The sequence below is a fragment of the Achromobacter sp. genome (assembly GCF_050285585.1).
Classification (GTDB): domain Bacteria; phylum Pseudomonadota; class Gammaproteobacteria; order Burkholderiales; family Burkholderiaceae_B; genus Achromobacter.
Genome location: NZ_JBLZXF010000036.1, coordinates 1 through 43,479, shown reverse-complemented (window position 1 = coordinate 43,479; position 43,479 = coordinate 1). Strand labels below are relative to the sequence as shown.

The window sequence follows — 43,479 nt, the reverse complement described above, 5'->3', positions numbered from 1 at the left end:
CGCGCCAAGCACCTGGCCACGCTGTACCTGAACGACCTGGCCGACGTGCTGCGCGACGCCATCGATCCGCGTTTTGAATTCGTGCGCTACGCCGAATCGTTGGCCGGCAGCCAGCCGACCTTCGATCCGCTGGCCGACGCGCTGGCCGCGCCGCTGAACCTGGTCGACGACACCCTGCGCGACCTGACCCTGGAAGCGTTGGCGCGCCACCAGCCCACCATGGTGCTGCTGTCGGTGCCGTTCCCCGGCGCCGTCTACGCCGCCTTCCGCATCGCCCAGGCCATCAAGGCGCAAGACCCCAGGATCATCACCGTGCTGGGCGGCGGCTTCGTCAACACCGAGCTGCGCGAACTGAAAGACCCGCGCGTCTTCGACTATTTCGACTTCGTCAGCCTCGACGCCGGCGAGCGCCCCTTGCTGGCGCTGATGGAACACGTGCAAGGCAAGCGCTCGCGCCAGCGCCTGGTGCGCACCTTCCTGCGCGACGGCGACAGCGGCGCGGTGCGCTACGTCAACCTGGTCGAGCCCGACGTCGCCTTCGCCGAAGTCGGCACGCCCACCTGGGACGGCCTGCCGCTGGACCGCTACCTGTCGCTGCTGGACATGCTCAACCCCATGCACCGCCTGTGGAGCGACGGCCGCTGGAACAAGCTGACCGTGGCCCACGGCTGCTACTGGAAGAAGTGCAGCTTCTGCGATGTGAGCCTGGACTACATCGGCCGCTACGAAGGCGCCTCGGCCACGGTGCTGGCCGACCGCATCGAGGCCATCGTGCAGGAAACCGGGCAGACCGGCTTCCACTTCGTCGACGAGGCCGCGCCGCCCAAGTCCCTCAAGGCCCTGGCCACGGAACTGATCGCGCGCAACGCCGGCATCTCGTGGTGGGGCAACATCCGCTTCGAGAAGACCTTCACCCCCGAGCTGTGCGAACTGCTGGCCGACAGCGGCTGCATCGCCGTCTCGGGCGGCCTGGAGGTCGCCTCGGACCGCCTGCTGAACCTGATGAAGAAGGGCGTGTCGGTCGACCAGGTGGCGCGCGTGACCCGCGCCTTTACCGACGCCGGCATTCTGGTGCACGCCTACCTGATGTACGGCTTTCCCACGCAGACCGTGCAGGACACCGTCGACGCGCTGGAATACGTGCGCCAACTGTTCGAAAACGGCTGTATCCAGAGCGGGTTCTTCCACCGCTTCGCCTGTACAGTGCATTCCCCGGTGGGGCTGAACCCCGAGGAATACGGCGTGACGCTGCGACCGCTGCCGGACGTGACGTTCGCCAAGAACGACATCGGCTTCGACGACCCGACCGGGGTGGATCACGACGCGCTGGGACGGGCGTTGAAGAAGGCGATCTACAACTACATGCACGGGATCGGGCTGGACGAAGACGTGCGTAGCTGGTTTCCGTTCAAGGTGCCGAAGACGACGGTGGGGCGGCATCGGATTGCCAAGGCGTTGAGCCAGCGGGGGTAAGGGGCTGGCTGCGTTTGTATTCGCCGGGGGCGATGCCGAATTGCTTGCGGAACGCTGCCGCGAAATGGCTGGGGTTCGAATAGCCCAGGCCGAACGCCACCTCCATGACTGTCACTCCGCCCGCCTGCAGGCGCCGCCGCGCCTCGCGCATCCGTTCCTGCTGGAACAACCCATACACGCTGTGCCCGAACAATTCCCGGAATCCGCGCTTGATGCGGATGGCGCTGATGCCCGCTTCGAGCGCCATCTGCGCCAGGGTGGGCGGATGGGCCAGATCGGCAAGCAGGTGATCGCGGGCCGCCAGCAGTTGCTGGCGGTGCGTCACGACCCGGCTGTGGCGTCCTCCCCCGGCGCGCCCGGCCTCCAGGAACTGGCCCAGCAGCAGCAGGGCATGACCTTCGTGAACCAGGCGGGCGCCCGCCGTGGTTGGCGTCGCCGTCGAGGCATGCTTGAGCGCGTGGCCGAGCGCATAGGCCGCTTCGTGTAGCCGGGCGCCACGGTAGCCCGCCACGAAGCACGCGCCGGAGTCCAGGGATCGCCGCAATGGCGGGTCCAGGTCGTCGATCCAGCCCCGCAGCACGTCCGGACGCACCGCGACCGAGACGCTCTCGCACGCGCCCTGTTGATGAAAGCGGCTGTGCCGGCCCGGCGCGAAATGGACGCTGCCGGCGTTCTCACGCATGTACTCGCCCCGGCTTGCCGGGCCCCGGTCCAACCAGCAGTGGGCGCAGCCGCGCAACTGATACGTGAACAGCACGCGATCCTCGTCGCCCCGCGCGTCCAGCGTCACCGGCTGCTTGAACGCGCTTTGCCAATAGTGCAGTTCGACGCCGTCGCTGGCGGGAACGGAAACCAGCAGGTGGCGTTGCCGCGCCAGCAGGGTCGCAAGGCGGGCCGGATCGAGCATGGCCGACGTGCGGACTTCGGGCGGAGCGGGCGGATGGCGGGGCGTCATGGTGTCGATGGGGATCCAATGCGGGTGGAATGAACCTGATTCAGGTGTGGGCGGGCAGGGGCCGCCATATCCAATGAGGTGGCTTGAAACTGCACCCGCGCGCGTCCGAGCAGTGGCTTCGGTCGCCGCCTGGGTGCCTTGCCGACCCCCACAGGATCTGAACCCATGATCTTCCAATTCCGTTCCCCATGCGCGACGTCCCGACTTCTCAGCGTCGGATTTCCACTATTGCTGTTGGCGTGGACCCAACCGGGCGCGGCGCAATCGGCCAAGGCCGGCCAAGCCCCGACATTGCCTGCCATCGAGGTCGCCGCCCCGGCCGACGACGACGGCCTCGTGCCCCAGCGCGCCAGCGCGGCGACGCGCAACAGCACGCCGCTGGTCGAGATCCCGCAGTCCATCTCAGTGGTCACGCGCTCTCAAATGGATGCGCAAGACGTCCATTCGGTCAACGAGGCCTTCCGCTATGCGCCCGGCATCGCGACAGAAGCCTGGGGCGGCGTCAGCGGGTATGACGAGCTCACCATCCGTGGTTTCACGTCGACCAACGATATGGCGGACACCTTTCTGGACGGCTTGCGCATGGGCGAAGGCCTGGTCTTCGGAGCGCAGCAGGTCGACGCATTTCTACTCGAACGCATGGAGGTTCTGCGCGGTCCGGCATCGGTGTTGTATGGCAGGGCCAACCCCGGCGGGGTGGTGGTCCTGACCAGCAAATTGCCGCGCGATCAGGCCATCCGGCGGGTCGAGCTGGAGGGGGGGCTCGTATGGCAACCGGCGCGCTTCCTTCGACCTAGGCGGCATGGCCGATGCGAGCGGCACGCTGCTGTTTCGCGTCGTCGGCACGGCCATGAACAGCGAAGGCCACATGGACGGCGCGCCGGCTCGCCGCCGCGCGGTTGCGCCGTCGTTGACCTGGCAACCGAGCGCGGCCACCCGCTTTACGTTGTACGCGCGTTATCAGGGGGACCCCCAGTCCGGCATGATCGGTTCGCTGCCCGCGCAGGGCACGATGCTACCCAACCCGCACGGTCGGCTGCCAATGCGCTTCAACACGGGCGAGCCTTCGTATGATCGCTTCTCCCGCACCCAGCGCGCGGCGGGCTATCAATTCGACCAGCGTCTGGCCGACGACTGGTCGCTGTCGCTGAACGGCCGCTACGCCGATATCGACGTGCAGTACGCCGCCGTGCGCATGACAGGCTTGCGGCCGGATTTGCGCACCATCGATCGCTACGCCAACGCGTCGGACGAAAGCTATAACACCCTCGCGCTCGATAACCAAGTGCGCGGCCGCTTTGCCACCGGTGTCCTGCAACACGAACTGCTGGCCGGCATAAGCTGGGAACAACTGCGGGGTCGTGGCGACTTCAGAAAGGGCAAGCCCCCGTCGCTGGACATCCCGTCGCTGGACATCTTCGAACCGGTCTACGGGATGCCCATCCCCGCCGCTTTGCCCGTGGGCATGGACAATCGCGTGCGCTCGACGCAGATGGGCTTCTACCTGCAAGACCAGTTGTCGTTCGGCGGTTGGCACACTATGCTCGGCCTGCGGCATGACCGCTCCACCATCGACACCGTGGACTTTCGTTGGCACAACGACTTTACGCAGCATGATCGCGCCACCACCGGCCGGATCGGCACGCTCTATCGTTTCGAGAACGGCTTGGCGCCCTATGCCACCTACGCCCAGTCGTTCCAGCCCATCAATCAGCTATCGGCCCGCGGCACGCCGTTCAAGCCGAGCCGGGGTGAACTGTTCGAGGCGGGCCTCAAATACCAGCCACTGGACTGGGACGCGCTGTTCACCGCCGCCCTCTACGATCTGACGCAAGCAAACGTGCTCATCCCCGACCCCGCCAATCCATGGCAGCGTATCCAGGAAGGCGAGATGCGTTCTCGCGGCCTGGAACTGGAAGCGCGTGCTCGCCTCGCCGCGCAATGGAGCGTGATCGCTGCCTACACTTGGCAGCAGGTCGAATACACCAAGGGCAGTGCGGATATCGTCGGTAAGCGGCCCGTGCGCGTGCCGGCGCAATTCGGCGGCGTCTGGCTGGCGTGGGATGCGCCGTCGGGCCTGGGCGCGGCGCTGGGCGCGCGCTACCACGGCAATACCGCCGGCGGCATGCAAGTGGAGGAATTCCGCACGCCGTCATTCACGCTGCTCGATGCGCAACTGCACTACGATTTCGGGCGGCAATCGCCGTCCATGAAGGGCGCGAGGCTGCAACTCAACGTTGCCAACCTGACTAACAAGCGTCATGTGGCGGGCTGCTATGACCTGGGCACAGGTTGCTTCCCGGGGCTTGGACGACAGGTGAATCTGACCTTGGCGTATCAGTGGTAGCGGGACGGGGCCGGCATTGCGAGGCGATGCTGGCGCGTCATGCGCCCGCCGCCCCGCGCTTGTATTCCCCCGGCCCCACGCCGAACTCTTTGCGGAACGCCGCCGCGAAGTGGCTGGGGTTGGAATACCCCAGGTCGAACGCCACCTCCATCACCGTCACCTTGCCCGCCCGCAGCCGCTGCTGCGCCTCGCGCATCCGCGTCTGCTGGAACAACCCGTAGACGGTGTGGCCGAACACCTCACGGAATCCGCGCTTGATGCGCATGGCGCTCAAGCCGGTCTCGGCGGCGATCTGCGCCAGCGTCGGCGGATTGGCCAGGTCGGCCAATAGAAAGTCCCGCGCCGCCAGCAGGCGTTGGCGTGGCGGGGCGGTGGTGGCGCCGCCGATATCCGTTTGGCCAGCTTCGAGAAACAGTCCGGTCAGCATCATGGCCTGCGCCTCGCGGATCAGGCGGGCGCCAGGCGTTTCGTATGCGGGCGTGCGCAGGTGCTTCAACTCACGGCCAATTGCGAGCACCGCCTGGTGCAGCTTTTCGCCGCGATACCCGGTTCGAAAGCATCCCCCGGAATCCAGCGACCGCCGCAACGGTGCGTCCATGTCTTCCAACCACAAGCGAAGCACGTCCGGCCGCAGCGCGACGGTCACGCTCTCGCAAACTCCCTGCTGCACAAAGCGCCCGCGACGATCGGGCGTGTAGTAGACGCAGCCGGACGTTTCCTTGACGGCTTCGCGCTGTCCGGCGACGCCGCCTGCCAGCCAGCAATCGGTATCGCCGCGCAGTTGATACGACAGCAATACGCGGTCGCCGTCGTCACGCGTTTGAACGGCAACTGGTTGCTCGAATGCGCTTTGCCAGTGGCACAGCTCAATGCCGTCCGCCGCTTGCACGTAGACCAACCGGTGTCGTTGCTCCGGCAGGAAGTGCGCCAGGAAGTCCGCGTCGAGCATCGAGGACGTGGACAACTCGGGCAGGGCGGAAGCGGCGCCGTGAGGCGGCATGGCGGGATAGGTCTTCATAGAGCGATAACCGGGGGAACCGTTTTGGGGCGATGACCCGATCCGGGTAGTTAAGGGAATGAGACGCAATATTAAATGAGTCCGCTTCAAAGCAATTTCCATCCATCGCGCCGGCGATACGCGCCGGGTCTTGGGAAGCATGCCATCTAACCAACGGACCACACTCATGATCTTCCAATCTCGCGCCAGATGCGCAACGCCTCGGGTTCTTGCTGTCGGATTTCATCTGCTTCTGCTGGCCTGGGCCCAGCCCGGCGCAGCGCAGGCGGCCGAAGCCGCCAAGGCGGGGGACGCCCCCACCTTGCCGTCCGTCGAGGTCGTCGGCATCCCGCAGGACGACGGCGTGGTGCCGCGTCGCTCCAGTTCCGCCACGCGCACCGACACGCCCCTGATCGAGACGCCGCAGTCCCTCTCGGTGATCACCCGCGAGCAGATGGACGCGCGCAACGTGCGCTCGGTCAACGAGGCCTTCCGCTACGCGCCCGGCGTCGCCACCGAATCCTGGGGCGCCGTCACCGCCTATGACGACATGAGCATCCGCGGCTTCAGCACGGGCAACGGCCCCGTTGACACCTTTCTGGACGGCATGCGCCTGAACCGCGGCGTCGTCTTCGGCGGCCAGCAGGTCGATCCTTTCCTGCTCGAACGCATGGAAGTGCTGCGCGGCCCCGCCTCGGTGCTGTACGGCACCTCCACGCCCGGCGGCGTCATTGCCCTGACCAGCAAGCTGCCGCGCGAAGACGCCGTGCGCCTCATTGAGCTTGAGGGCGGCACCAGCCGCTACCGTCGCGGCTCGTTCGACCTGGGCGGCAAGGCCGACGAACGCGGCACGCTGCTGTTCCGGGTCGTCGGCACCGCCATGAACAGCGATGGCCAACTGGACGGCACCTGGCTACGCCGCCGCGCGGTCGCGCCCTCGCTTACCTGGCAACCCAGCGCTGCCACCCGCTTGACGCTGTACGCGCGCTACCAGGACGATCCCGGCCTGGGCATGATCTCGTCGGTGCCGGGCATCGGCAGCGTACTGCCCAACCCCCATGGCCAACTGCCGCCCCGCTTCAACGTGGGCGAGCCGGGCTACGACACGTTCGCGCGCACCATCCGCGCCGTGGGCTACCAGTTCGACCAGAAGCTGGCGGGCGACTGGTCGATGAGCCTGAACGGCCGCTACACCCGCGTCGACAGCGACTATGACGCCGTGGTCCTGGCCGCCTTGCAACCGGACCTGCGCACCATCGACCGCCAGGTGCTCGGTTCCACCGAGCGCTACGACAGCTTCACCCTGGACAACCAGTTGAAAGGCCGCTTCGCCACCGGCGCCGCGCGCCACGAACTGCTGGCCGGCTTGGTGTGGGAGCAGATGCGCGGCGACGGCGACTACCGCACGACCTACAACGGCACCAAGCTGGATATCTACAGCCCCGTCTACGGCGCGCCGCAGCCCGTCCCGCCCACGGTCATGGACAAGGGCATGCGTTCGACGCTGACCGGCCTTTACGTGCAGGACCAGATTGCGCTGGGCAACTGGCACACCACCGTCGGTGTGCGCCAGGACTGGTCGACCATCGATTCCACTGACAGGCTCTGGCACAGCGGCTTCACGCAGAAGGACCAGGCCACCAGGCGTTCCCGCTGGGAGACGGGATATGCGAGAGCAATGCTCATTCGAATCGGAGCACTCACCGGGGAGGCGTCTAGCTGCTAAACCCCCCCTGCCGGTTGCTGAACGCCGATTCGGATGCCGCCAGTGAGATACCACGACGCTGGCGGATTCCTGCCGACTTGCACGGCGCAGGCCAGTTGTTCTCCCGGCCAGGTGTTCGCCCCGCCGTTACGCGCCACGGAAGGCATGCAGATACCGTCGGCACCGGCGGCAATCATAAGCTTTGTCGGCGTGGAGCTTTTTCGGGCGCTTGCACGGGCGGCCAGTCAGGCCGGGCACGCCGTGATCCAGATTGCCTTGGTCGCCAACGGCAATTTCTCCGCTCGCAACAATCGTTGGGCGAGAAAGTCCCCCAGGACTTTGCCGGTCAAGTCCCGCCAAGTCGCACGGCGCATTGACAAGTTAACCAATACCCATTTAATATGCATGCGTCTGATAACGATTCGCGTTAAAAGACTAAGTTGTTAGCAGGTCAATCCTCTTTTATGGAGTAAAGAATGCAACAGCAATCCCTGAAGCAGGCGAACTTGGCAATCAAGATCGTCAAAATCGATACGGCGGCAAGCCAGCTCACTCAAGGCGGCACCGGCGGAATTCCCGAGTATTTTTGCGGCCCCATGTGCCCCGTGAATTCGGGTACGGTAGGCGTCACCAAGTACGGTTAAGTCAACCGCACCCAAAGTTATCTCTGAAACATTGAAGGTCCACGCTGGGACAGCGTACCTGTCCTGGCGCGCCTCCAGACTGTGGAGAAGAGTTGGTGAGGAATTACAGTCCGAGCGTTGCCGTAGGATTGGCCCACTTCCGAGATGATTTGGTCATTCTCGATATAGCTGCCAATAGGTTCTCGATCATTCCTGACATCGTCCTAGAAAGGGTGAATATCTTCCTAGAGTCTAAAGGCACCGAAGACCGCGCGTTGTCTTCGGCATTGGAGGCTGATGGCCTGCTCGACAAAGTGCTGCAGTTTCCCGGGATATTGACAACCCAATCCAGCGAGGGCCTGCTCGAAGTCCGTTGGACGACGCCAACAGTCTCTCCTTGTCAGAAGTCCATCCCTCTTCTGTTCAAAACAGTCGTCGCATTGTGGAAGGCGGGATGGCTCCTAAAATTTCGTGGATTTGAAGGGGTCGTTAAAACACTACTTGCTACGCCGGTGACAACGCACGCACCCCGCAAGAAAAGGAGCACTCTTGCTGAATTAATGGACCATATTAACAAGACCTTCATCCTAGATTTCAGCAGCAATCGATGTCTCTCCTATGCTCTTACTCTCTGCTTATTGGGACGAAAGTTGGGCTACCCGGTGACGTTGGTCGTTGGCACGCGAACTAGGCCATTCTTTAGTCATGCCTGGGTCGAATTGGACGGAATTCCTATAAACGATGATGCCAGCTTGCGCAAAAAGCTGGCCGTAATCATGGAGGTCTGATGCTGCTCATCCACGCCCAACATTTGACTCAACGGGTTCGCCACGTCATCGATGCACATGGCAACAACAGCCACCTAGCCATACAGAGTGATGATTGGCTTACGATCATGTACACACGGGCGTGGGCAGAGTTTATATCCGGTGATCTGCGGGTCCTGTACCGCGCCCCCACCTACGTTATGAATGAAATTGTGCGGCGGCGCGACGACTTTCTAAGCGATCATTGGCTGAGAGTCGCTCACAAGCTTGCAGGGCCTTACCTGATCGCGAGATGCCGACGAGGAGAGGTGGAAGTGGCCAGGAGCCTCTATCGAGGACAAGATTTGTTCTATTCCACGATAGACAGCACGATTGCATTTTCGACTAAGCCCTCTTGGCTCCTTCGATTGACCGACTCCGGCACCCACGAGATTGACGGCGAGTATTGTCGGCGATTCATCGTCGACACTCCAGAGTTCTCCAACGCCACGCCTCTTCAGCGCGTGAAATCCATCTCGCTTGGTCAAGCCGTACACAGTGACCTTCGTGCACTTACACCACTGCCCGCGCATGTTCCTGTGCCCAACGGTGAGGATGTCGTTCCTCTGCTATCTGAAAGGCTCGCGTGCATCACCAAACAGTTCGAACGCACCTCTCTCAGCTTCTCAGGCGGTCTGGATTCCAGCGCACTACTTTATTGCCTCACGAAGGCAGGTACAAATTTCGTCGCAACGCATGCATTGAGCTCGTTGCCCTACGCTGATACTGAGCTCGCAGAAGCCACCCGCATTGCAAAGTCACTTAGAGCAGAAATACAGATTCAGCGAATGAACGAGGACAGTCCCTCGCCATTTCAACCACACTTATTCAAGACACCGGTATTTTCCTCACCTTTTGACGTCGACATTTTCTCGCCCGCCCCCCCGGCCGAGAACCTGGCCGTTCTTGGTACAGCCGAGATCCCACGAGAGCTGATACTTACAGGGCATGGGGGAGATCACGTATTTCTGCAAAATCCCGGCAGGAATGTAGCCTTTGATCCCCTGCTGAAGCTCAATATCGTTGGCGCATTTTCAGAGGTCCGGCGCTATTGTCGGCTAAAGAAAGACAATATATACGCAGCAATGGTGAGCAACCTCAAGCTTCTATTTCGAGGGAAAAATCACCTCGCAGCTCTCCTGCATACGCCTACCTGGCTTCCATCAGCATCCACTTCCAAGTCTCGACCAGAGCACCATTTATTGAGCGGGCTGGATCCGCGGACGGCAAAGCACGCACACGTACGCGCGATTCTGCTAGCACTGCACACGATATCCCCGCCCAGAGCAGAAGGGGCAACGGTTCTGCACCCTCTGCTGCTTCCCGAAGTAATCGGCACAGTGCTACACCGTCCGGTTTCAGAGCTCTATAGCTCGGAACATGATCGGGTGGTCCTACGAAATTCAGTATTTCGGGCGTCCAGGCACGATTTCTCTTGGAGGAGATCCAAACGATCATCTTCTGCCGGGCTGTTCAAATACTTCCAAGATAATCAGGAAATTTTGCATCAGTGGTTGTCCGCCGGAATTCTCGTGCGCGCATTGGGCATAGACACGGAACAGCTTCGTAAGAGTATTAGCGTCAACGGGCAAGCGTATTTGAATGAAGACTTCCCCGCCTTAATAAATATTATCCAGCTAGAATTATTTTTGCAATCCATGCTCACGCAACCCGCAGCCGGCTAATTCGAAAATGGGAAATTCTTCATTTATCCTCCTCATTCTCCGGAGCGGCTTGGCTGGTCAATCAGCTTTTCTGCTGACAGTGGCGATGGGGCTGACCATCCTCTCGTCATCGCTCTCTGCATTTGCGCCGTTGTTTTTGGCAAAAGCAATAGATCTTCTCGGGGGCAATTCCGCGAATCAGCCCATTGCTAGCTCGGTGGCTTGGCTTGGTGGTCTCTATGTCGGCTTAATCGCGCTCACCAAACTCTTTAACACCGGCTCCCTCTACGTTCAGAGCCTTCTGCGCATCACCCTAGTGGAAGCCATTTCACAGCGATACTTCAAATTTCTCTGTGACAGAAATGCTCAGTTCTTCGTCGAAAATTCTGTCGGCTCTTTGGCTCAACAGCTAAATCAAACGTCCAACGAGCTTTACTCATTCGTTAGAAACATCGCGTTCAATGTAGTATCTCCACTCGTACAATTGGTGATAGCTATGGTAGTTATCGCCACAGCAATTAGCAGCACAATTGCCTACATCTTTGCGGGCTACACGTTGCTCTTCGTACTGAACAACTACCTGTTCTTAAAGAAGCTTTCGCCCCGACGTATTCAAGTGATGGATGCGGGAAGAAAGTCGTACAGCGTTCTGGTCGATTCGGTTCTCAACATCGGCGCCGTTCGTCAATACAACGCATTTGGGCAGCTATTCAGAAGATATCAAGACGTCTTGGAGGAGGACAGGAAGATCCAGAACGGCTATTGGTTTCTCATGTTTGGGATGCTTACCATTAACGCATTCTTGTTTATAGCGATGTTTGCAGCTAGCCTCTATGTTCTGATCCACGCAAGTCCGAACGGGCAAATTACCGCCGGCGAATTTGCATTGATTGCCACCTATGTAATCCTCCTGTCGGGCCCAATAGAAATGCTGGGTTCGACTCTGGGCGAAGCGCAGCAGTCGATGCGTAGCGTCTCGCTTTTTTTGTCAGATGTGCTGCGCACCAAAACGCCTTCACTGGAATACGAAACAATAATTCCGCACGCGAGCGCAATCACGATGGAGGCGGTGGAGTTTGACTATCCCGCATCTGACAGATACCACATGGGACCAATATCCTTGAGTATTCGCAGCGGTGAGAAGGTGACGTTCACAGGTGAAACGGGAGCAGGGAAATCCTCTTTGATTAAGTTAATAACCGGCGAATTTCAATCAACTCGAGGAACTATTAAGCTGTTTGGCAAAGCAATTGAGACGATCCCGAGACATAGCCTGAATGAATTGATCGGAGTGGTAACCCAGGACGCAAACATCTTTAGCGATACGCTCCGTTTCAATATGCAAGTAGCCCGGAAAGATGCTTCGGATCAGGAGATTGCAAGTGCTTTGGCAAGTGCTGGGCTACCCATATCCGACATCGGAGTGGAAGGTTCGCTAAACCTGAACACCCAACTGGGAGATCGAGGAGTCAGCCTATCAGGGGGGCAGCGTCAGCGTATCTCGCTAGCTCGACTTTTTTTGCGGCAACCGAAGATCGTTGTAATTGATGAAGGAACGTCCGCTCTGGATGTGCTGACTGAGAGATCGGTCTCCGAAAAAATATACTCGACATTTCGAGATTGCACTGTCCTATCTGTTAGCCACAGGCTTTCTGCAATGGCCTTTTCAGATCAAATATATGTGCTGAAAGAGGGGAGCTTGGATGATTCGGGTGCGAAAGACGAGGTGATCCGAAGAAATGCATATATGCAGCGGCTAGTACGGCTCTCTTCGCACCACGCCTCGTAAGCGTGGCGATCCAGGGTGCATTGATGGGGGGAGGAAAATATGCAGCCAAGGGTATATGTCTTCTACACAACGCTAGCCTTGACGATCGTCGGGCATGCTAAGAGCGCAATACTCGATGAGCCCCGTACACTCGAGCCGACAGCTAGTGTGGCCGTTCATACTGGTAGGACGTGCATCGAAGTTGCACCTCGCATGCTGCGCCGACAAAGTCATCCCCTCAGTCCCAATCTCCCGATCGTGCCTGAGGCATCCAAATCACAGCCTCCTTCCCGGGGCATGATGGACAAGCGGTGGACAGGCTCCGCCTGACCACGCGCTCGATCGTCGGCAGCGTGGCCGCGTCGGGCGTTCCGCTTTTCGCCAAGACTTATGCGGCTAGCCCCGCCGCCTGACATTTTTTTTACCCCGTTCCCAGGCTGTGGCCGCCATCCTCATCGGTACACTAGCGTGATTCCCCAAGGAGCCATATGTCGATTCAAACGTTGGGCCGTTACGGTATCGTGCTATTTCTCGCTGCGTTGAACTCGGGCTGTTCTTCAATCATCGGCGAATGCGGCTTGGTTCGCAGTAGCTGCATGTATGACGGGAAATACGAGCAGGGCGAGGAAGACTACGCGGAAGCCGAGGCGAAGCGGCTGAACAAGCAGTCGACGGATCGGTTGCGTCGAAGCTCTGGGGATTGAATCCAGACGACTTCCGGCCGTCGTGTTCAGGACGTCGTTATCGAGGCGACGGGTGGCGCGACGGTTGGCCTCCTATGAGCCTATCCGCGGGATTGTTCACCATTGCGGTGGATTGGCATCAGCATAATCCTGGCTCGCCGCCACCACGCCCGTCAATGCACTGACCCCGCCGGCATCACGCCCCCAAGCTCCAACCCCGTCCCATCAAGCGCCGTGTCCACAAGATCCATGATGTGATCGCACAGGCTCTCGACCCCACCCAGCAAGTTGGCGCTGACCCAAGGCTCCAGCGGCGCCGCCCCGGTGCTCTCGGGTTCCGTCGCGCTGTTCCCCACAATCCGGGCGATGGCCCAGATTCCCTGGCAAGCCCGTTCAATCTTCCGAAGATCAGCAAATCGAATAGGGACGCTCTCCGGATCATCCGGCGTGGCCCAGCGGTCAAGGGTGTAGGAGTGGTCGTTCATCGCGGCTGCCTCTGTCATTAAGCCCGCGCCCCGTTGTCGGTCGGGGCGGGCGAGCACAAGGCCGGGTTGACAGACCGGTGACAAGGGAAACCGGCGCACACGAAGGTGCCCCAGCCAAGGCTCGCCCATGGAGGGACGTACGTCAGCCTACGGACATGAAAACGCCGCTATTGCAGCGGCTGCCCGCCCTTGCTCTTCCGGCTGTCAATCCGGACGATCGTTGTTGCGATCGCAAGATGAGTATGGGCGTGACGCACATAGGCAGCAATGCCAAGGGTGACATTCTCATCCCTATCCGAGACGAGCGTTCAATAAGAAAAGGACCTCGCAAGGTCCTTTTTCAATTCTCAAGCAGCTTCCGGCAGGAAAAACCGATCCTTCAACTCCTGCAATCCGATCCGATCCAGCATCTCCGTCAGCCGTTCCGCCGCCTTCCTGCGCGGCAGATCCTTGTACTGCGCAATGATCAGCTCATTCTTCATCGAATGCTCCCACCCCACCAGCTCCGTCACGCTGACCTGATACCCGTGCGCTTCCAGTTGCAAGCACCGCAGCACGTTCGTGATCTGGCTGCCAAACTCCCGCGTGTGCAGCGGATGCCGCCAGATCTCCGCCAGCGGATCGGCCAGCGCCTTGGCTTTGTTCTTGCGTAGCACCGACGCCACTTCCGCCTGGCAGCAGGGCACGACCACGATGTACTTGGCCTTTTTCTCCAGCGCGAAATGGATCGCGTCGTCGGTGGCGGTGTTGCAGGCGTGCAGGGCCGTGACCACGTCGATGGTCGCGGGCAGTTTGTCGGAGGTGATGGATTCGGCCACCGACAGGTTCAGGAACGACATGCCGCCAAAGCCCAGGCGCTGCGCCAGTTCTTCGGATGACTTAACCAGTTCCTCGCGGGTTTCGATGCCGTAGATGTGCGAGCCGTTCTTCAGCGCCTCGGGCTGTTCCTTGAAGAACAGGTCGTACAGGATGAAGCCCAGGTACGACTTGCCCGCGCCGTGGTCGGCCAGGGTGACGGCGCCGCGTTGTTGCTGGACGTCCTTGAGCAGCGGTTCGATGAACTGGAACAGGTGGTAGACCTGCTTGAGCTTGCGGCGGCTGTCCTGGTTCATCTTGCCGTCGCGGGTCAGGATGTGCAGGGCCTTGAGCAGTTCGATCGACTGGCCGGGGCGGATGTCGTGGGTTTTGTCGGACATGGGGGTAAGGCAATGCGCCCCGCGTGGGGCGGGGCGCATGAATAGGCGGAAAGCGCCAGTTTAACGAAAATGCCGCCGTCAGACCTGCACGACCACCGGCTCGCCCAGGTTCAACATCAACCGGTTGGCCCACGCGAAGATCGCGTCCGAATGCAGCAGGTCCAGCACTTCGCCGTCGCTCAGGCCCACGTCCTTCAACGCCTGGATGCTGGCCGCATCCACCGACGCTGGCGCGTCCGTGATCTGGATCGAGAACTGGCTGATCGCGCGTTCCCGCGCGGTGGTGCCGGCGGTGGCCGGGTCCTCGAACACCTGCGCGATCACGTCATTGCGCTTGGCCAGTTGTTCGAAGCGCTGCGCGTGCACCGATGCGCAGTAGACGCAGCCGTTCACGCGCGACACGACGGTCGCGCCCAGCTCACGCTCGGCGCGCGACAAACCGCCCGGCGCATACATGATGGCGTTGAAGGCCGTGGAGCGCTGGCGCAGGATTTCCGGCTGGTGCACCAGGAACAGGTAGTAATCCGAGACCTTGGCCTTGGGGTGGCTTTCTTCCAGCACCGCGATCTGTTCGGGCGTGGCGCTGTCGACCTGAACCACGTCCAGCCACGCCTTCCATTCCAGCACTTCGTTGGTGAAGCCGTGGGCCTTGATGACGGCGCCCGGTTCGGTGGCGGCGGTGTTGGGCGGGAAGGGCGCGGGCGGGGTGCCTGCCGCCAGGGGCTTGGCCGCCAGCGCCTGCATGGCTTGCAGGCCGGCGACCAGGCGCACCTGGTACGACAGGAACGCCACCAGTTGCGACAGCGTGACGACAGCCGGCGTGGAGACGCCGGCGGCCGGCAGGGTCTTGAGCGCGGCCTCGTCGCCTTCGACGGGTTTTTCGATCAGTTTGCGCGTGAATTCCAGGATCGCGGCCAGGCGCGGGTCGGCGGCGTCGGCCGGCTTGCCGGACTCGGCCACCTGGATGTCGGCGGCGCGGGCGCCGGCTTCGACCAGCCGCTGGCGGTAGTGCGCGGCCAGCGCCGGCGACGGCGTCAGGCGCGCGGCGTACAGCGCGACCAGCAGGCGCTCGGCCAGCGTCAGGCCGGGCAGCGCCGGGTCGAACAGGGCGTCGTAGCTGCCCTGGGTGGCGGCGGCCACCTTGTCGCGCTGGTGGCGCACGGCGTAGGTGGCGCTGTCGGCCTTCAGGCCGACGAGCTGGTCCACCAGGTCGCGGGCGGCGTCATAGACGATGGGTTGTTGTGCCATTGAGAGAGTCTCCTTGGATAGCGTTCAGCCGGCCTTGCCGGACGTGGCCGGGCCGCCGTTGGCTCTGGCCTTGACCGCGGCGTCCAGGAACTTCAACACGCCTTGCCACGATTCCTCGTCGGCGCGCGCGTTGTCCTTGGGATTGCCGCCGCTGGTGCTGATCTTGCCGGACACGGGGTGGGCGTAGACCAGTTGGGTGGTGGGCACGTAGGGGAACAGGATCGAGTGGCCGCCGTTCTCGTAGTCGAGCCATTGAACCGGGTACGGGTGCTTCACTTCGGCCAGCTTGTCGCGCACCATCTTCGAGTACAGGCTGGACGGCCACGAGCCGTCGTCGGTGGCCGACAGCAGCATCACCGGGCCCTGGATGTCCTCGACCCTGATGCGGGCGCGGGCCACGGCGTCGGGGTCCTGCAGCGCGGTGAGGATGGCCTTTTCGTGGCGATGCGGCGCGGGGCCTTCGTCGAACGGCGCCCAGGTGGCGGTGCGGTTGTTTTCCCAGACGTGCGGCAGGGGCTTGCCGCCCAGCAGCCAGGTCGGGCCTTCGCGGCCGATCTTGGGGTCGCAGGCGTTCTGGCCGCTGTGGACCACGGCGCCGGGCACGTAGGCCACGACCGCCGACACTTCCGTGGGGAAGGTGGCGCCCAGCAGCAGTACCAGTTCGCCGCCGCGCGACTGGCCGCTGATGGCGACGAAGTCGTGCTTGGGCTGGACCTTCTTGCGCAGCCAGCGCAGGCCGGTCTGGAAGTACTCCAGCGGGGTGTTTGAGATGTAGTCCGACAGGCCCGGCGCCTTGAAGTAGGCCAGCGCGAAGGCGGCGTAGCCGCGCGACGCATACAGCGCGGCGCGCGGTTCATTGATGCCGCCGCCCGAGCCGTTCAGGATCAGCACGGCGGGATGCGAGCCGGGCGTGGCGCCGGGCGGCAGGTAGAGCGTGCCGACCAGGCCTTCCTCGCGCACCTCCTGGCGGGTGACGCCATCGGCCGCCAGGCGCTGGGTGAAGCGCGCCACGCTCTGGGCGCCGGCCACGCGCGCCACCACTTCAGTGACCAGCGGCTCGCTGACCGGGTGGTTGAAGAGCTCGCGGCTGGGCGAGTCCACGGGCGACTGCGACCACACCAGGCCCATGGGCGCGAGGCAGCGGTAGTCGCCCGAGACAGGCGCGTCGCGCGTCAGGTCGACCACGCCGTCCTCGCCCGCGACGAAGGCGGCCTGGCTTTGCCACAGCACGCCGTTGCGGCGGGTGAGGGCGGTGATCTCCACCGTCTGGCCGGGCGCGACGTGCTCCACCCGGATCTGGCGGGGCACGTCGATGAGCGCGTCGGCGGGTTGGATGCTCAGGGTAGGAACCATGATGCGCGCCTTACTTGGCCGAGTCCTTGGTGACCATCATGGCGGCGGTGCGGTCGCTGGTCATGGGGGTGACCTTCAGGCCTTTCTTGGCGGCCCAGATGTTCTTGTAGTGGTACAGCGGGATGATGCCGACATCGTCGGACACCAGCTTGACCGAGTCGCGCAGGATGGCTTCACGCTTGGCCACGTCGAATTCCGAGGTGGACTGATCCAGCGCGGCGTCGACCTTGGGGTTGCTGTAGTGGCCCCAGTTGGAGGCGCCCAGGCCCTTCTTGGCGTCCACGGTGGCCAGGATGTTGACCAGCGCGTAGCTGGCTTCGCCCGTGCCGTTGCCCCAGGCCAGCATGCTGACCGCGAATTCGTTCTTGTTGGCGCGGCCCGAGTACACGGCCCACGGCACCACTTCCACTTGCGTCTTCACGCCGATGCGGGTCCAGAACTGCGCCACCGCCTGGGCCGTTTCCGGGCCTTGCGGGTAGCGGTCGTTGGGCACGTGCATGGTCAGCTTGAAGCCGTCGGGAAAGCCCGCTTCGGCCAGCAGCTTCTTGGCTTGCGCGACGTCGTTGGGGATGTCCTTGATCTCGGGGTTGTAGCCGAAGGTGCCCTTGGGCATCCACTGGTTGGCTTCGGTGGCGGCGCCTTGCAGGATGCGGTCGGCGATGGCCTTGCGGTTGATGGCCAGGTTCAGCGCCTGGCGCACGCGCACGTCCAGCAGCGGGTTCTTGTCCAGCGGCTTGCCGTTGTTGTCGGTGATGTACTGGTTGGGCGCGGGGTTGAAGCTGGGCTGCAGGATCATGACGCGCAGGCCGTCGTACGGGTAGACCGAGATGTTGGCGGCCTTCTGCAGCTTGGCCAGGTCGGACACCGACACCTTGTCGATCACGTCGACATCGCCGGCCAGCAGCGCGGCGGTGCGCGCGGCGGCGTTGTTGATGTAGCGGTAGTTGACCTTGTCCCAGGTGGCCTTCTCGCCCCAGTAGCCGTCGTTGCGTTCCATGATGACGCGGTCGCCGGGGGTGTAGGACACGAACTTGTAGGGGCCGGTGCCGATCATGGCCTTGCCCGAGTTGTAGTCTTCGGTGGTGGACTTCTCGCCGACGTGCTTGCTGACCACGTGCACCGAGGCCAGGTTCAGCGGCAGGTCGGGGTTGGGGGTCTTGGTCTTGACGATCAGGGTCAGCGGGTCCTTGGCGGTCATCGTATCGATGGTGCGCAGGTAGCCGGCGTAGGTGGCGACGCTGCCGGGTACGGCGCGGGCGCGGGTGTACGAGTAGATCAGGTCGTCGGCGGTGAACGGCGTGCCGTCCTGCCACTTGACGCCTTCGCGCAGCTTGAATTCCCAGGTGGTGCTGTCCAGCGGCTTCCAGCTCACGGCCAGGCCGGGCTGCAGCTTGTTCCACTTGTTCTCGATCAGCAGGTCCCAGAAGTGCAGGGCCACCGAGCGGTCACCGGCGTGGTTGTTCAGTTGCGGGTCGAGCGAGGACAGCGGATCGGCAAAGCCGATCGCCAGGTTGTCGGCCGAGGCCGCGGCGGACGCGCCCAGGATGGCGGCGGTCAGGGTCGAGAGAATCAGGCGTTTCATGTTCGGGGTCCTTGGTGAGGGGGAACTTCTTCAGGCCATGTCGTTCAGGTGACAGGCGCTCAGGTGGTTGATGGCGATTCCCTTCAAAGTGGGAACCTCGGTTTTGCAGCGCGCCATCGCATGCGGACAGCGCGGGTGGAAGTGGCAGCCGCCGGGCGGGTTGAGCGGGCTGGGAATCTCTCCCTTGATGGCGGTGAAGGTCTTGTGGCGCGATTTCAGGTTGGGGATCTCGGCCAGCAGCGCTTGGGTGTAGGGATGGTTGGGGCGGCGGAACACTTCCTCGACCGGCGCGGTCTCGACCACGCGGCCCAGGTACATGATGACCACGCGGTCCGACAGGTGCTCGACCACGCCCAGGTCGTGGCTGATGAACAGGTACGTCAGGTTGAGCTGTTCGCGCAGGTCCATGAACAGATTCAGGATCTGCGCCTGGATCGACACGTCCAGCGCGGCCACCGCTTCGTCGCACACCAGCATCGACGGCTGCACCGCCAGGGCGCGGGCGATGCCGATGCGCTGGCGCTGGCCGCCGCTGAACTGGTGCGGATAGCGCTGGCGCAGGGCCGGGTCGAGGCCGGCGCGTTGCAACTGGGCGCTGACGTAGTCATCGAAATCGCCGTTGCCGATCAGGCCGTGGATGCGCGCCGCTTCGCCCACGATCTCGTCCACGCGCAGGCGCGGGTTCAGGCTGGCGTACGGGTCCTGGAAGATCATCTGCACCTTCAGGCGCGCGGCGTGGGCCTGGGCCGGCGTCATGTCGGCCGGGCGCTGGCCGTTGATCAGCACCTCGCCGCCGGACGGCGTCAGCAGGCCGGCCGCGATGCGGCCCAGCGTGGACTTGCCGCAGCCGGACTCGCCGACCAGGCCGACCACTTCGCCGGGGCGCACCAGCAGGTCCACATGATCGACGGCGCGGGTGATGGCGGGCGGCTTGGACAGGCCCAGGCGCTGCAAGGCGCGGCCGGCGGCGCCGACGGGGCGTTCGCCGAAGCGCTTGCTGACCTGGCGCAGATCGATGAGCGGGGTGGCGTTGGCGCCGTCGCGGGTGTCCGGAATCGTCGTCTGGCTCATGCCGCCACCTCGCGCAATTGCCGCGACGGATGAAAGCAGCGCACCTGATGGCCGGGCAGCACGTCGGTGATGGCGGGCTGCTGGCCGCATTGCGCCGTGGCGCGCGCGCAGCGCGCCGCGAAGGCACAGCCGGCGGGCAGGGTGAGCAGGTTGGGTGTCATGCCGGGAATCTGGCGCAGGCGTTGGCCGCGCTGGTTGTTGCTGGGCAGGCTGTCGATCAGGCCCACCGTGTAGGGATGCTGCGGACGGTCGAGCACGTCGTCGACCTTGCCGTGTTCGACGATGCGGCCGGCGTACATCACCGCCACGTCATCGGCCAGGCCCGCCACCACCGACAGGTCGTGGGTGATCCAGATGAGGCTGGTGCCGTGTTGCTGCGCCAGCTTCTGCACTTCGGACAGGATCTGCGCCTGGATGGTGACGTCCAGCGCCGTGGTCGGCTCGTCGGCGATGATGAGGTCGGGCCGGTGCAGCATGGCGATGGCGATCGCCACGCGCTGGCGCATGCCGCCGGACAACTGGTGCGGATACGCCAGCAGCCGTTCTTCCGGGCTGGGAATGCCCATCATGCCCAGCGTATCGCGGGCCAGCTCGCGCGCCTGCGCCTTGCTCATGTTGTTGTGGGCGCGCACCGTTTCGATCATCTGCACGTCGACCCGCAGCACCGGGTTCAACGTCATCATCGGATCCTGGAAGATCATGGCGATGCGGTTGCCCTGCAGCTTGCGCAGCTCGCGCGGCGCCAACTGGGTCAGGTCGCGGCCCTGGAACAGCACCTGGCCGCCGACCACGCGGCCGGGGGCGTCCACCAGGCCCATGATGGAAAAGCCGGTGACGGATTTGCCCGAGCCGGACTCGCCGACCAGGCCCAGGATCTTGCCGCGTTCGAGCGTGAAGGACACGTCGTCCACGGCGGGCAGGGTGCCGGCGCGGGTGAAGAAGTGGGTGCGCAGGTTGCGCACTTCCAGGGTCGGCACGTTGGCGGCGGCCGGCGCCGCGACGGGGCGGGCGGCGCTCATTTGTGGGTCCTCGGGTTCAGCACGTCGCGCAGGCGGTCGCCCACCAGGTTGATGGCGACGATGGTGATCAGCAGCGCGATGCCGGGGTAGAAACTGATCCAGTATTCGCCGGACAGCATGTATTGGAAGCCGTTGGAGATCAGCAGCCCCAGCGACGGCTCGGTCACGGGCACGCCCAGGCCCAGGAAGCTCAGCGTGGCTTCGAGCGTGATGGCGCGCGCGATCTGCAGGGTGCCGATGACGATCAGCGGCGGCAGGCAGTTGGGCAGGATGTGCTTGAGCATGATCCGCCAGTTGGGGATGTCCAGGCAGCGCGCCGCCTCGACGTACTCGCGGCGGCGCTCGACCAGGGCCTGGCCGCGCGCGGTGCGGGCGTAGTAGGCCCATTCCAGGATCACCAGCGTCAGCACCACGTTGCCCACGCCCTTGCCCAGATAGGCCAGGATCATCATCGCGACCAGGATCGACGGGAACGACAGGATCAGGTCCACGAGGCGCATGATGAAGGCGTCGACCTTGCCGCCGGCGTAGGCGGCCAACAGGCCCAGCAGCGTGCCGATGATGCCGGCGATCAGCGCCGAGCCCACGCCCACCATCAGGCTGATGCGCAGGCCGTACAGGATGCCCGACAGCAGGTCGCGGCCCTGGCCGTCGGTGCCGAGCCAGTAGTGGAAGGTGTTCAGGCCGTTCATCGTGCCCGGCGCCAGGCGCGCGTCCAGCACGTCGATCTGCAGCAGGTCATACGGGTTCTGCGGCGAGATCCACGGCGCCAGGATGGCGGCCAGGATCAGCAGGGTGGCGATCACCAGCCCGAACACCGCCGTCTTGGACGACAGGAATTCCAGCAGGTTGCGGCGCCAGGGCGATTCGCGTTTCAGCGCGGGCGCGGCGGGCGTGACGGGTTGCATGGCATCAGCCTGGGGAGTGTTCGGAGCGCTCATGCCGCGGCCTCCAGCCGCACCCGCGGGTCCAGCACTTTGTACAGGATGTCGACGATCAGGTTGAGCGTCACGAACAGGCACACCACCACGATCAGGTAGGCCACGATCACCGGGCGGTCCAGCGCGTTCAGGCTGTCCAGGATCAGCTTGCCGGCGCCGGGCCAGGCGAAGATGCTTTCGGTGATGACGGCAAAGGCGATGGTCGAGCCCAGCTCCAGGCCCAGCACCGTCACCAGCGGGATCATGGTGTTGCGCAGCACGTGCACACAGACCACCCGGAACGGCGACAGGCCCTTGGCGCGGGCGAACTTGACGAAGTCCAGCGGCATCACGTCGCGCACGCCGGCGCGGGTCAGGCGGATCACCAGCGAGATCTTGAACAGCGACAGGTTCAGTGCCGGCAGGATCAGGTGGCGCCAGCCGTCGGCCGTCAGCCACGACCACTGCAAGCCCAGGAATTCCACCGTCTGGCCGCGGCCGCTGGCCGGCAGCCAGCCCAGCGACACGCTGAAGGTCATGATCAGCATCAGCGCGACCCAGAAGGTCGGCAGCGAAAAGCCGACGATGCTGCCCGCCATCACCAGCTTGGCAAAGCGGCTGTCCGGATACAGCCCGGCCAACAGGCCCAGCGGCAGGCCGACGATCACCGCCAGCAGCAGCGCGGAGACGGCCAGTTCCAGCGTGGCCGGCAGGCGCTGGATTACCAGTTCCACGGCGGGGATGTTGTAGACGAAGCTGTTGCCCAGGTTGCCGTGCAGCGCCCCGTTCAGAAAGCCCAGGTACTGTTGCCACAGGGGCTTGTCCAGCCCCAGTTCGGCGATGATGCGGGCGCGGTCGACCTGGTCGACGTCCTGGCCGATCAAAATGTCTACCGGATTGCCGATGGCGTGCAGCCCGACGAACACGATCAGCGTCATCAGGAACACGACCACCGCGGCCTGCGCCACGCGGCGGAGCAGCCAAGCGGTCATTGCGCGGTCTCCGCCTGCCGGGCCGCGTCGGGCGCCGGGGCCGGCGTCCATTCGTCACCGAACACTTCAGGTTCGGAGAACGCTTCCATGTTGGCGTAATGCGTGGCCACGTCCTCGCGGTAGAACAGGCCGGCGATGCCCTGCGCCAGGCGCTTGGCGCCTTCGCTGATGGCGGGAATGTCGCCCGACACGGTGCCGTGGGTCAGCGCGGCCGGGTACGAGAAGCAGTGCACCCGGTCCAGGCCGGGACAGGTGCCCGGGGTCTTTTCCTGTAGTTCGAAGGCCGCGCCCAGGTCGGGCGAGTCGTGCAGCTCCTGGTCTTCCTCGCCAGGGGCGGGGGTGTAACGGTCGCCCCAGGCGCGCACGTGCGGCGCCAGCGCGGCGAATTCCGGACGCACCGTCCAGTCGATGCGGAAACCCGTCGAGAAAATCAGGAAATCCAGCGTGAACACGCCCTTGGGCGTGGTGACGCGGATTTCGTCATTGACCAGCGCCAGGTCCTGCACGCCGCAGCCCAGGTTGAAGCGGGCGTTCGGGTGGCGCGACACGCGCAGCGTGCTGCCGCGCGGCGGCGGCACCTGGGCGGCGTTGATGTAGTGGCGGATCTTCCACTTCCATTCGTCGGGCAGATTCAGGTGGCCATGGGTCAGGCCGGGATTACCGGCGCCCTTGCCCTTGTTGATGCGCGGGATGTCGTTGCGGCGGATCAGCAGGTCGACGCTGGCCGCGCCCGCCTCCAGGGCGGTGGCGGCGCTGTCCATGGCCGACGCGCCCGCGCCCACCACGCCAACGCGCTTGCCGGCCAGGGTGGCGTAGTCCAGCACGTCCGACGAATGGGCCCAGCGGTCGCGCGGCAGCTTGCGCGCGAAGTCCGGCACGTAGGCGCCGCCCAGGCCGTCGCGGCCGGTGGCCAGCACCACGCGGCGCGCCAGCACGGTCTGGCGGCCTGCGGGCGATTCGATGTCCAGTTGCACCAGTTGATCGGCGCGCGGCAGCACGGCCAGCACGCGGTGCTGGTTGCGCACGTCCAGGTTCAGCACGCGGCGGTACCAGCGCAGGTAGTCCATCCACTGCAGGCGCGGGATCTTGTCCAGCGCGTCCCAGGCTTCGCCGCCGAACTGCGCCTCGAACCAGGCGCGGAAGGTCAGCGCCGGCAGGCCCAGCGCCGGGCCGGTCAACTGCTTGGGCGAGCGCAGGGTCTCCATGCGCGCGGTGGTGGCCCACGGCCCTTCATAGCCTTCGGGCGACTGATCGAAGATCGGCGCGGCAATGCCCAGGTGCGTCAGCGAGGCCGCCGCGGCCAGGCCGGCCATGCCGCCGCCGATGATGGCCACGTCCAGCACCGGTTGGCCGTCCGCCTGGCGCGGCGGCACCCAGGGCTTGGCGGGGATTTCGAGCCAGGACAAGTCCTGGCGCAGGCGCGCTTCCAGCGCGGCCAGGCCCTGCGGGGCCGGGGCAAGGGATTGATTCATGCGGAGGGATCCGTAAGAGGGGTGTCATCGCCGTAGATCGACTGCAACAGCGCGCCATGCTGGCAGGCCTCGTGCAGCACGAAGCCGGGCAGTAACTGCGCGGCGGCTTGCGCCAAGGCGTCGGCCATCGCTTGGCAGGCCGGCGTCAGGGGCTGTGACTGCGAGGTAATGACCCCGAAGAAAAAGGGAATGTCCAGGTTGATCGGGCGGATCGCCACGCCGGCCATCGGCGCGCCGTAGGCGGTAATGGGTTCCAGCACCGACACGCCCAGGCCCGCGCGCACGGCGGCCAGGGCGTTGACGGACGAGTTGGTTTCGATGGCGCCGGCCGCCTGGCCCAGCGCCGCATCCAGACGCCGCCGCAGGCGGTAGGGGTTGGCCATGGTGATGACGCGGCGCCCGGCCAGCTCGGCCACCGGCACCACTTCATGGCGCGCGGCCGGATCGTTTTCGGGCAGCGCCACCACACAGGGCGCCTGGCCGATCCAGTGCACGGTCAGGCCGCGATGCTCCAGCGGCAGGCTGGTCGCGCCCAGTTGCGCCGCGCCGCTCAGCACGGCGTGCACCACGCGTTCGGGCGAGGCGCTGCGCAGTTGGACGCGGGTATTGCCGGCCTGCGCCTCGATGCGCTTGAGCGCCGCCGGCACCAGCCCGGCGGCCAGGGCCGAGGTCGCCGCCAGCAGCAGCGGCTGCGCCTGGCCACGGGCGATTTCCTCGGCGCGCTCGCGGATCTGGCGCAGGCTGGACAGGGCGCGCTCGACATCGTCATACAGCAGGAAGCCTTGCTCGGTCGGCGTCACGCGCGGCCCGCTGCGGGCGAACAGGGCGTAGCCGATCTCGGCTTCCAGCTCTTGCAGCAGGCGGCTGATGGCCGGTTGCGAGCGGCCAAGCAAGCGCCCGGCCGCGGTGACGCTGCCGGTGGACATGACGGCCGCGAAGGCCTCGAGTTGACGAAGTTCCATCTGTCTTGCTTTATGCCAAGGACGAATTCTTGCGTATCGAGTATGCGCTCGGCAAATAATTAAAGGGCATAAGCAAATTCCCTAATCGGGATTTCCTTATGTCCTTTCATTACTGTGAGTTATTTCAATGACTTGCAGGGATTTCCCTATGCCGCCGGGTCGAGAGCCGGGGCCGTGCGGATGCCGGGCAGGGCGCCTGTCGCGGGCGCGACGGCTGCCGACAGCGAGCTGCCCGCAAGGCACGCGCGCGCGGTCTATGAAGCCTATGCCAATACATTGCTTTATCTGAACCGGCTTCCCGTTTTGCGCCAGCGCTTCGGCAATCGTCTCTAACGATCCCGCGGACGCCGGCCGCACCGGCGCAGGGAGCCGGGGGGAGGGCGCCAATCATGGTTGGGGCAGGTGTTACGCCGTCCACGGCCAGCTCGACGCCGATACGGATTTCTCGGGCAGCCATGTCGTGGCCGCGACAGCGGGGCTCCGATTGATGTTCTGGAAGCAGGACTGGCTTCGAACGCCAGCCTCGCCTTCGCCTATCACGCCATGTCCGGATGCCGGCGCCGGCGCGCCTTGATCAGACACGGCTGATCGACTCAGGCAGCAGTTTCCGTCAAATTGGCAAGCGACCGGTTGCTAGAGACATGGCAACGGCATGCCCGCAATGCTAGGCAGCGGATCAATTGTCCAGAACAGGCGAACATGGCTGTGACTACACCGAAGAAGACAGGCTTTGAAAAATGGCAGGACACCATAAATCTGGCTGCGAGCGATCCTGGCTGGAACGCGTGGGACTGCGAAATCCAGACGGCGGTAAGTGAGTACAACCGTCATCTGTCCGGAACGGCCAACTATCGGCAATTGGACTGGCATCTCATCAAAGCCATCGCGTGGGTGGAGACCGGTGCGGAGAGTAGAAAATGGGGGACTAATATGATGCAGATTGGCAACCCCGGAGATCCAGGCCTGCGCGCTTTGCTGACGGGCAATGAAGGCGGTGAGCTGATAATTCCCGCGCCATGGAAGTCTCGGCTCACATTGGGTTCGGCCGTCACTGTCCCCTCTCACAATATCCGCGCGGGAGTGGGTTACTTGCTGATGCGCTTGGCGAACTATTCGAACCAGACCGTTCTCGACCCTGACGCCGCAATCTATGAAGTGGCGGTGCAGAGTGGAGATAGCATGTCCAGGATCGCCGCCGCCAAGGGTAGTACTGTGGAAATAATGCAGAGGCTGAATCCTTCTGCGCGCGTGCTCCGGATAGGTCAGGTGTTGAAATATCAAAAGGGATCTGTGAGGAAAGTCATAACCGGGTGGAAGCCAATCACAACATCGAATATCGCCACCTACTACAACGTTGGCGACAAAGATTATGCGAAAAAGCTGGATTACGCGCTGGTTGTGATGCGGACTGGCAAAGGTGTTGTATGCGCGCGCTAAGGGGCTGGCTGCTGGCGACCATCATCGGCAGTCTGCCTGGCTTGGCATTCGCCGATGCTTCTGTGTTAACAGGAGATTTCCAGGGAACCGGGAGAGCGTGCTCCGGAAAACTCTCCATACGCGCCGATACCATCGAATGGAAGTCGAGCTATAGTCTCTGCGCGCCGGGCGAATATGAGATATACGAACGCAGTCTGCAGGACGGGCGCGAGCGGTTCGTTTTCGTTTTGAAGGCTCCTGGCGAACGGTGCCGCTATCCAATCATCGAGGCGGAACACCATGGCGGCGATAGTTGGGAAGTGAGCGGCTATCAGTCCATGGAAGGATTCCTGAATCGGGACGTGGCGGGCTGGCATAACTCACCCTTGCCGGAAAGGCAGGTATTGTCCTGTCCGATGATTCGGCTGGATTGACAAAGCTGATCCGGCCGCTCGCAAAGCCGCGTCAGCACCGTGGGAGAAATGGTTGGGGGCGAGCGATCTCGCGCTTGGCGGGCCGCGCCTGGACCCTGGCCAACAACGACCGTGAATTCGGGAAAGGCGTCGACGATCTTCCATGCGCCGCAACGGTCGGCGAAGGCGCTGACGCTCTCCTCCCGGATATCGGCGAAGGCATCGACCGCTTTGACCTTGATATCGGGAAAGGTTCTGACGATCTTGACCTTGCCATGCAGGAGGATGCCTTTGTCGGTGCGAGGCCGTCGCGGCTACACCGCCGACACGTCGGCGTGCGTGTTGCCCTGCGCGCCGCCCGGCGGCGCCGTCACAATCGATGTCAACGCCGGCTCCGCCGGCTTCAGCGCCGCCAGGTCCGGCCGCGGCCGCCGCAGTTCCTCAGTGCCGGCGAATGCCGCTTCCATCCCCAGCGCCGCCGCCAGCACTTCTCGATCCCCGCGAAACCGTCCCACGATCTGCAGGCCGAAGGGCATCCCCTGGTGATCCCGCCCGCAAGGCAGCGTCAGCGCCGGATGCGTGGTCAGTGTGATCACATACGTCAGCGCCAGCCAGCGGTAATAGTTCTCCTGGCGCTTGCCGTTGATGGTCTCGGCATACAACTGCGTCCACGGGAATGGCGAGACGGGCGTGGTCGGCGACAGGATCAGGTCGTAGTCGTCGAAGGCGCGCTGGAAGCGCTTGATCAGCCGGGTCTGCTCGGCCTGGGCCCAGGCGCAGTCCTTCAGGCTCATGGCCGCGCCCATCTCGAAATTGGCGCGGGGGTTGGGGCCGAGGCTGGCCGGGTCTTTCTCGTAGGCGTCGCGCATGCCGGCCACGAAGGCTTCGGCGCGCAGCACGTCGAAACAGCGGTGGGCCTCGCCGAAGTCGATCTCGATGGGATCGCAGGCCGCGAACAGATGGCGCATGGCGGCGATCTTGGCGCGGAAGGTGGCGCGGATGCCGTCGTCCACGTCGCACAGCCCGAAGTCTTCGGTATAGGCCACGCGCAGGCGGCCCAGGTCGGCGCTGCCCGGCGCCAGGAACTGCAGCGGGTCGAGCGGATAGCTGAGCGGATCGCCAGCGTCGGGGCCGGCGCTGGCGGCCATCTGCAGGCAGGCGTCGGCCACGGTGCGGCCCATCGGGCCGACCACCGAGATCGGCGTCCACCCCAGCGGCTTGCGCACGCTCGGCACCACGCCGGGCGAGGGCCGGAAGCCGACCACGCCGCACTTGGCGGCCGGGATGCGCAGCGAACCGCCGGTGTCCGAGCCGGTGCACAGCGGAAACAGGTCGCTGGCCAGCGCGGCGGCCGAGCCGCCCGACGATCCGCCCGCGTTCAGATTCGGGTTGAACGGGTTGCCGGTGGCGCCCCACACCGTGTTGCGCGAGTTGGCGCCCGCGCCCATTTCCGGCACGTTGGTCTTGGCCGCCACGATGGCGCCGGCGCGGCGCAGGCGCGCCACCAGCGTCACGTCCTCGGCCGGCACGTGGTCGCGATAGATCGGCGAACCAAAGGTGGTGAGCAGCCCGGCGGTGGGTTCCAGGTCCTTGACGCCCAGCGGCAGGCCATGCAGCAGGCCGAGCGCGTCGCCCGCCATCACCGCCTGTTCGGCGGCGCGCGCCTCGATGCGGGCGCGCTCGAAGGCGGTGGCGGTGACGGCATTGATGTAGGGGTTGACCGCCTCGATGCGCGCGATGCACGCCTCCAGCAGTTCCACCGGCGACAACTGGCGCGCGCCGATCAGGCGCCGCAGTTCCACCGCGGATAACGAGACGAGGGAGTCGTCCAGGGTCATGAGGGTTTCCTTCAATCGATCTTGATGTTGGCGCGCTGCGCCACGTCGCGCATCTGCGGCAATTCCTTCTGGATCAGCGCTGCGCCCTCGGCGGCGCTGGAGAAGGCCGCCTCGAAGCCCTGCGCTTCCAGGCTCTTGCGCACATCGGGCGATTCCACCGTGGCGCGCAAGGCCGCTTCGAGTTTGGTCTTGACATCCGCCGGCAGGCCGCGCGGGGCGGTGAACATCAGCCAGGTGTCCATCGCCACCGACGGATAGCCCTGTTCGGCGAAGGTCGGCACATCGGGCAGGAACGCCGAGCGGGCCGGGGCCGACACGGCCAGCACCCGCACCTTGCCCTGCTTGCTCTGCGGCAGCGCGGCGGCCACGGTGTCGACCGAAAACGGGATCTGGCCGCCGATCAGGTCGGTCATGGCCGGGGCGCTGCCCTTGTACGGCACGTGGATCATCTTGATGCCTGCCGCCGCCAGGAAAGCCTCGCCGACGAAATGCGCGGTAGTGCCGGCGCCGAACGAGCCGTACGCCGGCGGTTCCTTGTCGCGCGCCTTGACGTAGGCCACCAGTTCCTTCAGGTTCTTGACCGGCACCTGCGGGTTGGCCAGCAGCGCCAGGCCGGTGCGGCCGACGATGCCGAGCGGCTCGAAGCTCTTGACCGGGTCATACGGCAGCTTGGCCTGGATCGCCGGGTTGACCGTGAAGGTGGTGCCGGAGCTGACCAGCAGCGTGTAGCCATCGGGCGCGGCCTTGGCGACATAGCCGGCGCCGATCGCGGTGCCGGCGCCCGCGCGGTTTTCCACCACCACGGTCTGGCCCAGTTCCTGGCCGAGCTTTTGCGCGATGACGCGGCCAAGCACATCGGTGGCGCCGCCTGGCGGAAAAGGCACCACCAGGGTGATGGGGCGGGTCGGATAGGCGGCCTGGGCGCTGGCCGGGGCGGGCGCGGCGAAGGCGCCGGCCAGGGTGACACCGAGGGCAATCAAGGCAGTCTTCATGGTCATGCTCGACAAGAGTGGTGGAGGGGCGGCGCGTCGGTTGGCGCCTGGGGGGCGGCCGCGAGTCGTTGCCCGCGGCTCAGGAAGTGTTCGTACTCTTCGGCCGGCACATACCGTCCGCCCGTGGTCCAGGCCAGGTGCGTGGCGCGCGCCAGATGCGGCAGCAGGCCGCGCTGGCGCAGCCACTGCTGTCCGGCCAGGCTGCCCAGCAGTTGGCGCGGTCCGGAAAACCCGGCCGCCGCCGACGGCTCGATGCGCAGGCCCTCGCTGTCGTGCAGCCGCGCCAGGTCGCCGTATAGCGTGTCGTCGGTCACCGTATAGACGCCGGCCAGCGAGTGGCCGACGGCGGCATACGCCAGGTCGGAAGCGCGCGGCACCGCCAGGCCGTCGGCCTCGGTCTGGTTGCTCAGGCCGATGTCGTAGACCGACGGCGGCACCGGCACGCCGGGCAGCTGGCCATGCCCGGCCATCATGCGCAGCAGAAAGCAGGGCGACTGCACCGGCTCGGCAAAGAAGCAGTGCGCGTGCGGGCCGTACAGCAGCGACAGGCCGAAAGCGATGCCGCCCGGCGCGCCGCCCACGCCGCAGGGCAGGTAGACGAACAGCGGATGGGCGGCATCGACCACGATGCCGGCCTGCGCGATCTGCTCGCGCAGCCGCAGCGCCGCCGCCGCGTAGCCCAGGAACAGCGAGGCCGAGCGCTCGTCGTCGACGAAGTAGCCATGCGTATCGGCCTGGACCTGGCGGCGGCCGGCGGCCACCGCTTTTTCATAATCGCCGGGGTGTTCCACCACCTCGACACCGCGCGCGCGCAGGCGCGCCTTCTTCCATTCCTTGGCGTCGGCCGACATGTGGACGGCGGCGCGAAAACCCAGCGCCGAGGCGATTACGCCGATCGACAGGCCCAGGTTGCCGGTCGAGCCCACGGCCACCTGGTATTGCGCGAAACAGGCGCGCGCGGCGGCCGTGCCGAGCTTGCGGTAATCGTCGCCGGGGACGATCAGGCCTTGCGCCAACGCCAGCTTTTCGGTGAATTCCAGCACTTCGTGGATGCCGCCGCGCGCCTTGATCGAACCGGCCACCGGCAGCGCGTGGTCGGCCTTGATCCACAAGCGGCCCGCGCTCGTCGGCAGGCCCAGCGTCTGTTGCATGGCGGCGGCTGCGCGCAACGGCGATTCGATCACGCCGGCCGAGTCCCGCAATTCGGGGAACAACTGCGCCAGCAGCGGCGCAAAGCGCGCGAAGCGGTCATGCGCGGCCTGCACATCGGCCAGGCTGAACGCCGCGCCGTTCGCCGCGCCGTCGGGACGGGTCCACAGCACCGGGCGCGCCGCGCGCAACGCCTGCAAGAAAGGGGAGGAAACGGGAGCCTGGGACGGGATCATGACTGCGCTTGCCAATAGGTAACGTCATCGAACGGTCACATCCTAGGCGGGGCGCGCGTGTTGCGGCAATATCAATTGCTAGAATTGTTCATTGCGTTTTACGCAAACCAAGGGCAAACCCGATGAACCCGCACATCCTGCAGGAAATGGCCGTGCGCTACTTCCTGGAAGTGGCCCGTTGCGGCTCCGTCAGCGTCGCGGCCGAGCGGCTGGACGTGGCGCCTTCGGCAGTCAGCCGCCAGATCGCCCGGCTCGAACGCGAGCTGGGCACTTTGCTGTTCGAGCGCCGCTCGCGCGGCATGGCGCTCAATGCCGCCGGCGAACTGCTGGCCGCCCACGCCAAGCGCGCGCGCCAGGAGGTGGATCGCGTGGCCGGCGAGATCTTGGGCCTGCGCGGCCTGCGCCAGGGGCTGGTGCGAGTGGTCTGCACCGAGGGCTTCGCGCATGACTTCCTGCCGGCCGCCATCGCGCAATTCCGCCAGCAGTACGCCGGCATCCGTTTTACGCTCGACGTGTGTTCGCAGCGCGAGGTGCCGGCCCGGGTGCGCGACGGCGCGGCCGACGTCGGCGTCACGCTCAGCCTGACTTCGCACCGCGACGTGCGGGTGGAACTGCGCATGCCGGCGCCGGTGCGCGCGGTGGTGGCTGCCGATCATCCGCTGGCGGGCCAGACCGAGGTGTCGCTGGCGCAACTGATGGCCTATCCGGTGGCGTTGCCGGACGCCGATTCCACGCTGCGGCAGTTGATCGATATCAGTTGCAGCCGTCAGCAGTTGCAGTGCGAGCCGGTGTTCGCCAGCCGCAGCATCGATGCGCTGGTGGCGTTCGCGGGAGCGGGCGGCGGCGTGACGTTCTGCGGTGAACTGGCGATCCGTTATCGCCTGCGCGGCGGGCAGGTGGTGGCCGTGCCGCTGCGCGACCGCGAAATGAACGAGCGCCACTTCGAGGTGCAGACCCTGGCCGGACGGGTTCTGCCGGAAGCCGCCAAGGCCTTCATCGCCAGTCTGCGCACGCAGGTGCAGGCGGACGGGGGCGGCGCCCCTTCGCCGGCGTGACGCGCGGGCAGGCCTTGCGGCGCGTCCAGGCAAAAAAAAATCCGGCCCGAAGGCCGGAAAAAGTTACAACAACAAGCACAACAGCTCGCCGGCACGAGCCAGTGCGATGAGAAATTTATCAGATATGCGATAGTTTGCAACCCGGAGTGTCCATGGCGTGGACATGCGCAGACCGCCGGGCAAGCGAGGTCGCCGCGTTGCCCGAGAACCCCCGCCTCAGCCTACCGGGGTGACCGTCTTGCCTTCGCGGAACCAGCCGTCCAGGTTGGCCAGCATCAGGTCCGCCATCGCCCGGCGCGTTTCATGCGTGCCGCTGGCAATGTGCGGCAGCATCACTACGTTGTCCATGGCGTTCAGCGCCGCCGGCGTGGCCGGTTCGTGTTCGAACACATCCAGGCCGGCGCCGGCGATGCCTCCGGCCTGTAGCGCCGCCACCAGCGCGGCTTCGTCCACCACCGTGCCGCGCGCGATGTTGATCAGCCAGCCTTGCGGCCCCAGCGCCTCCAGCACCGCCGCATCCACCAGGTGGCGCGTGGCGCCGCCGCCCGGCACCGCCAGCACCAGGAAGTCGCACTCGGCCGCCAGCGCCGTGATGCTGGGGCAATAGCGGTAATGCGCCGGCGCGTCCGCGCGCGGCTTGCGGTTGGTGTACAGGATCGGCATGTCGAACGCCTCGGCGCGGCGCGCGATCTGCATGCCGATATTGCCCAGCCCGACGATGCCGCAGCGCTTGCCGCTCATGCGCGTGGCCAGCCCGAAGCCTTCCCGCGGCCAGCGGCCGGCGCGCACGAAGCGGTCGGCCTCGGCGATGCGGCGCGACGCGGCCAGCATCAGCGCCAGCGCGGTGTCGGCCACGCAGGCATCGAGCACGCCTGGCGTGTTGGTGACGCGCGCGCCGCGCGCCTGCGCCGCCGCCACGTCGATGGTGTCGTAACCCACGCCAAAACTGAACACGCCTTCCAGCGCCGGCAGGGCGTTGATCAGCTCGCGCGAAGCGCCAAAGCGGCCACTGGTGGCGATGCCGCGGATCGCCGCGCCGTGTTCGCGCAGCAACGCCGCCTGGTCGGGGCTTTGCCACCAGCGGTGCACGCGGTAGCGCGATTCCAGTTCGGCGGTCAGTTCGGGCAGCAGGGGGCCGACCATCAGCAGGTCGGCGATGGGCGTGGAGGAAGTCGAGGTCATGGTGGCTGTCACGGTTGTTGCGGCGGCCCGCGGCGCGGGTCGCAAGGAAAAGGTCGGAGGCGGGACGGCCGCAAATGCGGGCCGTGCCCGTCCTGTGGGAAAGCGCGGGCAAAGGGCGCGCAGAGGCGCGCAGGGAGGGGCGCGGAAGAGGGAGGGGTGCGCGCCGCATCCCGTCCCTTGCCCGGTCATTGCACCTGGATATGTCGCGTCTTGATGATCTCCCCGTAACGCGCGCGCTCGCTGGCGGCCAGCGCCTGCAATTCCTGCGGCGTCGAGCCGTGCGCCACCGCGCCCTGCGATTCGAGCTTGGCCTTCATCGCCGGATCATTGGCCACCTCGCGGATCGCGGCCGATAGCTTGTCGATCACCGCCGGCGGCGTGCCGGCGGGCGCCAGTACCGCGGTCCACGAGCCGGTCTGCGCGTTCTTGACGCCCGCCTCGTCAATGGTCGGCACGTCGGGCAGAGCGGGCGAGCGCGTCGCGCCCGTCACCGCCAGCGCGCGCAGCTTGCCGGAATTGACGTACGGAATGGTCTCCAGCACCGAGGCGAACAGCATGTCCACGCGGCCCGCCATCAGGTCGGTCATGGCCGGGCCGCCGCCCTTGTAAGGCACGTGCATCAGGTCGGTGCCGGTGGCCTGCTGGAAAATCTCGCCCGACAGGTGTGGCGCGCCGCCGGTGCCGGAACTGGCGAAAGTGTGCCTGCCGGGTTGCGCCCGCGCCAGCGTCACCAGATCCTTGACGTTCTTGGCGGGCAGGGTGGTGGGCACCACCAGCACGAACGGCAGGTCGGAGAACAACGACACCGGCGCGAACGCGGTGGCCGGATCGGAATGCAGCTTGTAGATCCACGGATTGATCGCCAGCATGCCCGAATTGGCGAACAGCAGGGTGTAACCATCCGGGTTGGCGCGCGCCACCAGATCGGCGGCGATCTGCCCGCCGGCCCCGGGGCGGTTGTCCACCACCACCGACGCCGCCAGCTTGTCGCCCAGCGCCGCCGCCAGCAGCCGCGCCGAAATGTCGGTGCCGCCGCCCGGCGAGAACGGCACGATCAGATTGATCGGGCGCTCCGGGAACGGCGCGGCCTGCGCCGCGGCGGGCAGGGCGCCCCAGGCGGCCAGGGCCAGGGCCGCGGCCAGCAAGCGGCGGCGCGGGCGTGTGGAATTGCTTGTCTCCATGAGTCTTCTCTTTGTAGTGAGCGGCGCGAGCCGCGGAAAATCGATGCTGCGATGGCACTCCTTTGCGGGCCGGCCAATCAGGCCCGGACATTGCGGCCGAGTATAGGAACGACGGCAGATGGATGACTATTCGAGCTATAAATAGCATTGATCAATTCAAGGATTGGATCGATGGAATTCCGCCAGCTCGAGTGTTTCATCGCGGTCGCCGAGGAACTGCACTTTGGGCGCGCCGCCCAGCGCCTGTGCATGACCCAGCCGCCGCTGTCGCGCCAGATCCAGTTGCTGGAGCAGGATCTGGGCGTGACCCTGTTCGAACGCAGCAGCCGCCAGGTCGAACTGAGCGCCGCCGGCCGCCGCTTCCTGCGCGATGCGCGCCACCTGCTGGAGTACTCGGCCCGCGCCATGGCCAGCGCGCGCCGCACCGCCGGCGGCGACGCCGGTCATATCACGCTGGGTTTCACGGCGGTGGCTTCGTACCGGCTGATGCCGTCGCTCATCATGCGGGCGCGCAAGCGCCTGCCCGGGGTCGAGATCCAACTGCGCGAAACCGTCACCACCGATCTGTCGCGCCTGCTGCTGGCGCGCGAGCTGGACGCCATCCTGGCGCGCAGCGTGCCGCAACAGGCCGGCATCGAAGCCCGCCTGATCGAACGCGAGCCGCTGGTGCTGGCGCTGCCCGCCGGCTCGGCGCTGTGCGAGCACGAGGTGGTACCGCTGCGGCTGTTGCAGGGGCAGCCCTTCGTGTTGTATTCGCCGCGCGAGGGCAAGTACTTCTATGACCGCATCGTCGGCGCCTTCGGGCTGGCGGACGTGCAGCCCGACTACGTGCAGCGCGCCAGCCAGACGCATACGCTGCTGGCGCTGGTGCGGGCGGGTCTGGGCGTGGGCATCGTGCCCGATTCGGCGCGCGAACTGCGCCTGGCGGGGGTGGAGTTCCGCTCGCTGGGACAGCGCGACCTGTACGCGGACATGTACCTGGCCTGGCACGGGCAGCACGACAACCCGGCGCTGGGCGCGTTCCTGCGGCAGGTGGCTGAGGTTCTGCCCCCCACGGCTTGAGCAGGGGGCAATAGAGGGGGGAGTCGGCCCAGGCTGGCGCCGCCCTTCAGCGCGACGCGACGGCGTTCACCGTTGGCGTCAGGCGTCCGAAGCTCAGGCCGGCATCTTCTTTTTGCCCATCAGCGCCAGCGTCAGCGCGCGCCCGCGCCGCATGAAGGGATACAGCGCCGCCGACAGGCAGGGGCGGCGGAAGATGGTGGCGTTGACCTGGTTGAACAGATCATTGTCGGAGCTGATCAGCGCCAGGCGGTTGACGCAATCGGCGCCCCAGTAGATGTGTCCGTCCAGCCGCAGCAGCATGCCCTCGTTCAGGTCATAGCCGCGGTCGCGCAAATGCGCCACCAGGTCGGGGTGCTGGCGCATGTCGAGCAACTCGACCGGGCCGACGGCCTTGCGCGACTGCACCATCCGCACGTAGTTCGAGCAGAAGGGGCAATCGCCGTCGTACAGCAGGAAGTTGCGGGGCGGGGTATCCGCATCCAAGGCGTGCAGCTTACCGCGCGTCTTCGGGCCATGCCAGCGCCAGCGCGTAATCGCGCACGTCCGCCGGCCATGCGGCGACCTGGCGCGCAAAACCCGCGCGGTCATCGGCGTACAGCGCCCGCGTGGCTTCTTCGAAGCCCGGCAGGTTGCCGCCCAGGCTCGCCATGAAGTGATAGGCCGCTTCCTGCCGCTGGTGCCGCTGGTCGCGCGCTTCGTTGTCGCGGCGCGCCTGTTCCACCAGCTTGCGCAGCGCCACCGACGCGCCGCCCGGCTGCGCCGCCAGCCAGTCCCAGTGGCGCGGCAGCAGCGTCACCTCGCGCGGCACCACGCCCAGCTTGGGCCGGCCGCGGCCGCGCGGCGCGGGTGCAGCCGCCTCGGTAGCGGCATCGGCGTCGCCGCTCACCGGTGCCGCGGCCGTCGACGCGGCTGCGTAGCGTTTGCGGATGTCAGCGTCGCCGCCGCGCAGATCCAGGTCGACCTGCTTGCCGGTCTGGTCGTCAAACACCAGGACCGCGTCGCCGCCGTGCCCGGCCTGGGCCTGCTTGACGGCCAGCGCCACATCGGCGAGCACGCCGTGCGCCAGCAGGCGGTGGCCTTCGAACGCGGTATGGAAAAGAGGAGTCTGGGTCATGGTGGGGAAGGGGAGTTTATTTATCCGGATAAATATGACGAGACCATTGTGCACGCCCGAAAAGCGCTTGTCAATATAATCCGGGTAAAAATCGTGCAAGCCTAAGACGCCGATTGAAAAAAGTCGCAAAAATTCCGCCGCGACCTAGGGTCAACACCTAGTCAAAACAGGCCGGCGGCGTATAATCTTGCTTTGCGCCCGGAGTTACCCATGCGTCTCGTTCAAAAAGCGCTCACCTTCGACGATGTGTTGTTGGTGCCTGCGTATTCCGAGGTGTTGCCGCGCGACACCTCCCTGGCCACGCGCCTGACTCGCAACATCAGCCTGAATATCCCGCTCGTGTCCGCCGCCATGGACACCGTCACCGAATCGCGTCTGGCCATCGCCATGGCGCAAGAAGGCGGCATCGGGATCATCCACAAGAATCTCTCCGCCGACGCCCAAGCGCGTGAAGTGGCTCGCGTCAAGCGCCACGAATTCGGCATCGTGATCGATCCGGTCACCGTCACCCCCCAGATGAAAGTGCGCGACGCCATTGCGTTGCAGCGCCAGCATGGCATCTCGGGCCTGCCGGTGGTGGAAGGGCGCAAGCTGGTCGGCATCGTCACCAACCGCGACCTGCGCTTCGAAGAGAACCTGGACCAGCCCCTGCGCAACATCATGACGCCGCAGGAACGCCTGGTCACCATGAAGGAAGGCGCCACGCTCGATGAAGCGCAGGCCCTGATGCACAAGCATCGCCTGGAACGCGTGCTCATCGTCAACGACGGTTTCGAGCTGCGCGGCCTGGCCACCGTCAAGGACATCGTCAAGAACACCGAGCACCCGCTGGCCAGCAAGGACGCCCAGGGCCAGTTGCGCGTCGGCGCCGCGGTCGGCGTCGGTGGCAACACCGAAGAGCGTGTCGAAAAGCTGGTCGCCGCCGGCGTCGACGTGCTGATCGTCGACACCGCCCACGGCCACTCCAAGGGCGTGCTGGAAGGCGTGCGCTGGGTCAAGCAGAACTACCCCAAGGTCGAAGTCATCGGCGGCAACATCGCCACCGCCGCCGCCGCGCGCGCGCTGGTGGAACACGGCGCCGACGGCGTCAAGGTCGGTATCGGCCCCGGCTCGATCTGCACCACCCGTATCGTCGCTGGCGTTGGCGTGCCGCAGATCCACGCGATCTCCGAAGTGGCCAAGGCGTTGGAAGGCACGGGCGTGCCGCTGATCGCCGACGGCGGCATCCGCTACTCGGGCGACGTCGCCAAGGCCCTGGCCGCCGGCGCGTTCTCCTGCATGATGGGCGGCATGTTCGCCGGCACCGAAGAAGCGCCGGGCGAAGTGGTGCTGTTCCAGGGCCGCTCGTACAAGTCGTACCGCGGCATGGGCAGCCTGGGCGCCATGACGGACGGCTCCGCCGACCGCTACTTCCAGGATCCGGCCAACAACGCCGACAAGCTGGTCCCCGAAGGCATCGAAGGCCGCGTCCCCTACAAGGGCAGCGTGCTGGCCATCATCTACCAACTGGTCGGCGGCATCCGCGCCTCCATGGGCTACTGTGGCGCCGCCACCATCGATGACATGCGCACCAAGGCCGAGTTCGTGGAAATCACCTCCGCCGGGGTCCGCGAATCCCACGTGCACGACGTACAGATCACCAAGGAAGCGCCCAACTACCGCGCCGACTGATCCCCGTACAGTCAACTACAATGTCATGCATCACGCACCGGCAGAACCGCAAAATCAGTCAGCGGGTCTGCCGGTGCGGTTTTATTTACTGCGGTTTCATTCATTACCGGTAGAGTCTCCATGCACCAGCGCATCCTCATTCTCGACTACGGTTCGCAAGTCACCCAACTGATCGCCCGCCGCGTCCGCGAAGCCGGCGTCTACTCCGAAGTGCATCCGGGCGACGTCGACGATGCCTTCATCCGCGACCAGATGGCGCAGGGCCTGAAGGGCATCATCCTGTCGGGCAGCCACGCATCGGCCTACGAAGAAGGCTCCATGCGCGTGCCGCATGCCGTGTTCGAGCTGGGCGTGCCCGTGCTGGGCATCTGTTATGGCATGCAGTCCATGGCGCAACAACTGGGCGGCGTGGTCAGCTTCTCCGACCACCGTGAATTCGGCTACGCCGAAGTCCGCGCCCACGGCCACACCAAGCTGCTGGAAGGCCTGGAAGACTTCACCACCGCCGACGGCCACGGCATGCTCAAGGTCTGGATGAGCCACGGTGACAAGGTCACCGAGCTGCCTCCGGGCTTCAAGCTGATGGCCTCCACGCCGTCCTGCCCCATCGCCGGCATGGCCGACGAAGAACGCCGCTTCTACGCCGTGCAGTTCCACCCCGAAGTCACGCACACCGTGCAAGGCAAGGCCATGCTGGCCCGCTTCGTCAACGAGATCTGCGAATGCCAGGGCGACTGGAACATGCCCGACTACGTCGCCGAAGCCGTCGCCCGCATCCGCGAGCAGGTTGGCGAAGACGAAGTCATCCTGGGCCTGTCCGGCGGCGTCGACTCGTCGGTGGCCGCGGCCCTGATCCACAAGGCCATCGGCGATCAATTGACGTGCGTGTTCGTCGACCACGGCCTGTTGCGCCTGGACGAAGGCAAGCAGGTCATGCAGACCTTCGCCGAGAACATGGGCGTCAAGATCATCCACGTCGACGCCACCGCCCAGTTCATGGGCAAGCTGTCCGGCGTGGCCGACCCCGAAGCCAAGCGCAAGATCATCGGCCGCGAGTTCGTCGAAGTGTTCCAGGAACAGGCTGGCAAGCAGAAAAGCGCCAAATGGCTGGCTCAGGGCACCATCTACCCCGACGTTATCGAATCGGCCGGCGCCAAGACCGGCAAGGCCACCTCGATCAAGTCGCACCACAACGTCGGCGGCCTGCCGGACACGCTGAACCTGAAGCTGCTGGAACCCCTGCGCGAACTGTTCAAGGACGAAGTCCGCGAACTCGGCGTGGCCCTGGGCCTGCCGCCGCAGATGGTCTACCGCCATCCGTTCCCGGGCCCGGGCCTGGGCGTGCGCATCCTGGGCGAAGTCAAGCATGAATACGCCGAGCTGCTGCGTCGCGCCGATGCGATCTTCATCGAGGAACTGCGCAACACCAAGGACGAGGCCAGCGGCCTGACCTGGTACGAGCTGACCTCGCAGGCGTTCGCCGTGTTCCTGCCGGTGAAGTCGGTGGGGGTGATGGGGGATGGGCGCACCTACGAATATGTCGTGGCGCTGCGGGCTGTGCAGACGTTTGACTTCATGACGGCGGATTGGGCGCCGCTGCCGCATCCGTTGCTGGCTCGGATTTCCTCGCGGATTATTAATGAGGTGCGGGGGATTAATCGGGTGGTGTATGACGTGTCGAGCAAGCCGCCTGCGACGATCGAGTGGGAGTGAGTTGACGTGTGGTGATAGCCTGTCGCAAGCAGGCTATCTCATTGCAGCTCGTGCGCAATATACGGATTAAAAAGCTTGTAACAAAAAACCCAATCAATTACATTTCTACCCGTTAACACGGGAGCTAGTAAGATGTTCGTATCAAACGCGGAAGCCATAGCGCGACGGGCGATGAATCGGATTGAACCGAGATTGGCGGATAAGTACGCGAGTTTGATCAGATTTCTGGCAATGAACCCCGAGGCGGCGTCAGCAATGCGGGGGCGAAGGGGTGTGGAGCCTGGATCTGAAGCTTATATCGAATTGCAGGCTGACAGTTTTGTAGCGGCGAGAGCGCCTCGTGTGCCGTCACCGCCGGCCACTGTGCCGGATGAGATGGTATCTGTAATTCTTGGCAGCTACTTCAATATTGCCGAAAATGAGCTTGATAGAGTAAAACGCGAGCACCAGTTGTCAATGGGGGCTGAAAACCTCGTTGGTGAGCTTTTGGAGCGTTATTTGGCTGGAATTATGGAACCTCGGGGCTGGATATGGTGCTCCGGATCTATAGTAAAGGCAGTCGATTTCATTAAGCCTCCTCAAGATGCAAGCGAGTGCTGGAGATCGCTGCAGGTCAAAAACCGGGACAATTCTGAGAATTCCTCTAGTTCCGCTATTCGGGTTGGAACCACGATTGAGAAATGGTTCCGTACTTTTTCCAGAAGAAGAGACCTTAATTGGGATGCCTTTCCCGAAGAAGAAATACGCCCGTTAGTTTCAGAAGCTGGATTTCAGGAATTTGTGAAAGCCTACCTTGGGAAATTGAAGTGAACCTTGGCTAAGCGATAACAGAAAGACGAGCAGGAACAATAAGCGTGCTCTGTCATGCGGGTTCCTCGAAGAGTGTTCTTTGCGAGGATTCGGAGCTTATTGTGGTCTTTGCTTTAGATCGCGGTCGCTTCGTCAAGGCAGATGGTTGCAATGGTTCTGTTCTTTCGGAAGTGATACCTAGAAGCTTCCGGGTTGCAACTTCCCAACTTACTTCGTCGGTGCATTTGTAACGCGAATACGAGAAGCCAATAGGAGGAGATACGTCTTTACCAGCCATGTGCGCTAAGATAGCGCGGCCCACGGCTTCACCCAGTCCAACTGGAACTGCGTTTCCAACTTGACGATATTGATCTACAAGTTTTCCCCCAAGTGCCCAGTCATCCGGGAACATTTGAAGCCTCTTGTATTCCTGGATTGAAAGCGGGCGATTAGCGACAGGGTGGCAGATGTCGGTTGCGGGCATATTGGGCGATGTTACAAGAGTGCACGAAGGTTTGTCCCAGTGCAGTCGGCGCAAAAAGCCAGTTTTGCCTCCCCCTGAATAAAAGCTCTTACCCAAAGCCTCTTTTTGAAGCTCCAAAGGCAAATGTTTCCAGTACTGACCAGGCGACAGCATGCGGTAGAAGCGTAGTCGATCCTCCGGGAAATTGACATGGTCGCAACCAAGCGCGTCCATGCCTTCCATAGCGTCGCGGAAAGTTCTCCATTTCGGAAGACCAAAACTCCCGTCCTGGCTATGCGTTGGCATCAAATGGGGAAGTTTTGTGCCGTCCCGCGAGCAGATAAGAATTACCCGCTCGCGAACTTGGGGTACTCCAAAGTTTGCTGCATTGTATAGGTTAAAGGATATGCCGTAGCCACCTGCTCGCAGCATCTGAATTATATGAAGAAGAGCCCCTCCAGCCTTTTCTTCATAACCAGGGGCCCACTGTTCACCGCGCTCTGCATGAGGACGATGTGCCAATGGAGCTGAAAGTAGACCGCGGACATTTTCGATAACCGCGTATTTCGGTCGAAGCTCTAGTATTAGTTCGATGAATTTCAGGAAAACGTTGCCGCGCATGTCTTGGAATCCTCGACGCGCGCCGGCTGTGGAAAAGGCCTGGCAAGGGGGGCCTCCCACAATAACGTCGATTTCATCTGTCTCCGACAGTCGTGCCGCCTTGCGTATGTCCTGCGCAGAGTATTGCCAGACGTCCCCCAATAATGCCAGATCCGGACGATTCGTTTCGATCGTTTTTCGGCAGTGCTTATCCTGTTCGCAGGCCAGAAGCACATGAATACCGGCCTTTTCTAAACCGAGATCCAGACCCATGGCACCCGAAAAGAAAGAAAGTGCTTTCAACTTTGGGAGTGGACCCGACCGCCGTATTGCATGATCAATCGGTGCTTCAGTCTTATTAAAATTGTATCTTTCAAGAGAAGCGGGGGATACGAGCCACTGCTTGCCGATCCGTTGACCCTCAAGTTGATTGGCTCGTAGGAGCGAGCGGACGCGCTGTTGAGAAATTCCTAGCCGCGTGGCCGCATCTTTGACTGACAGAAAATCAGGGAGAGTCATTGGGTATGATTGTGGTTTCGACGCCGAAACCGATTCTATACCAAAACGTGCTGATCCGCATCCCTCAAAAATTTTCAACCATAGGGGCATAGGCGGTCAGATCTAAGAGGCTTTTTTTCGTCAACCTGTCTCGAGCTTTTTGTGGGATGAAAAGCCTTTTGGGGGAGGAAAACGTCCTAGATTTCTTGTTCTACCAGAGTGGCGCGCCCATGACTGCGACCGGTAAGCACTGTCTTGGCGCCTTTGCCATTGTGCTGCTTGGCGGCACCGCCGGCATAGCCCAGGCGATGGTTCATCTCGCCACCGAGCGCATGCTCGATCAATGCCTTCTTTGAAGGTCAGCGAGTCGGCGTTGATGGCTTCGGCCGTCATCGGGCCGTTGCCAGCCGACGCCAGCAGCTCTGGGGGGAGTAGCCGGCAGATCCGCCAGCTTGGCCCATGCGCGACGCTCCGGTATCTAAACGACGGAGACTCGTCGATCAACGCCTTGACTGGCGCAGCAAACTTCGCGTCGGCCTTCGGCGCCGACTTCGCTGCCTTTTAGTACACGGTGCGGCGAGGCACACGCGTTGCGTCGACTGCTGAGCCGCGGACTCGGCGTTAGCAATTCAAAACAATAATGCAGAAATCAGAAGTTCAGCACACCGAGGGCATACACCATTGTGGCGGATAGATGTCGGTGCAAGAAGACTTATTCGGAGGGAGCATGGTGGCCGTGCGAGAAGCGGGATTCTACGAGTCGGACAACTACAGCGTGACGCTACG

The 43,479-nt window shown here is 64.3% G+C and carries 37 protein-coding genes and 2 pseudogenes; 16 read left to right on the top strand and 23 right to left on the bottom strand.

The window, feature by feature from the left end:
• On the top strand, positions 1-1,473 hold a 1,473-nt coding region (locus ACN6PJ_RS27040), incomplete at its 5' end, for a B12-binding domain-containing radical SAM protein (RefSeq protein ID WP_427998854.1).
• Here ACN6PJ_RS27040 and ACN6PJ_RS27035 read toward each other — a convergent pair.
• Positions 1,409-2,428: a helix-turn-helix transcriptional regulator gene (locus ACN6PJ_RS27035; protein WP_427998853.1), complete on the bottom strand. Its 1,020-nt coding sequence runs from the start codon at positions 2,426-2,428 to the stop codon at positions 1,409-1,411. The genes ACN6PJ_RS27040 and ACN6PJ_RS27035 overlap by 65 nt on opposite strands.
• A 165-nt stretch (positions 2,429-2,593) precedes the next feature.
• Between ACN6PJ_RS27035 and ACN6PJ_RS27030 the strand changes: the two are divergent.
• Both ACN6PJ_RS27030 and ACN6PJ_RS27025 read left to right on the top strand, forming a co-directional pair.
• A pseudogene (locus ACN6PJ_RS27030) lies at positions 2,594-3,115 on the top strand (TonB-dependent receptor plug domain-containing protein); the annotation flags it as partial.
• Positions 3,116-3,230: 115 nt separating this feature from the next.
• Entirely contained in the window at positions 3,231-4,775 is a 1,545-nt protein-coding gene (locus ACN6PJ_RS27025; protein ID WP_427998852.1) for a TonB-dependent siderophore receptor, read from the top strand.
• A gap of 37 nt (positions 4,776-4,812) precedes the next feature.
• Here the strand turns inward: ACN6PJ_RS27025 and ACN6PJ_RS27020 are convergent, their stop codons facing one another.
• A complete protein-coding gene (locus ACN6PJ_RS27020; RefSeq protein WP_427998851.1) occupies positions 4,813-5,793 on the bottom strand; it encodes a helix-turn-helix transcriptional regulator in 981 nt (326 codons plus the stop codon).
• A gap of 166 nt (positions 5,794-5,959) precedes the next feature.
• Here ACN6PJ_RS27020 and ACN6PJ_RS27015 point away from each other — a divergent pair, with 166 nt between their 5' ends.
• The 5 genes from ACN6PJ_RS27015 to ACN6PJ_RS26995 all read left to right on the top strand — a co-directional run bounded on the left by ACN6PJ_RS27015 (position 5,960) and on the right by ACN6PJ_RS26995 (position 12,359).
• Positions 5,960-7,498 (top strand): TonB-dependent siderophore receptor, encoded by a 1,539-nt coding sequence (locus ACN6PJ_RS27015; RefSeq protein ID WP_427998850.1) that lies wholly within the window; start codon positions 5,960-5,962, stop codon positions 7,496-7,498.
• 455 nt (positions 7,499-7,953) lie between these two features.
• Positions 7,954-8,121 (top strand): acinetodin/klebsidin/J25 family lasso peptide, encoded by a 168-nt coding sequence (locus ACN6PJ_RS27010; protein WP_427998849.1) that lies wholly within the window; start codon positions 7,954-7,956, stop codon positions 8,119-8,121.
• Positions 8,122-8,270: 149 nt separating this feature from the next.
• A complete protein-coding gene (locus ACN6PJ_RS27005; protein WP_427998848.1) occupies positions 8,271-8,888 on the top strand; it encodes a lasso peptide biosynthesis B2 protein in 618 nt (205 codons plus the stop codon).
• A complete protein-coding gene (locus ACN6PJ_RS27000; RefSeq protein ID WP_427998847.1) occupies positions 8,888-10,591 on the top strand; it encodes an asparagine synthase-related protein in 1,704 nt (567 codons plus the stop codon). Before ACN6PJ_RS27005 ends, ACN6PJ_RS27000 begins: the two co-directional genes overlap by 1 nt.
• Before the next feature lie 7 nt (positions 10,592-10,598).
• Positions 10,599-12,359, top strand: coding sequence for an ABC transporter ATP-binding protein (locus tag ACN6PJ_RS26995; RefSeq protein WP_427998846.1), 1,761 nt, complete (start codon positions 10,599-10,601; stop codon positions 12,357-12,359).
• A 217-nt stretch (positions 12,360-12,576) separates the two neighbouring features.
• Here ACN6PJ_RS26995 and ACN6PJ_RS26990 read toward each other — a convergent pair whose 3' ends face one another.
• Complete coding sequence (locus tag ACN6PJ_RS26990; RefSeq protein ID WP_427998855.1) at positions 12,577-12,672, bottom strand: hypothetical protein; 96 nt, start codon at positions 12,670-12,672, stop codon at positions 12,577-12,579.
• Between the two features lie 154 nt (positions 12,673-12,826).
• Here ACN6PJ_RS26990 and ACN6PJ_RS26985 point away from each other — a divergent pair, with 154 nt between their 5' ends.
• Positions 12,827-13,042, top strand: coding sequence for a hypothetical protein (locus tag ACN6PJ_RS26985; protein ID WP_427998845.1), 216 nt, complete (start codon positions 12,827-12,829; stop codon positions 13,040-13,042).
• Positions 13,043-13,194: 152 nt separating this feature from the next.
• On the opposite strand, the gene ACN6PJ_RS26980 is transcribed toward ACN6PJ_RS26985, so the two are convergent.
• The 11 genes from ACN6PJ_RS26980 to ACN6PJ_RS26930 form a co-directional block, all read right to left on the bottom strand.
• Positions 13,195-13,506: a hypothetical protein gene (locus tag ACN6PJ_RS26980; protein ID WP_427998844.1), complete on the bottom strand. Its 312-nt coding sequence runs from the start codon at positions 13,504-13,506 to the stop codon at positions 13,195-13,197.
• A 347-nt stretch (positions 13,507-13,853) separates the two neighbouring features.
• Complete coding sequence (locus ACN6PJ_RS26975) at positions 13,854-14,702, bottom strand: class I SAM-dependent methyltransferase (RefSeq protein ID WP_427998843.1); 849 nt, start codon at positions 14,700-14,702, stop codon at positions 13,854-13,856.
• Between the two features lie 78 nt (positions 14,703-14,780).
• A complete protein-coding gene (locus ACN6PJ_RS26970; protein ID WP_427998842.1) occupies positions 14,781-15,950 on the bottom strand; it encodes a CMD domain protein in 1,170 nt (389 codons plus the stop codon).
• A gap of 24 nt (positions 15,951-15,974) precedes the next feature.
• Complete coding sequence (locus ACN6PJ_RS26965) at positions 15,975-17,303, bottom strand: acyl-CoA thioester hydrolase/BAAT C-terminal domain-containing protein (RefSeq protein WP_427998841.1); 1,329 nt, start codon at positions 17,301-17,303, stop codon at positions 15,975-15,977.
• A gap of 10 nt (positions 17,304-17,313) precedes the next feature.
• On the bottom strand, positions 17,314-18,885 hold the full coding sequence (locus ACN6PJ_RS26960; RefSeq protein WP_427998840.1) for an ABC transporter substrate-binding protein: 1,572 nt from the start codon (positions 18,883-18,885) through the stop codon (positions 17,314-17,316).
• Positions 18,886-18,915: 30 nt separating this feature from the next.
• A complete protein-coding gene (locus tag ACN6PJ_RS26955) occupies positions 18,916-19,956 on the bottom strand; it encodes an ABC transporter ATP-binding protein (RefSeq protein WP_427998839.1) in 1,041 nt (346 codons plus the stop codon).
• Positions 19,953-20,975, bottom strand: a complete 1,023-nt coding sequence (locus ACN6PJ_RS26950; RefSeq protein ID WP_427998838.1) for an ABC transporter ATP-binding protein — start codon at positions 20,973-20,975, stop codon at positions 19,953-19,955. Before ACN6PJ_RS26950 ends, ACN6PJ_RS26955 begins: the two co-directional genes overlap by 4 nt.
• Positions 20,972-21,916, bottom strand: coding sequence for an ABC transporter permease (locus ACN6PJ_RS26945; protein ID WP_427998837.1), 945 nt, complete (start codon positions 21,914-21,916; stop codon positions 20,972-20,974). Before ACN6PJ_RS26945 ends, ACN6PJ_RS26950 begins: the two co-directional genes overlap by 4 nt.
• Positions 21,913-22,887 (bottom strand): ABC transporter permease, encoded by a 975-nt coding sequence (locus ACN6PJ_RS26940; protein WP_427998836.1) that lies wholly within the window; start codon positions 22,885-22,887, stop codon positions 21,913-21,915. The genes ACN6PJ_RS26945 and ACN6PJ_RS26940 overlap by 4 nt, the downstream gene beginning before the upstream one ends.
• Positions 22,884-24,359, bottom strand: a complete 1,476-nt coding sequence (locus ACN6PJ_RS26935) for an NAD(P)-binding domain-containing protein (protein ID WP_427998835.1) — start codon at positions 24,357-24,359, stop codon at positions 22,884-22,886. The genes ACN6PJ_RS26940 and ACN6PJ_RS26935 overlap by 4 nt, the downstream gene beginning before the upstream one ends.
• The gene (locus tag ACN6PJ_RS26930) at positions 24,356-25,321 is read right to left on the bottom strand and encodes a LysR family transcriptional regulator (RefSeq protein ID WP_427998834.1); all 966 of its coding nucleotides are present in this window, start codon (positions 25,319-25,321) and stop codon (positions 24,356-24,358) included. The genes ACN6PJ_RS26935 and ACN6PJ_RS26930 overlap by 4 nt, the downstream gene beginning before the upstream one ends.
• A gap of 699 nt (positions 25,322-26,020) precedes the next feature.
• On the opposite strand from ACN6PJ_RS26930, the gene ACN6PJ_RS26925 reads away from it, so the two are divergent.
• Positions 26,021-26,758: a LysM peptidoglycan-binding domain-containing protein gene (locus ACN6PJ_RS26925; RefSeq protein WP_427998833.1), complete on the top strand. Its 738-nt coding sequence runs from the start codon at positions 26,021-26,023 to the stop codon at positions 26,756-26,758.
• Positions 26,746-27,171, top strand: coding sequence for a hypothetical protein (locus ACN6PJ_RS26920; protein WP_427998832.1), 426 nt, complete (start codon positions 26,746-26,748; stop codon positions 27,169-27,171). The genes ACN6PJ_RS26925 and ACN6PJ_RS26920 overlap by 13 nt, the downstream gene beginning before the upstream one ends.
• A 293-nt stretch (positions 27,172-27,464) precedes the next feature.
• On the opposite strand, the gene ACN6PJ_RS26915 is transcribed toward ACN6PJ_RS26920, so the two are convergent.
• From ACN6PJ_RS26915 to ACN6PJ_RS26905, 3 genes are read right to left on the bottom strand one after another with little or no spacing between them, the layout of a single operon-like run.
• Complete coding sequence (locus ACN6PJ_RS26915; RefSeq protein WP_427998831.1) at positions 27,465-28,988, bottom strand: amidase; 1,524 nt, start codon at positions 28,986-28,988, stop codon at positions 27,465-27,467.
• Positions 28,989-28,999: 11 nt separating this feature from the next.
• Positions 29,000-29,986, bottom strand: a complete 987-nt coding sequence (locus ACN6PJ_RS26910; protein ID WP_427998830.1) for a Bug family tripartite tricarboxylate transporter substrate binding protein — start codon at positions 29,984-29,986, stop codon at positions 29,000-29,002.
• Complete coding sequence (locus ACN6PJ_RS26905) at positions 29,983-31,365, bottom strand: D-serine ammonia-lyase (RefSeq protein WP_427998829.1); 1,383 nt, start codon at positions 31,363-31,365, stop codon at positions 29,983-29,985. The genes ACN6PJ_RS26910 and ACN6PJ_RS26905 overlap by 4 nt, the downstream gene beginning before the upstream one ends.
• 122 nt (positions 31,366-31,487) lie before the next feature.
• Between ACN6PJ_RS26905 and ACN6PJ_RS26900 the strand changes: the two genes are divergently transcribed.
• Positions 31,488-32,420, top strand: a complete 933-nt coding sequence (locus ACN6PJ_RS26900) for a LysR family transcriptional regulator (protein ID WP_427998828.1) — start codon at positions 31,488-31,490, stop codon at positions 32,418-32,420.
• 216 nt (positions 32,421-32,636) lie between these two features.
• Here the strand turns inward: ACN6PJ_RS26900 and ACN6PJ_RS26895 are convergent, their stop codons facing one another.
• Together ACN6PJ_RS26895 and ACN6PJ_RS26890 are read right to left on the bottom strand one after the other, a co-directional pair.
• The gene (locus ACN6PJ_RS26895) at positions 32,637-33,602 is read right to left on the bottom strand and encodes a 2-hydroxyacid dehydrogenase (RefSeq protein WP_427998827.1); all 966 of its coding nucleotides are present in this window, start codon (positions 33,600-33,602) and stop codon (positions 32,637-32,639) included.
• Between the two features lie 185 nt (positions 33,603-33,787).
• Entirely contained in the window at positions 33,788-34,783 is a 996-nt protein-coding gene (locus ACN6PJ_RS26890; RefSeq protein WP_427998826.1) for a Bug family tripartite tricarboxylate transporter substrate binding protein, read from the bottom strand.
• 171 nt (positions 34,784-34,954) lie between these two features.
• Between ACN6PJ_RS26890 and ACN6PJ_RS26885 the strand changes: the two genes are divergently transcribed.
• Positions 34,955-35,845, top strand: a complete 891-nt coding sequence (locus ACN6PJ_RS26885; protein ID WP_427998825.1) for a LysR family transcriptional regulator — start codon at positions 34,955-34,957, stop codon at positions 35,843-35,845.
• A 93-nt stretch (positions 35,846-35,938) separates the two neighbouring features.
• Here the strand turns inward: ACN6PJ_RS26885 and ACN6PJ_RS26880 are convergent, their stop codons facing one another.
• Together ACN6PJ_RS26880 and ACN6PJ_RS26875 are read right to left on the bottom strand one after the other, a co-directional pair.
• Positions 35,939-36,328, bottom strand: a complete 390-nt coding sequence (locus ACN6PJ_RS26880; protein WP_427998824.1) for a DCC1-like thiol-disulfide oxidoreductase family protein — start codon at positions 36,326-36,328, stop codon at positions 35,939-35,941.
• Between the two features lie 10 nt (positions 36,329-36,338).
• A complete protein-coding gene (locus tag ACN6PJ_RS26875) occupies positions 36,339-36,959 on the bottom strand; it encodes a DUF2239 family protein (protein WP_427998823.1) in 621 nt (206 codons plus the stop codon).
• Positions 36,960-37,169: 210 nt separating this feature from the next.
• Here ACN6PJ_RS26875 and guaB point away from each other — a divergent pair, with 210 nt between their 5' ends.
• The 3 genes from guaB to ACN6PJ_RS26860 all read left to right on the top strand — a co-directional run bounded on the left by guaB (position 37,170) and on the right by ACN6PJ_RS26860 (position 41,153).
• Positions 37,170-38,630 carry an IMP dehydrogenase gene (gene guaB / locus ACN6PJ_RS26870; RefSeq protein WP_427998822.1) on the top strand — a complete coding sequence of 487 codons (1,461 nt, stop codon included), beginning with the start codon at positions 37,170-37,172 and terminating at the stop codon, positions 38,628-38,630.
• Positions 38,631-38,750: 120 nt separating this feature from the next.
• Positions 38,751-40,343, top strand: a complete 1,593-nt coding sequence (gene guaA, locus ACN6PJ_RS26865; protein WP_427998821.1) for a glutamine-hydrolyzing GMP synthase — start codon at positions 38,751-38,753, stop codon at positions 40,341-40,343.
• A 132-nt stretch (positions 40,344-40,475) separates the two neighbouring features.
• Positions 40,476-41,153, top strand: a complete 678-nt coding sequence (locus ACN6PJ_RS26860) for a SinI family restriction endonuclease (RefSeq protein WP_427998820.1) — start codon at positions 40,476-40,478, stop codon at positions 41,151-41,153.
• A gap of 52 nt (positions 41,154-41,205) precedes the next feature.
• Here the strand turns inward: ACN6PJ_RS26860 and ACN6PJ_RS26855 are convergent, their stop codons facing one another.
• Both ACN6PJ_RS26855 and ACN6PJ_RS26850 read right to left on the bottom strand, forming a co-directional pair.
• The gene (locus ACN6PJ_RS26855; protein WP_427998819.1) at positions 41,206-42,714 is read right to left on the bottom strand and encodes a DNA cytosine methyltransferase; all 1,509 of its coding nucleotides are present in this window, start codon (positions 42,712-42,714) and stop codon (positions 41,206-41,208) included.
• 221 nt (positions 42,715-42,935) lie between these two features.
• A pseudogene (locus ACN6PJ_RS26850) lies at positions 42,936-43,171 on the bottom strand (IS256 family transposase); the annotation flags it as partial.
• Positions 43,172-43,479 lie beyond the last annotated feature (308 nt).

Coding starts and splice junctions, on each gene's coding strand:
- ACN6PJ_RS26945 (WP_427998837.1), bottom strand. CDS start 21,916: ATGAGCGCTCCGAACACTCCCCAGGCTGATGCCATGCAACCCGTCACG.
- ACN6PJ_RS26965 (WP_427998841.1), bottom strand. CDS start 17,303: ATGGTTCCTACCCTGAGCATCCAACCCGCCGACGCGCTCATCGACGTG.
- ACN6PJ_RS26935 (WP_427998835.1), bottom strand. CDS start 24,359: ATGAATCAATCCCTTGCCCCGGCCCCGCAGGGCCTGGCCGCGCTGGAA.
- ACN6PJ_RS26980 (WP_427998844.1), bottom strand. CDS start 13,506: ATGAACGACCACTCCTACACCCTTGACCGCTGGGCCACGCCGGATGAT.
- ACN6PJ_RS27015 (WP_427998850.1), top strand. CDS start 5,960: ATGATCTTCCAATCTCGCGCCAGATGCGCAACGCCTCGGGTTCTTGCT.
- ACN6PJ_RS26910 (WP_427998830.1), bottom strand. CDS start 29,986: ATGACCATGAAGACTGCCTTGATTGCCCTCGGTGTCACCCTGGCCGGC.
- ACN6PJ_RS26900 (WP_427998828.1), top strand. CDS start 31,488: ATGAACCCGCACATCCTGCAGGAAATGGCCGTGCGCTACTTCCTGGAA.
- guaA (WP_427998821.1), top strand. CDS start 38,751: ATGCACCAGCGCATCCTCATTCTCGACTACGGTTCGCAAGTCACCCAA.
- ACN6PJ_RS26885 (WP_427998825.1), top strand. CDS start 34,955: ATGGAATTCCGCCAGCTCGAGTGTTTCATCGCGGTCGCCGAGGAACTG.
- ACN6PJ_RS26930 (WP_427998834.1), bottom strand. CDS start 25,321: ATGGAACTTCGTCAACTCGAGGCCTTCGCGGCCGTCATGTCCACCGGC.
- ACN6PJ_RS27020 (WP_427998851.1), bottom strand. CDS start 5,793: ATGAAGACCTATCCCGCCATGCCGCCTCACGGCGCCGCTTCCGCCCTG.
- ACN6PJ_RS26905 (WP_427998829.1), bottom strand. CDS start 31,365: ATGATCCCGTCCCAGGCTCCCGTTTCCTCCCCTTTCTTGCAGGCGTTG.
- ACN6PJ_RS26995 (WP_427998846.1), top strand. CDS start 10,599: ATGGGAAATTCTTCATTTATCCTCCTCATTCTCCGGAGCGGCTTGGCT.
- ACN6PJ_RS26925 (WP_427998833.1), top strand. CDS start 26,021: ATGGCTGTGACTACACCGAAGAAGACAGGCTTTGAAAAATGGCAGGAC.
- ACN6PJ_RS27000 (WP_427998847.1), top strand. CDS start 8,888: ATGCTGCTCATCCACGCCCAACATTTGACTCAACGGGTTCGCCACGTC.
- ACN6PJ_RS26875 (WP_427998823.1), bottom strand. CDS start 36,959: ATGACCCAGACTCCTCTTTTCCATACCGCGTTCGAAGGCCACCGCCTG.
- ACN6PJ_RS27025 (WP_427998852.1), top strand. CDS start 3,231: ATGGCCGATGCGAGCGGCACGCTGCTGTTTCGCGTCGTCGGCACGGCC.
- ACN6PJ_RS26960 (WP_427998840.1), bottom strand. CDS start 18,885: ATGAAACGCCTGATTCTCTCGACCCTGACCGCCGCCATCCTGGGCGCG.
- ACN6PJ_RS26950 (WP_427998838.1), bottom strand. CDS start 20,975: ATGAGCGCCGCCCGCCCCGTCGCGGCGCCGGCCGCCGCCAACGTGCCG.
- ACN6PJ_RS27010 (WP_427998849.1), top strand. CDS start 7,954: ATGCAACAGCAATCCCTGAAGCAGGCGAACTTGGCAATCAAGATCGTC.
- ACN6PJ_RS26955 (WP_427998839.1), bottom strand. CDS start 19,956: ATGAGCCAGACGACGATTCCGGACACCCGCGACGGCGCCAACGCCACC.
- ACN6PJ_RS26895 (WP_427998827.1), bottom strand. CDS start 33,602: ATGACCTCGACTTCCTCCACGCCCATCGCCGACCTGCTGATGGTCGGC.
- ACN6PJ_RS26915 (WP_427998831.1), bottom strand. CDS start 28,988: ATGACCCTGGACGACTCCCTCGTCTCGTTATCCGCGGTGGAACTGCGG.
- ACN6PJ_RS26890 (WP_427998826.1), bottom strand. CDS start 34,783: ATGGAGACAAGCAATTCCACACGCCCGCGCCGCCGCTTGCTGGCCGCG.
- guaB (WP_427998822.1), top strand. CDS start 37,170: ATGCGTCTCGTTCAAAAAGCGCTCACCTTCGACGATGTGTTGTTGGTG.
- ACN6PJ_RS26975 (WP_427998843.1), bottom strand. CDS start 14,702: ATGTCCGACAAAACCCACGACATCCGCCCCGGCCAGTCGATCGAACTG.
- ACN6PJ_RS26920 (WP_427998832.1), top strand. CDS start 26,746: ATGCGCGCGCTAAGGGGCTGGCTGCTGGCGACCATCATCGGCAGTCTG.
- ACN6PJ_RS26985 (WP_427998845.1), top strand. CDS start 12,827: ATGTCGATTCAAACGTTGGGCCGTTACGGTATCGTGCTATTTCTCGCT.
- ACN6PJ_RS26970 (WP_427998842.1), bottom strand. CDS start 15,950: ATGGCACAACAACCCATCGTCTATGACGCCGCCCGCGACCTGGTGGAC.
- ACN6PJ_RS27035 (WP_427998853.1), bottom strand. CDS start 2,428: ATGACGCCCCGCCATCCGCCCGCTCCGCCCGAAGTCCGCACGTCGGCC.
- ACN6PJ_RS26940 (WP_427998836.1), bottom strand. CDS start 22,887: ATGACCGCTTGGCTGCTCCGCCGCGTGGCGCAGGCCGCGGTGGTCGTG.
- ACN6PJ_RS26860 (WP_427998820.1), top strand. CDS start 40,476: ATGTTCGTATCAAACGCGGAAGCCATAGCGCGACGGGCGATGAATCGG.
- ACN6PJ_RS26855 (WP_427998819.1), bottom strand. CDS start 42,714: ATGACTCTCCCTGATTTTCTGTCAGTCAAAGATGCGGCCACGCGGCTA.